The organism is Roseomonas aerilata DSM 19363, from assembly GCF_000711725.1.
Classification (GTDB): domain Bacteria; phylum Pseudomonadota; class Alphaproteobacteria; order Acetobacterales; family Acetobacteraceae; genus Roseomonas; species Roseomonas aerilata.
Map to the genome: position 1 here is coordinate 1 of NZ_JONP01000028.1, position 53,820 is coordinate 53,820.

Sequence of the window (53,820 nt, forward strand, 5' to 3'; positions counted from 1 at the left end):
GGATGGTGTCGTGCTCGACATCCTGGTGCAGAGCCGACGCAGTGCCACAGCAGCCAAGCGGTTCTTCCGCAAGCTTCTGAAGGGGCTGCAGTACGTGCCCCGTGTGATCGTAACCGACAAGCTGCGCAGCTATGCTGTGGCCAAGCGCGAGATCCTGCCGAGCGTGGAGCATCGGCAGAGCCGCTATCTCAACAACCGGGCCGAGGTATCACACCAGCCGACACGACGACGAGAGCGGCAGATGCAGGGGTTCAAGTCAGCGCGCCACGCGCAGCGCTTCCTTTCCACGCATAGCCGGATCCACAACCGCTTCCAGCTTCGCCGCCACCGTTTGCCCGCCACTGAATACCGTACTGTTCGTGACGCCGCATTCGCCACATGGCAGGATGTGACCGGAGTTGCATCCGCCGCGTGAGGCTACCACCAGCCGTGAGCTCTCGGCGTCGACGTCCTCGCCAACCTGACAACGCCGCCGGACTACATAACCGGCGGACCGCTTCTAGGGGGCAGGTCACTCGCGCCCGCGCAGCCGCCGCTCCCGGACATAGTCTTTCACGATGGTCTCGCCGCCCGCGAAGCCATGCTCCGCCTTGAGCCGCTCGAAAATCCGCCATGCCGTGTGCCGCTGCTTGCCGGGGCGGCCCTGATCCTCCTCCAGGATCCGGTCGATCACCGGCCGCAGCGGGTCGAGCTTGGGACGTACCGGTGGCTTGCTCCGCCGATACCCCGGCGGCACCGCAAACCGCAGCATCTTGGCCACCGTCTTGGCGTCGATGCCAAACACCCGCGCCGCCTGCCGCTGGCTCATGCCATCCACATGGCAGGCACGCCGAACCCGCGCATAAAGATCCACGACCTTCATCCCCCAGGCCTTTCGTCAGAACCTCCGACGAAAAGCCCACCAGCGCTCCATTTTCGCGCCGCCGCCACAGCCAGACTACCCGGCCGCCTCCATGAGGGATTTTGTCTCCGCCGCTCTCAGCCAAGCGATGCACCAAAGCGGTTCCTCGGCAGGCGATTTCTTGGAACCTCTCGGTGCCGCTCGCTGCAGATGGCGCGGCACCTGTGGCAAACGGGCTACACGGTCATTCGCCAACCTAGCAACCGTCCTCAGGCGTGCCGGGAGCTGTTCCATGACCAAGTTTTCGAGTTTTCTTTCGCCGTCTGCCGGCTTAAGGCGGTTTGAGCATGCAATCACGGCTGGAGACATCGAGTGGCCCTGACTTTGTTGCCGCGCATGGTTTGGCTGGGAAGCTGCCTGGTCCTTGCTGCCTGCCAAGCACCAACTCCCCCACCTGAGCCGGCTGGGCAAAGCTTCATTCCGCCTACACCGCCTGCCGCGCGGGTTAGGCCATTGCCCGAGCCACGTCCGGTTGAGGGTGTCTGGAACTTCGAGAGGCGCGACGATCTCTGCGAGGCCAGGGCTTCGCACGCCACTGTGGTACTGAACGCCTCCGTCCGGAACGGACAGGTCAGCATATCGGTTCGCCCCAGCCGAGCCTCCCCCGTCCGCGCCGGGCAGTCCGCGCGACTGTCTCTCGCCGGAACTGTGGGCTCCTGGAACCTTCAGGGCAGAACGTCGAGGGGCGGAGGCGTGGAGTTTAGCGAACGCCTTGACGAAGCGAGCGCTAGCCGCCTGCAGGCGCTCGTCTCAGGAGGAACGCTCGAGGCAAAGGGCCCCGGTACCCAGTTGCCCCAGTTAAGACTGGCGCCGGCCGGGCAGCCGGGGGGAGACTGGTTTGAGTGCATCCGTCAACAACTGGTTCTCTAATTGCTAGCCGATCCGGAATGTAACCGTCGGATAGAAAGGATGCGTTAACTAATTTCCGTTTGGCTCTTCCTCGGCGCATACGCGCGAACTGAGGGGGCAAGGAGTCAAGCATGCCGTCCGCCGGACCGATCACTGGAGGCCTCGTTAGAGCGGTGTTCCTTGGCGCCGCACTGCTCATCCCGCCGGCGCTGGCGACAGTCGTCTGGTCCGGATGGGAGCTAGACCGCCTAAGGGAGCACACCGAGGCCATGCTAGTCGCCGCTAACGCGGAGATCGGCGGGAGAGCGGACGAGCTCCTTAGGCGATTTGAGGCTACTACCGCCGGCCTGCGGCCTATGGACGTCGCCTCAGACACCATTACGCTGACCGCTAAGGTTCTCAGGTCCGAGCCGATGCTCGCGCCCGCTTCGGGACTGGTCATCGCGAGCGGCCGCGGTCGCGTGACTGCTTCCTCTTTTCCTCTCCCACCGAGTGACGTTGGGCCGACTTGGTGGTTCACCTCTGCCTTGAACCAGACTGGACAGGGTGCAGGGTTCACGGGCGTCGGCCCTGACCCGCGCCAAGCCGTGCCGTCCTACGGTTTAGTTCGGCGTCTCGCCGATGGGCAGGGCGGAACTGCGGGGATAGTTGCCACCTTCATCAGCACTGACGCAGCGGGCGGCTATCTCGTTCCTGCGTGGCTGCCATCGTGGACGGAGGCGCGTGTCGGCTCGGAAGCGGTGCGCGCCCCGAAGACACCCGAAGCAGCGACGCCGAGTGGCATCGAGGCCCTTCTAGCGAGACTGGCGACCCTGTCACGAGACCCAAGCGATGTTTCGGTTTCGGACTCAAGAGGTATGCTTAAGTGGTCGGTGATGCGGCCGGGTCACTCACTCGTCATGGAATTCGTCGACTCTGCAGTAGAGCGATCCGGCGACCTCGGAAAACTCTCTTCAGTCTGGATCACAGCTGTCCTTCTCTGCTGGGTAACGGCAAGGAAGAGGCCAAGTGCACGAGTTGCCATGAACGTTGAGAAGGACGACGTCTCGCGTAGGTTGACAGAAACAGAGGAGCGCCTCGCTACCGTTATCGAGCAGCGAGATAGGGTGCTTGCCGCGGTTGGTCATGACGTTCGCACCCCAATCAACAGCATTCTTGGAATATCGGCGGTCCTCCTGGACAGCGACCTGGAGGAGGCGCAGCGGCGATGGGTTCACAGAGTACGCGCCAGCTGCGAGGTTCTCATGGCCATGCTGAACGGCATGCTGGAGGCAGCGAGTGCGGAGGTCGACGGACGAGAGACACAGATGAGTTCTGTCGACGTTAGCGATCTCGTGTCTGAGGTCGCGGAGGTGTTCCGCCCGGGTGCAAACGACAAAGGGCTTGATTTTGAGGTCTCCATCTCGGACGCCGCGGGTGGTTCTTGGCGCACCGACCCGAGCCGCCTCCGTCAGATGCTGTTCAACCTCGTCGGAAATGCGGTCAAGTTTACTGACCATGGAGCGATCAAAGTGGGCCTCTCCACGCGGGGTGTCGGCCCTGCGGAGCAGCTCGTACTTTCAGTATCGGACACCGGACCTGGCATTAGCGACAACGAGCGGTCCACGATCTTTGAACGCTTCCAGCGCGGTCGGAGCGAAGTCGCTGCTGGACGCGAAGGAGTTGGCCTCGGCTTGGCGCTCTGCCGCGAGATTTCGGACCTGCTCCAAGGCGAGCTTGCCTTGGAGAGTATGGTAGGAGCTGGTTGCACCTTTACTTTTTCTTTCGGCGCGCAACGCGTCGCGGAAGTCCGCCGTGCGCAGACCATGATGATGGGTCGCTCAGCGCTGGTTGTTGGCCTCTCCGAAGTTATGCGGAGGCGCGTTGTAGGCTACCTGGAGCGGCTGGGCTTCACCGTCGATGCAGCCGGCGACGGCTTCCTCGGGCTCGGTCTCGCGGAGCGTGCAGCGCACGAACATGGGGCAATGGACCTCGTTGTTCTCGATGCGGCGCTGACGGGACTTCCCGCAGACGCATTTCTCACCCGCTTGCGCTCCGGCCGGACACTCGGCCGGGCGAGAGTTGTGCTGGTCGCGCAGGGCGAGATGCCGGCCGGGGCGGAGGGGCAGGCGGATGCAACTGTGCCCCACCCCGTCGAGGAGCGCGACCTATCACGGATTGTTAGCGGCTTCTTCGAAGGTGAGTCACCCTTCCATGCCCTCGACACGAAGGCTCCGGCCTCGCCAGAGGCTAGGATACTCGTCGCTGAGGATAACAAGATTAACCAGGTTCTGTTTGTTGATGTCCTCGGGCGCGCCGGGTTCTCGGCCTTCGGTGCGAACAATGGAGAGGAGGCGATCCAGTCCGCCGAGCGTGGAGGCTTTGACGTGATTCTCATGGACGTCCAAATGCCCGTGCTTGGAGGCATTGAAGCGATCCGGCGCATCCGGTCTGGCCAGGGGCCGAATGCACACGTCCCGATCATAGCTCTCACGGCGCACACTGGAGCAACGGTTCGGCGCGAATGCCTCGAAGCCGGGGCCATGATCGTCCTCCACAAGCCAGTAGATCTGGCACGTCTGGCTGGCCAAATTCGCGAGGTGATCGCTAGCGATCGGCTGTCGGAGATCGGTACCGAGCCGAATAGCGATGGTTTTGAAGAGATCGAGATCGAGTGGCTTGACGTTCTAGTTGCTGAGGCCGGTGCAGCTCGAGCGCGTGCGTGCGTTGATGCTTTCCTTGTCGAGGGTGGAACGCGCATCAGGCGCCTCGGCGAACTGGTTGAGGTCTCCGAATGGGCTGCGGTTGCTCGGGCCTCACACGACTTCAAAGGTCTTGCCGGTACGCTTGGAGCCGCTCGTCTGGTTGAAAGACTGGACGAGCTTGAGAGCGCCGCGACCGCCGGCGCGCGGGAGGTTGCGGCCGCCACGTTTACTCTAACTGATGCCGCTTGGCGGCGCGTCTCACCCTGCCTGAGAGGCAGCTTGGAACAAGCCATAGCGCGCAAATCCAACCTCGGCCGGCGTGCTGCATAACTTTGGCTCGACTTTGAGCATCCGGGCCGGGAAGAGGCGGCGCCTGGGTAAGCCAGGGCCGCTTCTCCCCTTGGCCAATGGATCGACGGGGTCATGCGGCTGCCGTCAATAAAGTTCGCGTCCCTGTTCGACGGTATCAACTGGACACGGAGGGAAGACACGAAACGAATTCTCCGGCCACCCGCGGCCGCCCAGACTCCTCGCCGATGAGCCCCGTCGGCGTCGACTTACAGAGCCTGCTAGAGCATCTGCTGGACAAGCGTTACGAAGGCTTGCCGACTATAGCCCTACTCGCGCCGCCGCGTTGTCTACGAAGAGTGACCCGCGCCGGATGTAGCCCCGCAGCACTGGCAGTGACTTATGCCGGCTCTGGTTCTTGATGTGCCGCTCGGCTACCCCTTCGCGGGCCGCCGTCGTGATGAAGCCCGATCGTAGGGAGTGGCCGGCAAAGGTTGTGGGGTCATAGCCGGCCGCGGCCACCGTCTCCTTCACCACCCGCGCCACGTCCCGGTCAGAGAGGCGGGTCCCCGTCGCTCGGCCGTGCCGCGTGACCGACACGAACGCGGGCCCGGCCTGGATTCCCGCCGCCCCCAGCCAGGCGTGCAGCGTCAGGACCGGGCACGTCCTCTCCGACCGACCAAAGGGAATGGCGATCTCGACGCCGCGGCCGTCCTGGTCCGTCTTCGCGCGGCGAAGGGTGAGGATCAGCCCCTCGGCCATGAAGGCGACATCGGCCACGTCCAGCGCCACCAACTCTGACCGGCGCAGCGCCGCGGCAAAGCCGACCAGCAGCAGAGCGCGGTCGCGCAGGGCCCGCGGCCCGGGCCGTTGCACCGGGGCGGCTACGGCATCGCGGATCACGTCGGCGACGGCGGCGTCCTTCTTGGCGGGCGCGGTACCGTGAGTGCGGCGGATGCCCTTCATCGTCTCACGGATGGCAGGGTGCCCGGTGTCCAACCGATGGCCGGCGAGGCGGTGCGCTTGGCCGATCGCAACGAGGCGCATGGAGAGACTGGCCGCCTTGTGGGTGCTGGCCCGCGCGACGAGGAAGGTGCCCACCGTCTCAGGGGAGGCAGGCAGGGGAGGGTGCCCGGCTGCGTCGCACCAAGTGGCGAAATCCGACCACGCGGCTCCATAGGCGCGACGGGTGTTCAGGGCAGAGGCCTCAAGCGCGTAGGCGCGCGCCTCGGCCGAGAGGGTGGGGGCCACGCCGGCATCGTGGCGGCGGTGGAGATAACCTCGGAACCCACGACAGAATCCTTCATCGTCAGAAGAGGCGGCCTTGCCGCGGGTCAACGATCGGGCCGCGCGGGCGGCGCCCTGCGGCTTGTGCCGGCAGCTCTGGGACCGATTAGGCAGGGGACGGCGGTGGTGCCTCCTCAGGCGCTGGCTCGGCTTGGCGCATGCCTTCCCAGCGCGTCGCCTTGGCCCGCCGGGCTTCGGCGTAAGCGGCCTGCTTGCGCTCCTGTTCGGCGAGCCATGCGGCGCTGACCGGCACACGGGCAGGGGGATCGGGCCGGTCCATTGGGGAGGGTTTCTGGGTGAGAACCCCCACGCGGTCCAGTGTCCGATAATCCATCATTGTCGGACACCAGAGATATAGAGCCGGGATCCTAACAGCCTATTATCGTGCCCATGGGGCGGGGAGGGGTCGGTTGCCACACATGGGCCCGCGCGGGCACACTGAGGCGAGCCGGAACGGCAGCGCGGGGGCGCTCGCCAGGATGGCTGGAGCAGGGCAGGGGAGTGGGGCTCTGGTGGGGACCGCGTGGAGATCGTCCGCAACCGCGGGGCTTTCCGTGCCTCCGCCGGCGAGGAGCGCGGCGTGACAGAGCGCCCAGGATCGAGCCCGCCAGCCGTTCCCTCGGCGGTGGTGCGCCTGGCAGCCGGTGCTGTCCCGGCGGAGGCGCTGGCGGTGCTGGCGGTGCTGGCGGTGCTGGCGGGTCCGGTGGGCGAGGCGGTGGCGCGGGCGGCGGGCTATGCGGGGCGGGCGCTGTCGGAGAACACAAGGCGCGCCTACGCGTCGGACTGGCGCGCCTTCTGCGGGTGGTGCGAGGCGGGCGGGGTGGTCGCCCTGCCGGCCGCGCCCGTGGTGATCGCCGGCCACCTGGCGAGCCTGGCCGCCACGCTCGGCCGCAGCGGCCTGCGCCGTCGGCTCGCGGCCATCGCCCATCACCACCGTCAGGCCGGGCACCTTTGGGAGACGCGCCAACCAGCGATCAGCGCGACGATGCGCGGCATCCTCGCGACTCACGGCAAGCCCGCCCGTCCCGCCGCGGCGCTCACCTCGGCCGAGGTCAAGCGCCTGCTGGCCAGCTGTGGCACGGACGTGGCCGGGCTCAGGGACAGGGCGCTGCTGCTGGTGGGGTTTGCCGGCGCACTGCGGCGCTCCGAGCTGGTGGGGATTGACCGCGAGCACCTGCGCTTCACCTCGGAGGGCATGACGGTGCTGATCCCTCGCTCCAAGCGCGACCAGGAGGGGGAGGGAGCCTCGATCGGCGTCCCGCGCGGGCTGAACCCGCTCTCCTGCCCGGTGCGGGCGGTGGAGGCTTGGCTGAAGCGGAGCCGGATCGAGTGGGGACCGGTGTTCCGCCGCGTGAGCGCGGGCGGCTCGCTGGAGGACCGGCTGACCCCGCAAGGGGTTTGGCGGATCCTCCGGCGTCGGGCGGAGATGGCAAACCTGGTGGTGGACGAGCGCGAGCGGCTCTCGCCGCACGGGCTGCAGGCCGGGTTCATCACCGAGGCCTACCTCAAGGGCGCGCTCGACGAGCAGGTGATGCACCACACGCGGCAGAAGAGTATCGCCACAACCCAGGGCTACCGCCGCCGGGCCAAGATCACCCTGGACAGCCCGGCGCGGCTGCTCGACCTTTGAGCCCGGGGCCGGGAGGGGAGGGTGCGGGACGCGCCTCTTTGCGGTGGCCAGCGTGTCAGCGGTTAAGCACGCGGCGGCCGGCCTCGTACGCGGCCTCGGCGCCCGCAAAGCCGGCCGGCGAGCGGGCCACCAGGGTCGAGCCCTTCCAGATGGACCAGCGCCAGGTGTTGCGGCCGGAGCCCTCCCGGCTGATGCGGATCTCCTTCGTCTCGGGGGCTTCGTGCGAGGAATGGAGCGGCTTTGTCAGCATGGCCGCGTCCTAGGAGCAGCGGCAGAGGATGCCAAAGCACGAGACCGTGGCCACCACTAACGCCCCCGACTCACCGGACCCGTCCTGGCGGCCCGAGCGCACCCACACGGACTGGCTGCGCAACACGCTGGTGGTGACCGGGCCTAGCGCGGAGGTGGCGCGGCTCCGGACCGCGGCCGTGGGCTCGGGCGTGATCCCCTGGCAGCCGGACCTCGCCGGGCTGGAGGAGGAGATCCTGCTGCCGATGGCCGCCCCCGAGGACGGCACGCCGGCGATCAGCCTCGCGGGCGCCAAGCTCCTGGCGAGGAGGCTCAGGGAGGCGGTGTCCCTGAACCATCAGCGCGCGCTCGCCCGGGTCGGCACCGATCGGAACTGCCCCCTCGACCTGCACCGGCTGCTGCCGGTGCCGGCCGCCCTCCTCCGGCTCGGGCCGGAGGAGGGGGAGAGCCGGACCTGGCTCGCCCGGCACTGGGGCGTGACCCGTCTCCTCCGGCACGTGGAGGAATTGCCATCCACCCTGGACCGGCGGCGCAGGAGGATGGCGGAGCTGCGGGTGGGCTTCTGGTCGGCCAACTGGTCGCCCTGGCAGGCGGTGGTGCGGCTCCGGCGGAACTGGCCCGAGGTCTCCTCCGTCCTCACGCCAGACTACGCGCCGGGCGCAACGAAAGGGCAGGGCGGGCACGCCGCGGAGGCGAGTGCTGATCAGAAGGATGAACCCGCCCCGGTGAGTCGCGGACGGACCCGCCGTGGGTGAGGCGCTCGACCTAGAGAACGGGACCCGAGGGACAGGGCAGGGGAGGGGAGCCCTCGAACCCGGTCGGAGTGAGCGCAGCCCGCACCTGCGGGTGGAGGGCTTCGAAGGCCCGCTCGACTTCCTGCTGGAGATGGTGCGCCGCCAGCGGGTGGATCTCGGCCCGCTCTCCATCCTGACGCTCACCGATCAGCTGGTGAGCGCCATTGAGAATAGTGGCGGCGTTCGGCTGGAACGGCGGGCGGACTGGCTGGTCATGGCCAGCCAGCTCCTGCTGCTCAAGGCGCAGCTCTTCGCCCCCGCCAGCCCAGAGGCGGCGGAGGAGGCCGGCGCGGAGGCCAGGCGGCGCCTCGATCAGCTGGACGAGCTCGCCCGCATGCGGGCTGCGGCCGCGTGGCTCTCAGCGCGCCCGCAGCTTGGGCGGGAGGTGTTCGCGAGAGGGCAGGGCGAGCGCCGGCGCCACGGCCCCAAGCAGAGCTGTACGTCGCCTTCCTAGAGGCCAGCCTCGCCATGCTGGAAGGAAGAGAGGGGCAGACCACCGGGCCCAAACCCAGTTATCGACCCTGCCCACCCGACCTCTGGCGTATTCCCGACGCGTTCCAGCACATTGCTGAACTTCTTCGACTCCACTCAGGTCATCTCTCCTTTGAGCGCTGCCTGCCACCCATCCCGCAGGACGCGCCTGACCGGCTGATCCGCGTCCGAGCGGCACTGGCCAGCAGCTTCGTTGTAGCACTCGAGATGGTGCGGAACGGGGACACTGCGCTGGAACAGGAGCAACCGTTCGGGACCATTATGCTTGCTCCTCGCGTAACCGTTGCTGAGCAGGTCACTTGACGTGCAGGGTTGGAGCGCCTTGCAGAAGGGGAGACCTGCCGTGGCCGACGTCGCCCTACGACCCCGCTTCGCCGAGGCTGGGGATGTCCCCGCCATCGTCGCGCTGATGGAGGCAGCCATCACCGAGCTACAGAAACCGTTCCTCGACGCATCACAGATCGCGGCCAGTCGAAGCATCATGGGGCTGGATAGCCAGCTCATCGCCGACCGCACCTACTTCGTTGTCGAGCAGGACGACGCCCTGGTGGGCTGTGGCGGCTGGAGCCGACGGGCAACGATGTACGGTGGCGATGGCTCATCAGGGCGCGACGCCGCCTTGCTGGACCCGGCTCAGGACGCCGCCCGCATTCGGGCCATGTACACCCACCCAGCGTTTGCTCGCCGAGGTGTTGGCCGGTGCATTCTCAGGATGTGCGAGGCGGCGGCCGGGGCTGAAGGCTTCTCGCGCGCGGAACTGGTCGCGACGCAAGCGGGTGAGCCACTCTACCGCACTTGCGGCTACGCGGCAGTCGAAGTCATCCTGGATGAGCGCGGGGGCACGGCAGTGCCGCTGCTCCGCATGCGAAAGGCGCTCTCGCCAACAGTGAGGCTGTCCGAGATAGACGCTCCGTCGCGCCGGTGACGTGCCCTCATCCATTCGCCAACATGGCAGAGCGAAGACGGATGTACGCGTGGTGACCGATGCTCTGGGGGTGAGGAGTAGCGCATGTGGCTCGCCGTTTCACACCGGGCATCAACTACGCGAGGAGCGATGTTGGCTCAGAGCGGCAGTTTCGCTCGGCGTCGGTGCGCGGAGCCGCAACAGGCGTGCTCGGTACCGACCGAAGGACCATCAGCTTCGGGGAACGGAGATGGGCTTAGCGGTTTGGATGATGCGGTTGAGCACCGCGACAGCAATGCTCGCCCCGCCCTGCTGAGCAGGAAGTGAGCGGGCACGCAGCGTCAGGCCGATCAGGTGCTTGTAGCGGCCAATCGCGGTCTCGACGTGATCACGCCTGCCGTATCCCGTTGCCCGCTGCCAACCCATGCTTCTGTAATGGCGCCTTGAAGGTCAAATTCGTTGTTCGTTTTCCTGAATGGTGATAACAAATGTGCAACGGAATCAGCGGCTTGGAAGGGTAGATTTTCTTTGCCACGGCATGGCTCATCCTTGAGAAGGATAATGGCCGAGGTCCGTCACTAACGCGCAATCATGAAGCTGTTGCTTTGCATCGCGATGGTCTGATCAGACCGCGCTACCGTTCTCATCGCTAAGGAAAAGCCGGAGCTTACCGGCGCCATTCTCCTCAATAAGGAAAACCGACAACCTGCCCAAGCTGAAAACCGCCAATGGTGAGCGCCGCAAACGCACCTCTATGTCGCCATCGACCGCCGATTCCGCACTGTCCACCTGGCCGTCAAGGATGACGAGACCGAGCGCAGCGCCATCGCCATCGCCTTCGGCGCGAGGCCGCGAAAGCCTTCCCGTTCCGCCTCACCGACGTGCTGACCGACAACGGCAGCTGCTTCACACCAGCCTTCGCTCGTGTCTGTGCCGAACTTGGCGCGGAGTACCGCCATACAGGGCCCTACTCGCCGCGACCGAACGGGATGGTGGAGAGGTTCAACGGCCGGGTCGGCAGCGAGGGGCTCGGCATCACCATCTGGTCCCACGTCCAGTTTAGGGTCTGCTCCAGGGCTTCAACGCCGCTTACAACGCCCGCCGCCAGCGCGTCCTCGACGGAAAAACACCCGACCAGATGGTCAAGGAACGCCTCCGGGCACAACGAAAGCTCGCCCGCCCCAAACCCGAAACGCCTGAAGGGCGTGCCGGGCCAGACGACATCGCCCGCGCACGCCTCATTGCTGAGCACGCCAACGAGGTCTCACAACCGGACACCTAGGCATCGCGGAAGCCCTGTGGCGTCCCGATCCCCCACGCGTTCGACAGAAAGGGATCCATCTCCCAGCGACGCGGCCGCAGCGGCGTCTCCTGGTGCCAGGGCCTCTGGTCCCAGGCGCCGCCGGCCTCGTCGCTCATCCGGTCCAGCTCGGCGAAGAGCTCCACGATCTGCCCGTCGGGATCATGGTGGTAGGTGTAGAGGTTGTGCCCGACCGTGTGGCGCCCCGGCCCCCAGATGAGCGGGATGCGCTGCGCACCAAGCGCGTCGCAGGCCTCCTTCACGTGGTCCCAGTCGCGCAGCTCGAAGGCGATGTGGTGCAAGCGTGCGGCGGGGCTGCGGATGAAGTTCACCGTGTGGTGGTCGGGCCCGCAGCGCAGGAAGGCGAAGAAGTCGCCCATCCAGTCCGACACGCGGAAGCCGAGGGCCTCGGTGAAGAAGGCCACCGTCCGCTCCGGGTCCGTAACGCGGAAGGCCGCGTGGCCAAGCTTGCGCGGGATGATCGGCCCTTCCCCGGCCGCCCTCCCGGCCGGGCGCTCCGCCTCTACCTCGATCCGCAGGCCGTCGGGGGTTGCCAAGAGAAGCCGCTGCGGCGTGTCCGGGGCGGCGTCCGACTGCGCTTCGGCCGCCACGCCCTGTCTCGAGAGCTGGCGCGCGAAGTCGCGGAGTTCGGTGCCCGCCGGCACCTGCAGCGAGAGCGCGGTGCAGCCCGCCGCCTCGCCGTGCCGCAGCGCGATGGAACGGTGGTCGTCCGGGCAGGCCATCCAGATCGTATCCCCCTCGCGCGCGGCGATGGAAAGACCGAGCAGGCCCGCGTAATGCGCCACCTGCCGCTCCGGATCGGGCGTGGAAAGCGTGACATGGCCGATGCGGGTGATGCGGATCATGGGAACCTCGGTGCGGATGAGGGAAGCGCGCAGCCCTGGTTAGGCCATGCGGTTGGAGAACTCGCCTATCCCCTCGACCGCGACGGTCACGAGGTCGCCCGGACGCAGGAACTCACCCCGCGCGCTGCCGACGCCGGCCGGCGTGCCCGTGAGGATCACGTCACCGGGCCAGAGCGTGAGCCGGTCGGAGAGATGGGCGATTTGCTCCGCGATCCCGAAGATCATCTCGCGCGTGTTCGAGTCCTGCTTCATCACGCCGTTGACCGAGAGCGAGATGCGAAGCGCCTGCGGGTCGCGAATATCCTCGGCCGGGACGATCCAGGGACCAAGCGGGCAGGACCCGTCGAAGCTCTTATGCGCCAGCCAATCGTACTTGAACGGCGAAGCATCGGGCACGCCGGCGCGCGGTCCCAGGTCGCGCGCCGAGAGGTCGTTGGCGACAGCATAGCCCGCGACGAGGCCGAGTGCCTCCGCAACAGGCACGCTCTTCCCCTTCCGGCCGATCACCACAGCCAGCTCCACCTCCCAGTCCACCTTCTGCGAGTTCCTGGGCAGCGGGATCTCGGCCCCAGGCCCGACGACGGCGCGGGAGGACTTGATGAAGTGCCAGGCGGTGAGCCCGAGACTGCGCGGGTCGGGATCCGGCTCCTTGCCGCGCATGCGCGCCATTTCCCGCACGTGGTCACCGTAATTCGCGCCCGCGCAGAACACCGTGCCCGGCAGCGGCAGCGGCGCGAGAAGGCGGGCGGAGGCGGCGTCGGCGCCATTGCTTGGGGGAGCGTCGCAGAGCCGCGCCAGGCGCGCGCGGGCGGCATCCCAGTCCGCGAGAAGGCTGAGCATCGTGGCGTCCGCCGGGTTCCCGGTGGCGTCCGCGATGTCGTGGACGCGCCCCTCGACCAACACCCCCGCCCTTGGGCCGCGCGCCGTCTCCTGCGTGACCAGCCTGTACCCTGCCATGCCCACTCCCCCGCCCCCAGCGCTTAAGGCGCGCCTTACTCCACCCGGATGCCCGTGCTGTTGATGACGGGCGCCCAGCGCTCGCGGCTCTCGCGCACCATGGTGCCCATGGCCTCAGGCGTGCGGCCGAAGGGCTCCGCACGCACATCCAGCAGCTTCTCGCGAAAGTCGGCGGTGTGAACCGCTTGGTCGATGGCGACAGCCAGGCGCTCCCGGATCTCGGCCGGCGTGCGCGGCGGCGCGCCGATCGCCGTCCAGGTGTCCGAGACGAAGCCCGGCACGAATTCCGCGACCGCCGGCACCGCCGGGAAGGAGGAGAGGCGCCCGCTTCCCGTCACCGCAACCAGCTTCAGTCGCCCGGCGGCGACCTGCGCGTTCATCAGCAGGAGGTTGTCCGCGCTGATGTCCACCTCCCCGGAGAGCAGGGCGGTCAGCAGCGGCGCGCTGCCGCGATAGGGCACGTGCACCATCCGGATGCCCGTCATCGCCTCAAGCATCTTGAAGGTAAGATGGGCAATCTGCCCGTTGCCTTGCGAGCCGTAGGTGATCCCGTCCGGCCGCGCGCCGGCGGCGGCGAGCAGCTCCGGTATGGTGGAGAAGGGGAGGTCCTGCCGCCCGACGATCACGTTCGGATAGGTCGCGAGCACACTCACCGGTTCGAAGCCGCGGGGGTCGTAGTTGAGATCAGGGTAGAGCAGGTCGGCGTTGAAGCTCATCTGCGGCGCGCAGAGAAGCGTGTAGCCGTCGGGCTGGGCGCGAGCGACCTGGCTCGCGCCGACATTGCCGGCGGCGCCCGTGCGGTTCTCCACCACGACGGGCTGGCCGAGAGAGGCGCGCAGCTTCTCGGCCAGCGTGCGCGCCAGGGTGTCCAGCGTGCCGCCGGGCGGGAAGGGCACGACGATGGTGATGGGCCGGCTCGGCCAGGACGCCTGGGGATGTGCAGAGGTCGGAAGCAGCGTCGCTGCCAAAGCCGATGCGCCGCGCAGCACGCCGCGCCGGCTGGCCGTGGGGGGACGAGTCTCCTGTTCGCGTGGGCGCCCCACCGCCACGCTGGAAGCATCCTTCCCCATCGTTCCTCCCGCGAGCGAGGTCCCGCCGGCAGGCGCTAGGCGCGCCTTGCATGAAGGATGCACGCCGTCGCCAGGTCGCGCAACACGTGCCTGATGCGTTGCTCGACAGCCTCGCGTTACCTGTGCAACCCTTCCTAAAATCGCCCGATAACGGAAATGCAGGGCGGGACGGGGAGACTGGTCCATGCCGACGTTCGCGCGCGGATGCATCGCCGCGGCCCAGCCGGTAAACACGGTCCTGCTCAACGGAAAGGTCCCGACGGGGGGCCGCGACTTCTCCGCCCGGGAAGCGCTGGCGATCCGCGGCAGCTGCCTCGTGCACGCGACGTCGCCATTCGCGGGCCTCGCCTCCCGTTTAGGCCCGGCATGAACCGGCGACGCCTGCTGCGTGCCGCCCTCGCCGCCCCGGCGCTGGCGGGCGCGCAGCGGGCGACGGCGCAGGTCGCCGGGCCGGTGACAATCGTCGTGCCGGTCACACCCGGCACGCCACAGGACTTCCTCGCCCGCCTCCTCGCGCCGGTCCTGCAGCGCCGCCTCGGGCAGGCGGTGGTGGTGGAGAACCGGCCGGGCGCCAGCGGCAACATCGGCACGCAGGCGGTGGCGCGCGCCGCGCCGGATGGGCGCACGCTGCTCGTCCAGGCCTCGCCGCTGGTGGTCAACCCGAGCCTCTTCCCCTCCACCATGGGCTACGACCCCGTGGAGGGCTTCACGGCCATTGCGAAGCTGAGCACAAGCTTCGTCGTGCTGGTCGTGCGCCCGGATCTGCCCGCCGACAGCGTGCAGGGCCTCGTGGACCTCGCCCGCGCGCGGCCGGGCGCCTTCGAATACGCGTCCCCCGGCAACGGTACGGCGCAGCACCTGGTGATGACGCTGTTCACGCGCGCGGCGGGCATCGACCTCACCCACATTCCCTACAGCGGCTCCGCGCAGTCGGTGCAGGACCTGATCGGGCGGCGCATCGCGGCCGCCATGCTGCCCTATCCGATGGCGATGCCACTCGCGCAGGCCGGGCAGGTGCGCGTGCTCGGCGTCGCGGCGGAGCGGCGTTGGGAGGACCTGCCGGGCGTGCCGACACTGGCCGACGCTGGCTTCCCGATCACCAGTCCCGAACTCTGGTACGCGCTGCTCGGCCCGGCGGGCATGCGGCCCGAGACGGTCGCGCTGCTGAACGGCGTGGTGAACGACTGGCTGGCCGAGGCCGCCACGCGCGTGGCGCTGCACGCCCAGGCCATGCGTCCCGCCGGCGGCACGCCGGAGGAGGCACGCGCCCATATCGCCGCGCAGTTCGCCTTCTGGCGCGAGGTCATCGGCGGGGGCGGAATCCCCGTGCAGTGAGCGGCCGCGCGGGAACACGGGAGACCAGGTTTTGATCAGGATAGGCCGGATCGGGCATCTCACGCTCGAAACGCCCGATGTCGGGCGGAAGCTGGACCACTTCACACGGGTCGTCGGCCTTTCGGTGACCGACCGCAGCGGGGATGCCGTCTGGCTCGCCTGCCCCAATGGCGGGCCGGCACTGCTTCTGCGGCAGGGCGCGGCGGCGCGGCCCGCGCGGCTCTCGCTCCGCCTCGCTCCCTCGGCCGATCCGGCGGACGTGCTGCGTGAGCTGCGCGGGCACGGCCTTTCCGCCGAACGCCGCAGCGATACCGGGCCAGACCTGCCGGACGCCGTCACCTTCAGTGACCCGAACGGGCTTGAGGTGGACCTGCACCCGGAGGAACGCTCGCCGTCCCCCCGCGCCGCAGGCGGCGTGGTGCCGGAAAAGCTCGGCCACGTCGCCTTCTTCGTGCCCGACCCGCAGGCGACCACCCGCTTCTACTGCGAGGTGCTGGGCTTCCGCGTCTCCGACTGGATCGGCGACTTTTTCGCCTTCCTGCGCTGCAACCCCGACCACCACAGCCTCAACTTCTTCCGCCGCCCCGACGCCGAGCTCGGCCTGCACCACATGGCCTTCGAGCTGCGCGATTGGAACCACGTGAAGGAGGCCTGCGACACGCTCGGCCGGCACCGCGTGCCGCTCACCTGGGGGCCCGGCCGGCACGGGGCCGGGCACAACATCTACACCTATCATGACGACCCTGATGGGCAGTCGGTCGAACTCTTCACCGAGTTGGACCGGATGAGCGACGAGGCATCCGGCTGCTTCGACCCACGCCCCTGGCACCTCGACAACCCCCAGCGCCCGATGGTTTGGGAACCGGGGGTCGACGCGACGAACTCCTGGGGCATCCCCAAGCCGCCGAGGCCCGCGTGAGGGCAGCCGTCATCCGCGAGGTCGGCCCGCCCGAGGTCCTGCGGATGGAGGAGGTGCCGCTTCCGGTGCCTAGCCCGGGCGAGGTACTGGTGCAGGTCCACGCCGTCTCGGTGAACCGCACGTTGGATCTCGCGGTGCGCGCCGGCACTTATGCGCGGCCCGTGCGCTTCCCGCACGTGCTCGGAACCGATCCCTCCGGCATCGTCGTGGCACTCGGCGAGGGTGTCACCTCACGCAAGCTGGGGGACCGGGTCTCCGTCATGGCGCGCCTGCGCCCTGCGGTTCCCGGGCGGCCGCCGGTGATGCTCGGCGTCGATGTCTGGGGCGGCTACGCTGACTACGTCGCCGTTCCCGCCGAGGCCGCGCGCCCGATCCCGGACGGGCTGGACTTCCTGCAGGCAACGGTCGTCGCGCGGCACGCCCCGATGGCCTACGGCCTGCTGCGGGACGAGGCGCGGGTTCAGCTAGGCGAGTGGGTGGTGGTGATGGGCGCAGCGGGCGGTCTCGGCGCCGCCGGGGTGCAGGTGGCCAAGCTGCTCGGCGCCCGCGTCATCGCCGCCGCCGGCGCGCCGGAGCGCGTGCAGCACGCTCTCGAACTCGGCGCCGAGCACGGCGTGAACTACCGGCAGGAGGACCTGACGGCCCGCGTCCGCGAGATCACCGCCGGCCGCGGCGCGGACGTCGTGTTCGAGAACATCGCCGACCCCACCCTCTTTCCCCAGGCCTTCCTCAGCCTCGGACGCAACGGGCGGCTGGTGACGGCGGGCGCGCATGGCGGCGGCACCGTGCCGCTCGATGTGAAGCATCTCTACCTCAGCCGCATCACGGTCATCGGCTCCGCCGTCCACCGCGCCGAGGACGTAGACGAAAGCCTGCAAGTCGCCGCGCGCGGCGCCTACCGCGTGACCATCGACCGCATCCTGCCGCTGGATGCGGCGGCGGAGGCGCACCGCCTGGTCGCCGATCGCGCGGGGTTGGGAAAGGTGATGCTAGTGCCCGGGATGGCAAGATAGTTGGCGGCGCGCTGCTCGTAGCGGTTGGCGAAGTACCGCAAGCAGCGGCCAACCTTCCGACACCCTCGCCGCGGTACGACGTGCCATCTGGAGCGAGCAGGGTCTCGGCATGTTCCGGCAATCAGCCGAAGCTGCGAAACTCCCGCCAGCCCTGCGCGAAGGCATTGCTCATGCCCTCTGCCATGCCGCATGAATGGCCAACCTCGAGCTTAGGATATTTCGTCTGTCACGATCCCGGCCGTTGCGGAGCAAATGCATGATCAAAGCTATTTGGCGGTGCATATCGCTTGCGAACGACGTGCTTAAACATCCTGAGGCTTTGGCCTCCGAGTTCTGGTGATGGAGGGTAGTGGGTTCCCGTCCGGACTTGCCGGCGGCCTCGTCTTTGTGTTGTCGCTCTCCTTGGCGCTTTGGAGCATGCTCATCCTGGTGCGGCGGGTGGGCTAAGGCTACAGCCTTATTTGATGGATGGCCGGGCTCACCAGGTCGTCTAAACAGTGTCGGCATGCAGCATGGAAACGACCAAGAGCGACGAGGTTGCCGAATGGCGAGGCCGTCTTGCTGATGCATTGCGAGCGTGTCTGGCGGCGGCGGATTGCCTAGCTTCCAGAGACGAGACGCTGAAGTTGCAGGAGCGGGTTCGGGCGCTGGAGGATGAAGGCTGCGCGAAAGGCTTCATGCCGGCCGGCAATTCCCGCCAAGCACCTCTGTGAGACGCGCGAGCTGGCGATCAGCGCGACTATGTGCGGCATCCTCGCCACTGCAGCAAGCCCTCGCGCCCAGCCGCCGGTGGAGGCGCCCGGATCGGCACGACGCTCGCCGTCGCCGTCAGTCCGCGTACTGCCCCGCCGCCACAAGCAAGGGCTTCCAGCGCGCGATCTCCGCGCGCCAAGTGGCCTGTGCCCCGTCCGGCGTGATCCGCTCGCCGGACGCCGGCGTGCTGCCGAGCTCGATCATCCGCCGCGACACGGTCGCGTCGTTCAGCGTCGCCAACAAGGCGCGGTTCAGCCGCTCCACCACCGGCCGCGGCGTGCCCGCGGGGACGAAGAGCATGTTCCAGCCGGACATTGTCACGGCCGGCAATCCCGCCTCCGTTGTCGTCGGCACCTCGGGCAAGGCGACCGTGCGCGTGGCCCCGGTGATGGCGTAGCCGCGGACCGCCCCCGCCCGGATCTGCTCGGAGTTGTTCGTTGTCTGGTCACAGCTCAGGTCCAGCCGGCCACCCAACAGATCGTTCATCATCGGTCCGTTGCCACGGTAGGGCACGATCGTCACCGTTGTCCCGACCGCCGCGATGAGCAGCAGGGAGCACAGATGGCTCGTTGAGCCGATCCCTGCGTTGCCGAGGTTGAGGCGCGGTCCTTCGCGCCGGATCATTGTCACGAGTTCTGCAAGCGTCGCCGCCGGAAAGTCGCGTCGCGCAATGACCGACATCGGCACCTCGTTCACCATCCCGATCGCCTGGAGCGCCGTCGGGTCGAAAGACAGGGTCCGATAGAGCGTTGGGATAATCGCCTGGGCGAGGCTGCCGAACAGGATGACATGGCCATCTGGACGGGCGGCGGCGACGCGGGCCTGCCCGATGGAGCCACCGGCGCCGGACGCGTTCTCCACCACCACGGGTTGGCCGAGATCGGCGCCGAGAGAGGGGGCGATGAGGCGGGCGATCACGTCGGCCGGCCCGCCGGGCGCGAACCCGACGACCATGGTCACTGGGCGCGTTGGGAAAGCCGGAGGCACCCCCTGCGCGAACGAGCTGCCCATAGGGCTCATGGCGAGCGTGGCCCCGAGCAGGCCACGGCGTACCGTCCTCAGCATCGTTTCTCTCCCGGTGTGTCGGTGGCGAGGTTCACAGCATCCGCGTCGGCTGCAAAGAGGCGCCGACCACACTGCTTGAGGAGGTTTGAGTCCGTCCCACCTAGGCTTCGTCGTCCAACCCGGGCGAAAAGTGGTGGTGGAGGGGGCGCACGTAGCCGGGGCAGCGGCCGGTTGCCCGTTGGCAACTCCAATGGCCAGCTCCTGCTTCGGTCCGACGGCAGCCCGCACTGTCTCAGACGCGACGCAAAGGAGCGGGGCATGTTCAAGGTACCCACAAGATGCCAGTGTCCGTAGCCCTACCGGCCGCACTGCTCGCGTCCGCTTCGTTAGACGTTTGGACGCGGACCGCAGCACCGACTCACGTGGGGGTCGGCACCACCGAGCCGCAGGCGCGGAAGGTCAGGGCTGTCGCTGGTCACGATACGCACGCTCCTCCGATTCCAGGCCGCCGGCACCGTCGTTGTTCGCCGAAATGCGGAGCGCTCCAGCCGGTACCCAACGCGTCTCCTTCAGGGCAGCCGCAATGTCCGGCGTGAGCACCTCTCCGGCGATGGGCAGCTGAAAACCCTCCCTGCCCTTCATGAGCATCGCGTGGCGACCATGCTGTGTTTTCGACAAGCGAGGCTAGCTGGTATGAAGAGACAAGCAGACAAGCGAGCCGGAACGAGCCGCACCATGCTGCGCCACGCTCGAACCTGGAGACCCGTATGAACGACCGTGAACGCCGAACCCCAGGGACCGGCGGGTGACCGGTCGGATCCGCGTCGCGATCATCAACGACCACGCGGGCCTAGCGCGCGAGGCTGCGGACTGGTCGTCTCTGCCGGACGGCGTGGAGGTGCAGGTCCACGCCGGCCGGATCGATGATCCTGCTGCGACGCTCGCGGGAAATGCCGTTGTTGTCACTGCGCGGGAGGAGACGCGGTTCGACGCGGCCCTTCTCGACCGACTCCCCGATCTCCGGCTCCTCGTCACCCACGGGATGAATAACGCTGCGCTCGACTTGGCGGCGCTTCGCGCCCACGGTGTCACCGTCTGCGGTACAACCCTCGGCGACCCCAGCGCGACGGTCGAGCTCGCCTGGGCCCTCATCCTCGGCCTTGCGCGCCATGTCCCTGCGGAGGATCGTGCGATCCGGGCCGGCGGCTGGGGTGCGGGGCTCGGCCGGAGCCTCTCCGGGCAGCGCCTCGGCGTGCTCGGGCTCGGTACACTCGGCGCCGGAGTCGCCCGGGTCGGCCTAGCCTTCGGGATGGAGGTTGCAGCCTGGAGCGAAAACCTCACTGCCGCTCGATGCGCCGAGGTCGGCGTGCACCACGTGACGCGAAATGCCCTCTTCGCGGAATCAGACGTGTTGAGCATCCATCTCCGCTTTTCCCCGCGCTCCCGCGGCCTCGTCGGCGCGGCGGAGATCGGCCGGATGCCGCCGGAAGCGCTACTCATAAACACTGCCCGCGGCCCGATTGTGGACGAGGCCGCGCTGATCGCCGCCCTGCGCACGGGCACCATCGGCGGCGCGGGCCTCGATGTGTTCGAGGCGGAACCCCTGCCACTGGACCACCCGTTGCGGGGGATGCCGAATGTACTCCTTACCTCCCACGTTGGCGGCCGGACGCGGGAGAACCTCCTGGCCCGCTACCGTGATGCCTTCGAGGATGTCCGTGCCTGGCTCGCGGGCGCCCCTGTCCGAGTGATAACAGGGTGATGTGCCCGCCGCAGGCCATGCAGAACTCCGCGATTACTGCCACGAGACTGCGTTGGATGGCACTACCTTGCAGGCGCAGTAGGCCCTGGGCTGGTCCGCATTTACATGTTGCGGACATACTCCGGCCGTCCGAGTTCGAGCATGCGATCGAGTGCGCGGACGGCGATGGACACCTCCGTCGCGCGGCGCCCGTCGGCAAACGAGTGCAGTCCATCACCGATAACCTGCTTGAAGCGTACGCTATCCGCCTTGGCCAGGGCACTCGGCACAGCATTGGAGCGGGATGGAACGATCACGGTGGCTCCAGGATACCGCGCCGCCACCTCACAGTAGGCGGCGTCCTGGTCGTAGGCGCCATCGGCGGTGAATCAGGCGATTGAGTTCGTGATTTGCTCGAACAGAGGCCTGAACTGCAAGGCAGCATCGACGCCGCTCATCGTCAGGGTGGGCGCGACGATCCGCCCCGTGTTGGCATCCACGCCGATGTGCAGCTTGCGCCACGGCCGGCGCGTCCTGCTCTCGTGCTTCTGGACCGGCTACTCGCCTAGGCCACATAGCTGCAGGCTCGTGCTGCCGAGGATCAGATGTATGGGTTGGGTGCCCGACTAGCGCTCCTGCACCTCCAAACGTCTCGGCCCGGCGGCTGAGGGTGGTATGGCCCGGCACCGGCAGGTCGAAACCGAGCAGGGCGATGATAGAGCCGATCAAGCCTTCAGTTTGGCGCAAGGTCAGGCGGAACACGGTCCGAAGCGTCGGGGCCGTGGAGATGGCCAGCGCCGAGTAGCGTCGTTGCCCGCCCCGCGTGGTCCGGGGCTCAGCCTTCGACGCCGCAGTCGCCGCATCGGTGAACCACACGGTCAAACTGCCACGCCCGCGCAGGGCTGCATCGTACTCCGCCCAGTTCGTCGCCCGGAGCTGCTGCTTCGGAATGCGGTGACGACGCTCGGCATTGGCCTTGAATGGCAATCATCGCTCTCCTGGAGGATGACGGGCCATCGGTCCCTCAGGAACCTAACCCACCCGAACCGCTAGACCGATCCGTCCACCACAGTGCTTCTATCTGTGCGCTCTAGCGGAACATCTGATCGCCCTCAGTCCTTATGCTCGGCGAGCACGGGACGCGTCTCGCCGGTCTCGACGAGGGTACGGGTGGCGTCCACGCGGGCGTAGATCCAGAGGATCTTCATCCCCTCGGTGTTCGAGGCATTGATGAAACGGTGTGGCACGCCCTCGGGGATCCATGAGATGTCACCGGCCTTGATCTCGTGTTGCTCCCCGTCGATCTCCGCAACAGCATTTCCCTCCAGCAGGAGAACGCTCTCCTCGCAGTTATGCGTGTGGAGTGGGATTGCGGCGCCCGGGCCGAAGATCGTCATGCCGTTGAGAAAGCTCTTCGCGCCGATCTTCGGGCCGATGAGAGGGATGGTCTTCGCTCCGCCGCCGCGCTCGTATGCCTTCATCTCGTCTGGGTAGAGCACCACACCCTTGGGGGTCTCGGTCGTCATTGTCACTTCCTTCTTATTAGTCCGAGGGATATTGGCAAGTTGTTCGTCGAGCGTGCGAGTTTGGCCGCGTAACCGAAGCGGCAGCAATATCAGAGGACTGTTCGCACGCATGTTTCCTGCCGCCAGGTTCGGAAAGTCTTGGTCTGAGTGCGCCGGACCTTGCCGGCTGACATCAGGTGCCGGCGGCGGGGTTCAACGTGGCGACGGACGAGGTGAAGAGCGGGGGGCGGCCTAAGCTGCCCTCAAGCATCCCTCAAATCACACCTGCGCACCGCGGCGCAAACTCTGCCGGGATGTGGCAGTGCATAGCGTAAGTGGGTGCAACGGCACCGACCCACCGCCCGCTCAGTTAAGCTGGATGTTGAACTCGCGTGTCAGCGCGCTCCAGCGCGCGACGTCCTCGGCCAGGTAGATCGCGAAGGCGGCTGGGCTGTCGCTTGGCGTCGCGCGCACGGCCTGCCGATTCAGAGCAGCCAGCACCTCCGGGTCACGCAGGATGGACACGACATGGCGGTGCAGCGCGACGATCAGGCCGTCAGGCGTGCCGACTGGGGCGAAGAGCCCGTTCCAAAGGGTGGTGACAAGGTCCGGGAAGCCCGCCTCGACCGTCGTCGGTGTGTCCGGGTAGCTCGCGAGGCGCTCGCGCGCGACGATGGCCAGCGGCCGCAGGCGCCCTGCCTCGATGTGCGGGGCCGCCGCGGACACGTTGAACTCGGTGATCTGCGCATCGCCGCGCAACATGACCGGGACAATCTCACCTGCGCCCCGCAGCGGCAGGTGGACGAGGTTGATGCCGGCGCGCCGGGCGAAGGTCTCGAGGTCGATGTGCTGGTAGGAGCCGACCCCGGCGGAAGCGTAGACCAGCGGCTTGGGGCTGGCCTTGGCGCGCGCGACGAAGTCGGCGAGAGAGGTGGCGGGATACTCGGCGGGCGCCAGGAAGAACTGAGGCGCCTCGATCAGGTTCGTGATCGGCACCAGCCCGCGGGAGGGAACGAGCGCCCGCTCCGGCGCCGCCATGGCCGAGTTGATGGCGTGGGTGGACACGTTGTTGACGATCAACGTGTGCCCGTCAGGCCTCTCGCGCATCACGTAGTCATTGGCAATCCAGCCATTCGCACCGGGCCTGTTCTCCACAACGACGTTGCCGCCGATGAGCTTCGACAAGGGATCGGCGATCACTCGCGCAATAAGGTCGGTCGTGCCACCGGGCACGAGCGGGACGATCAGACGCACCGGGCGGGACGGCCACGCCTGCGCACGGGCCGTGCGCGCCCCTGCCGCCAGGGCTGCGGCACCCAGCAGCAGGCGTCGTGTGGTGTGGGTCATGTCCGTTTCCTCCCGATGCGGTCCACCCCCAGCTCTCCGGTCGTTGCGGGGCGGTGCGTCTATTCCATGCGGATGCCGGCAGCGCGGATGATCTCGCCCATCCTCGCGTAGTCCTGCGCCAATGCCGCGCCGAACTCCTCTGGCGTGTTGCCGACCACCTCGTATCCCAGCTCTTCCAGGCGACTTCGGATCGCCGGCGCCGCCAGCGTCTCGCGAAGGGCTGCGCTTAGGCGGGCCACGATCGCGGGCGACGTTCCGGCGGGGGCGAGGAAAGCGCCCCACGTGAAGAAGCTAAAACCTGGCAGGGCCTCCGCCACCGTCGGCGTGTCGGGGAAAGAGGAGAGTCGCGCGGGGCCGGCGGTGGCGAGCATGCGGAGCTGCCCGTCCCGAACGTAGGCGTTGGGCGTGGGCAGGCCGAAGAAGCCGTAGGGCACCTCGCCCGCCGTGACGGCGACGAGGGCGGGCGTCGCGCCGCGGTAGGAGATGTGGTTCATCCGCACGCCCGCGGCGTTCAACAGCATCTCCATGGCGATCTGCTGCGGGCTGCCGGAGCCGCCGGAGGCGTAGTCGATCGCGCCCGGCCTGGCGCGCGCCTCGGCGATCAGCCCCGCCACATCCCGTGCCGGGGCGGAGGGATGCGCGACGAGGCCCCAGCGGATGCGCACGATCTGGCCAATCGGCGCGAGGTCCTTCCGCGGGTCGTAACCAGCCGCCGGATTGATGTTCGGCAGCGCCGTGACCACCGCGTCGTTGACGGCGAGCAGCGTGTAGCCGTCCGGCGCGGCGCGCGCCCCGGCACGCATGCCGACGAGGCCGGAAGCGCCGGTCTGGTTCTCGATCACCAGACGTTGCCCGAGCAGCTCGCTCATCCGCTCCGTTACGATGCGGACGACAACGTCCACGGCACTGCCGGCTGCCAGGGGCTCGATTACGCGGATGGGCCGTTCGGGATAGGGAGCCTGGGCGGAGGCGCTGGCCACTGAGAGGGCCATCATCGCCGCGGCCAGCAGCCACCGCCCTGTCCTGCCCGCCATCCTGTTCCCTCCGTCACGGCGCATCCGCCGCATTTGCTTTATAACGACATAAGACCTATTCACCGACGAGTTTGTCAAGAACGGGAAACGCGGGTGAGCCAGCCGGAGGGACAGGCGGAGGAACGGGCGGCAGCGGAAGCCCCACCGCCACTGCGGCCGCTGCGAGGCGGTGCCGCCATTCCCCGCTGGCTGCAGTTGAAACACGCACTGCGGGATCACCTAAGCTTCGACCTCAGCCCCGGAGACCGCATCCCGACCGAGGCGGAAATCGGTGCGCATTACGGCCTATCGCGGATTACGGTGCGGCAGGCCGTGACCTCTCTGGTGGACGAGGGGCTGCTGCACCGCCAGCAGGGCCGCGGCACCTTCGTGCGCCTGGCTCGGCGGGAGGCGCCGCTGCAGAACCCCGGGCACTTTTTGTCCAGCGCCTTCGACGAGGGGCCGCCCGGCGCCGTGCGGATCCACGCCGCTGAGACAGTGCCCGCGCCGAACTGGGTGGCTTCCCGCTTGGAGATCGCGACCGACGCGCCGGCGCACAAGATCCGCCGGCTGCTGGAGCGCGATGGCAGGCCGGTCGCAATCCGCACAAGCTTCGTGCCCCTGACGTTGGCGCCGGACCTGCTAAGCGTTGATCTCTCGCCGCCGCTGCACCTCGTGCTGGAGGAGGTGTTCGGCTTGATCGCCCGGGAGGCGCAGGAGCGGATCGAGGTGATTCGGGCCGACTCCTTCCGCGCGCGGCTGCTGACAATCGCCGAGCACGAGCCGCTGGTGATGACGGAGCGCGTGGCCGCGGATGCGCTGGGGCAAGCGATCGAGTGCACGCGGACCTATTACCGCGCCGACGGCTTCTCCTTCACTCGCACGCTTCGCCGGGATGAAGTCCACGCCGTCCGATCTTGACCGGTCGCGGAAGAATTCATCATATGTTGTTATGGAAGCGCGGCGCCAGACCGCAATGGAGGATCGCCGTGCCCGTGATCGACGCCCACGCCCACGTGCTGACCGAGGCCATGATCGCGGGCATCGCCCGCGACGTGCCGGGTCTGGCACCGCGGCTGACACGGCTGGACGACGAGGCTGCCGTTCTTGAGATCCTAGACGTCCGGCAGAACCCCTTCCCCCGTGCCGCCTGGGACCTGGAGCGCCGCTTCGCGGACATGGCCGCGCAGCGCGTGGATATGCAGGTGGTTTGCAACATCCCCCACACCTTTCTCTACGAGGGGGACGCAGGCGCAGCTGATGCCGTCTCCGAGATCCAGAACGAGGCGATTGGTGCGTTGGGGCGCGCGCATCCCGGCCGTCTCGCCGGCCTTGCCACCGCGCCGATGCAGGATCCTGTCCGCGCCGCCGCCACGCTGGCGCGGGCGGTGACGGCACACGGGCTGCGCGGGCTGCACATCGGCTCCAACATTGCCGGACGGAACCTCGACGACCCCGCGCTCGACGCGGTGTGGGAGGTGGCGGACCAACACGGTCTGCTCGTACTGGTCCACCCACACAAGGTCGTCGCGGCGGAGCGGATGCGGAGCTACTATCTCACCAACCTCATCGGGAACCCGCTGGAGACGACGATCGCGGCCGCCTCCCTCGTCTTCGGCGGAGTGATCGAGCGGCACCCGCGCGTCCGCTTCCTCCTCTCCCATGCGGGTGGCTTCGTGCCCTTCCAGGCCGGGCGCTTCCGCCACGGCTGGCGCGTGCGGCCGGAGCCGCGGGCGCGGCTGAAGGGCGATCCGGCGGAGAGCCTGGACCGATTGCTCTACGACAGCATCACCCACGCGCCGGGGCCCCTGCGCTTCCTGCTGGAGGAGGTCGGGCCTGAGCGGATCCTTTTCGGCACCGACTACCCTTTCGACATGGGCACCGCGTCCGGTGTCGAGGAGGTGGAGGCGGCGATCGCCGACCCGGCGGCACGCAACGCGATCCTTTCGGGCAACGCCCGGCGCCTTCTTGGCTTGGAGGACTGATCCGTGGTGGACGAGGAGGCCGGGGCGCCCCGGCACGCGGCGGCGGCGCTGGTCGGCTTCGCGGCGGATGTGCTGGCCGCTCAGGGCATGCGGGCGGAGGAGGCGCGGCGTGTCGCCGAGTTGATGGTGGAGGCCGACCTCACCGGCGCCGACGCCCACGGCATCTTCCGGCTGCCACAGTATGTGCGCCGGTTGCGCGCAGGCGGCATGAACCCGCGACCGGAGATCGTGGTGCGCCGCTTGGCGCCGGCCGTGGCAATGGTGGAGGGCGACAACGGCCCAGGCCACCTCGTGATGTCCCGCACCGCCGAAACTGCAATCGCCGTCGCGCGGGAGAGCGGTATCGCCTGGGTGGGCGCGCGCCAGTCCAACCACGCGGGCTCGGGCGCGGTGCACGCCTGCCTGCCGCTCGCGGCGGGGATGGTCGGCATCTACACGGTAGTGGCCAGCGCCAACCACATGGCCCCCTGGGGCGGCACGGAATCCCTGCTGGGCACCAACCCGCTGGCCATCGCCATCCCCATGGGGGAGGACGACCCGGTGGTGCTGGACATGGCCACCACCGTCGTCTCATACGGCACGGTGAAGGGCCACGCACTGCAGGACCGGCCGATGCCGGAGGGCTGGATGATCGACGCCCGCACCGGCGAGCCGTTAACCGATCCGAAGCGCAGCCACGAGGGCATCCTACTCCCCGTCGGCGGCTACAAGGGCAGCGGCCTCGCCCTGGTGCTCGGCCTGCTCGCAGGCCCGCTCAACCGCGCCGCCTTCGGGCGCGACGTGGTGGACTTCAACGCCGACGATCGCACGGTGACGGAAACGGGCCACGTCCTCATCGCGCTCGATGTGTCCCGCTTCCTGGACCCTGCGATGTTCCAGGTCGAGGTGCGGCGCCACCTGGAGGACCTGCGGGCCTCCGCACGCCTGCCCGGGGTGGACCGGATCCGCACCCCCGGCGAGCTGCGGGGCGAGCGCCGGCGGGACCGCGTCGCACGGGGCGTCGTCTTGCCCGCCGCGCTCGTTGCCGGGCTTGACCGACTGGCCACCGAGGCCGACGTCGCGCCGCTCGCGGAGCGCTGACCGTGCTAGCCACCGATCCGTCTTTGGGGAACAGCGCTGCGCTGAGCCGTTGCGTTGTAAACTCTGCGGCAAGCCGCAGATTGCCTAGATGGCAGGCCGAAGCTGTGGAGAAGCAACCTCGCAGTTGGTTCGACGATAGGCTGGGCTCGGGGCCGAGCAGACGGGGAAGGCCGAACGATGACTGGGCGTTGTCAGGTTGGCGAGGACGTCGACGCCGAGAGCTCACGGCTGGTGGTAGCCTCACGCGGCGGATGCAACTCCGGTCACATCCTGCCATGTGGCGAATGCGGCGTCACGAACAGTACGGTATTCAGTGGCGGCCAAACGGTGGCGGCGAAGCTGGAAGCGGTTGTGGATCCGGCTGTGTGTGGAAAGGAAGCGCTGCGCGTGGCGCTGACTTGAACCCCTGCATCTGCCGCTTTCGTCGTCGTGTCGGCTGGTGTGACAGAAGGAGCGGACGCTGTATCACCACCGCCATAAACGGCTGCGTCATGCATTGAAGCGGCACGCAGCGTGCGAACAGCACAAGGCGCATCGCGAATGGCGAGGCGCCGCCAGGCCATGACGTCATCCGGTGAAGGTTAGGCATCTGTGCTTGAAAATGGGGAAGCAGGAGAATCGAGGCCGCAGGTATCGATCCTCCAGCGAATCGAGGGTTGAGTGACACCTCAGCACCGGGGTCGTGGACGACATCTCCAATCCTTGACCAACGGCATCCTTGATCCTCAGCGAAGGACAACCCTGTGCGTATCCTGATCACCGGCGCCTCCGGGCTACTCGGCGGTGCCCTGGCCGGCCACTTGGCCGCGAGTGGCCACGGCGTCGTCGCCATGACCGGTCGGAAGCCTGTGCTTCTGGCCGATGCTCCGGAAGACGTGGCATCCCGGCCGTGGGCGGGTGCGGCCCCGTGCCCCGGAGAGATCCTCGTCCTGCCGGCCGATCTACGGCGGGAGGCGCTGGGCCTGAGTGCGGCGCAGCTCGCCCACCTGGCCGCGGGGCTGGACATCATTGTCCACTGCGCGGCCGTCACCGGCTTCGACCTCGACCCCAGCACGTACCACGCCGTGAACGTCGAGGGCACGGCGCGGATCCTAGCTTTGGCCGAGCGGGCCGGCCCGCAGAGAGTGCCGCTCCTGCAGGTCAGTACGGCCTATGTCTGCGGCGAGCGCAGCGGCCCGGTGGCGGAAGGTGACACGCCGATCGGTACGCGCTTCGCCAATGGCTACGAGGCGAGCAAGGCTGAGGCGGAGGGCCTGGTTCTCGCCGCAGGGAATCGTGGCCTGCCTGTTGTCATCGCACGCCCCTCCATTGTGGTGGGTGCCTGGACGAACGGCGCCATCGCGCGCTTCGACAACCTGTACGGCATGATCCGCCTGGTGACGGAAGGCCGCATCCGCACCATCCCTGCAGCCCCCGGCGCGAGCCTGGACATGGTGCCGATCGACCATGTCGTGCACGGGCTGACGGACATTGCGGAGCGCATGGAGGCCGCAGCCGGTCGCGTCTTTCACCTCGTCTCCGGCGCGCCGGTGCCCGTGGTCCAGCTGCGCGACCTGGCGCTAAGCTACCCGCAGTTCCAGGTGCCGCGCTTCGTGCGGCCGGAGAGCTTCGATGCCTCTGCTCTCGGGGACGCGGAGGCGTGGTGGCACGCGCGCATCACGGGTCTCTACGCCAGCTACTTCCTGCGCGACCCGCGCTTCGCAGACGGCAACCTGCACGCCCTGAGCGGCCGCGCCTGCCCGCCGGTGGACTGGGCCTTTCTGCGCCGCATGATCGACCACTGCATCGCCAGGGGCTTTCTGCGCGGCGAGGAGCTTCAGCGCACGTCCGGGTAGTGCCGGTCCAGCCTCTTTCGCAGCCCCAGTCCCCAGCGAACGCCGACCTTCAGGTACACCCAGTTCGCCCTCAGCCCACCCCAGGCCGCGACGCGCCGGTCCGAGGTGAGGACGACGCGGTTCACCAGCCGCGTGCGCCCGAGCCGCGCGAAGCGGATGCAGAGATCGGCATCCTCCATCACGGCGAGCGTCGTGTCGCAGCCGCCCACCGCGAGAAAGTCGGCGCGGCGGAAGAACATGGCGTGGTCGCCGAAGAGCAGCCTTGCGCCGCGCAGGAAGAGATGCGGGCGGAAGAGCAGCGGCGCGTACCAAGTCTTGATCCAGTTGTGGAAGCTGGTGCCCCACCGCACCGTTTCCAGCCCGCTGAGCAGCGGCGTGAAGCCCGCCAGCGCCGTGCCGGGATCAGCCATCACGCGCCGGACCACGGCCACGGCGTCCTCCGGCAGGGTCGTGTCGGCGTGCAGCACGAGGACGACGGATGCCGACACCTCCTCCACCCCGCGGTTGATCTGGGCGGCGCGGCCGCGCACGGGGTGCTCCACCACGCGAAGGCCGCCTGTGCGGGCCATGGCGGCCGATCCGTCGCCGCTGCCGCCATCCACGGCCACGATCTCGTCCGGCGGCGGGTGCAGCGCCGCGAGGTTGCGCAGCAGCGCCGGCAAGGACGCCACCTCGTTCAGCACGGGGATGACGATGGCGACGCCGGTCACCCCGCGAGCTCCGGCCAGCGGGCCAGGTCCTCCGGCCGGTCGAGATCGGCCAGCGTCTCAAGCAGCGCGGGGGTCACGCCCCCCGCGGCGAAGCGGGTCATGGTCTCGGCGAACACCGTTTCCGTGCCCCAGGCCATCGGCTCGAACAGGGAGGGCATCGGCTCACGCAGGCCGAGCAGCCAGTAGCCGCCGTCCTCGGCCGGGCCGATCACGGCGGGATGGCTCTCCAGCGCCGCCGCGGCCGCGATCAGGTGGCGGGGCAGGAGATCGGGCAGGTCGGCGCCCACCAGGATCGCCGGCGCGTCCGCCGCGGCCCACGCCATCCGGGCGCCGAGGTCGCCCTCCCCCTGCTCCGCCAGCGGCACCTCCTCGCCCAACCAGGCGCGGAAGGCCTCGGGCGCCGCGCCGGTGTGGCGCAGCTCAAAGGGCAGGCCGCTGGCCCGGAGCGCGCTCAGCGCCCGCTCCGTCAGGCGCCGGTGCAGGGCGGCCGCGCCTTCGGCACCCAGGGTAGGGATGAGCCGCGTCTTGGCCCGGCCCGGCTCGGGGAAGCGGGCGAAGAGCGCGACGCGCGGCGCCTTGCCGCCCCGCGCGGCCCCCCTCATCTCACCGGCCATGCCGCTCGCTCCGTCCCGAACTCGCCGCAGTCTCGCCCCGCCGCCGGCCGGCGGAAAGGCCGGGGCGATGCTGCTGGATGCCGGCCTCGCCCTGGCGGCCGGGGCGATTTTCCTGGCCGAGCGACGCGCGCCGCTGCGCCGCCGCTCCCAGGCCGAGCCGTCCCGCACCCTTCGCAACCTCGCCATGGGCGCCCTCAGCATGGCGGTGGTGGCGGCGGTGGAGGGGCCCCTGGCGCGGCGCCTGGCGCGCCGGGCGGAGGAGCGGCGGCAGGGGCTGGTGCAGCGCCTGCCCCTGCCGCCCCTGGCACGGGATGCCGTCGCCTTCCTGCTGATGGACTACACGATCTACGTGTGGCACGTGCTGACCCATAAGGTGCCCGCCCTCTGGCGCCTGCACCTGGTCCACCACATCGACCTGGACCTGGACGCCTCCACCGCGCTGCGCTTCCACGCGGTGGACATGCTGGTCTCCGTGCCCTGGCGGGCGGCGCAGGTCGCCTTCCTCGGCGTCTCGCCCCGCGCTTTCCGAGCGTGGCAGGGGTTCTTCTTCCTCTCCGTCCTTTTCCACCACGCCAACCTGCGCCTGCCGGAGCGGCTGGAGCGGGTGCTGGCGCTCGTGCTGACCACGCCGCGGATGCACGGCATCCACCACTCCACCGTGAAGGCGGAAACGAACTCCAACTGGACGAGCGGGCTGAGCGTCTGGGACCGGCTGCACCGCACCTTCTGCTGGGACGTGGCGCAGCGCGACCTGCGGATCGGGGTTCCCGCCTACCGCGACCCGGCGGACCTGCGGCTGCGCCCCTCGCTCGAGATGCCCTTCCACCCCCAGCGCGACGCTTGGCGCCCGCGCGAGCGGCACCTGCAGGCGGGCGGGCCGGTGCGGGGCCGCTGCAACAGCGGTGCCGCGCCCGGCGTTCCCAGGCGATCATCAGGGAGCCCGCCATGCCCACGCCCTCCGAGCTGAGCCGCGACCTGCGGCGGCGTACCGACCCCGACCTCCGCCGCCGCCGCTGGCTGGTGGGGCTGTCCCTCGTCGGCGTGGCCATCGGGCAGGTCGTGACGCTGTACCAGACCGGCATCATCCGCCGCCTGCCGGACCCGCCCGTGGGCCCCTTCGATTCCGAGCGGGTGAACGCCTCGGACTACGCCTACAAGCGCCTGCAGGTGCCGGATGCGGTGCTGATGATCGCCACCTACGCCGCCACCGCCGCCCTGGCCGCCGCCGGCGGACGGAACCGGGCGGAGGAGCGGCCTCTGCTGCCCGTGGCGCTGGCCGCCAAGACGCTTTTCGATGTCGGCACCAACCTGAAGCTGGCGCAGGAGGAATGGGCGGACAACAAGGCGCTCTGCGCCTACTGCCAGACCGCCAGTCTCGTCTCCATCGCCTCCCTCGCGCTCGCCCTGCCTGAGGCGGCCCGGGGGCTGCGGAACCTGCTGGGCCGTTGAGCGGCGCCTTCGCCTTCGACCCAACCGCCCGCGGTGCCGCGCTCTCATTCTGCGAGGCGGCGATCGCTGCCTTCCTGCCGGGCGTGCCGGAGATCACGGCGGAGGACCTCTTCGTGCGGCTGCAGGGCGATCCGCCGATCCTGCTCGATGTCCGCATGCCGGAGGAGCACGCGATGGGCCGCATCCCCGGCGCACGCCTCGTGCCGCCCGGCACCCCGGTCCCGGAGGTGCTGACCGGGGCCGGGATCGCGGAGGCCACCCCGATCGTCCTCTCCTGCGCCGTCGGCCTGCGGTCCGGCCGCATGGCGAAGGCGCTCCTGGATCACGGCCTGTCGCCCGCGCGCGTGCTGAACCTGCGCGGCGGCATCTTCCGCTGGGCCCGCCTCGGCCTGCCCATGGTGGACGACCGCGGCCCGACCCACGCCGTCCACCCCTTCGACGCGCGCTGGGGGCAGCTGCTGAGCCGCTAGCGCCGCAGCCGCGCCAGGAGCCCTGCCCAGCGCCGTGCCCAGGGGCCGAAGATCCGTGCCTCGTAGGCGGAGAAGGCGACGGCCTTGGAGAGCTCAGAACGCGTGGGATAGGGCACCACCGCCCCGGACAGGGCCCAGGGCGAGGCCTTCCCGGCGATGATCAGGCTCCAGGGCAGCACCATCTCCCCCGCCCCCGCGCCGACGATCGTGGCGCCGACCACCCTGCCGCGAACGGTGACGACCTTCACGAAGCCCGCCGTGTCGCCTTCCGCGACCGCCCGGTCGTTCTCCGCGAAGCCCTCGCGGTGCACCCCCACTCGCCCGTGCCGCTCCCGCGCCGCGGCCTCGGTCAGCCCCACCTGAGCCAGTTCGGGATCGGTGAAGGTCACCCAGGGCAGCGCCGCCTCGTCGGCCTTCGCGGGGATACCAAGGCCGAGGCTCGTTACCACCACCGCCCCCTCCTGGCCTGCCCGGTGGGTGAAGCGCGGGCCGGAGCGGCAATCGCCGATTGCGAGTATGCGGGAGTTGGTGGTCCGGAGCCGCGCATCGACCCGGATGCCACCCGAGTCCACCGTGATGCCCGCCGCCTCCAGCCCCAGCCCATCCACAGCGGCCCTGCGGCCAGTGGCCACCAGGAGGTGGCTGCCCTCCACCGCGCTCCCGTCGGCCAGCCCGAGGCGCACGCCGCCCACCGTCGGAGATGTTGTCACGGCGCGGGCCTCGCGCAGGATCGTCACGCCCTCGGCGGCCAGCCGCTCCAGCACCGCCGCCGCCGCCTCGGCATCGTCCCGCGGGAAGGGCCGGCCACCCGCGATCACCGTCACGGCCGCTCCCAGCCTGCGGAAAGCCTGGGCCATCTCCATCCCGGCCGGGCCACCACCCAGGACGAGGAGGTGGCCCGGCAGGCGGTCAAGGTCCCACAGCGTCTCGTTCGTCAGGTAGGGCGTCCTGGGGAGGCCCTCCACCTCCGGCACGGCAGGGCGCGAGCCGACCGCCAGCACGATCCGCGGGGCCGAGATCTCCCGCCCCGCGACGGCGACGCGCCCCGTCCCGTCCAGCAGGCGCGCCTCGCCGCGGATCACCTCCACGCCCCAGGCCCGGAAGCGCCCCTCCGAGTCATGCGGCGCGATCGTCGCGATGGCGTGGCGAACATGCGCGCGCACCCGGCCGAAATCGATGTCGGGCTCAGCCGCCAGCACGCCCAGCCGCGCCGCGTCCCGCACCGCCTGCGCCCGGTGGGCGGCTGCCAGGAGCGCCTTGGATGGGACGCAGCCCATGTTGAGGCACTCGCCCCCCATCCGGTCGCGCTCCACCAGCGCCACGCGCAGGCCGAGCCGGGCGCAGCCCCCGGCTGCGGTCAGCCCGGCCGCGCCGGCACCGATGACGATCAGGTCGTGCGTGCGCGCCAGAGTCGCCTCCCGCGCTGTCCGCGCGATGTTGCCTGCGCTGCCAGCGCGATGTTGAGGGAGGAGAGTATGGCCGAACGGCCAGGGCTGCCCACATCATCCCCGGCCAGAGCCGCGGAGCGCCCGTGACAGTCGAGATCCCCGTCGCCCCGGCTGCCCCGGCCAGGTTCCGCGATCCCAGGATCACGGCGAAGGGGGAACGCCGCGCCGCGGTCGCCCTCTCGGCCCTGCGGACGCTCTGGTTCAACACCGGCACGCTCTGCAACCTGACCTGCGCGAACTGCTACATCGAGAGCTCCCCGCGCAACGACGCCCTCGTTTACCTCTCGGCCACCGAAGTGGCGTCCTACCTCGATGAGGTCCGCCGCGACGCCCTGCCGGTCGAGGAGATCGGCTTCACGGGCGGCGAACCCTTCATGAACCCTGATTTCCTGCCGATGCTGTCGAACACGATGGGTCGCGGCTTCCGCACGCTCGTCCTCACGAACGCCATGCGCCCGATGATGCGCCACGCGGCGGCCCTGGCCGCGCTGAACGCCGCCCATCCCGGCCTGCTGACCATCCGCGTCAGCCTGGACCACCACACCCCCGTCTTGCACGACCTGGAGCGCGGCGCCGGCACCTTCGAGAAGACGATGCAGGGGTTGAAATGGCTTGCCGGGACGGGCTTCCAGGTCAATGTCGCCGGCCGCGCCGCCTTCGGGCACGAGCCGGAGGCGGCGATGCGCGAGGGCTATGCGCGGCTCTTCGCCGGGCGCGGGATCCCGGTGGACGCGGACGATCCCGTGACCCTCATGCTGTTCCCGGAACTGGACACCGCCGCCGAGGTGCCGGAGATCACCGAGGCCTGCTGGGGCATCCTGGGCAAGTCGCCCGACAGCGTGATGTGCGCCTCCTCCCGCATGGTGGTGAGGCGCCGGGGCGCCGAAGCGCCCGCCGTCCTCGCCTGCACGCTTCTGGCCTACGACACGCAATTCGAGCTGGGGGCGACCCTGGCCGAAGCGAACCGCCCCGTGTCGCTGAACCATCCGCACTGCGCCTGCTTCTGCGTCCTCGGCGGCGCGGCGTGCAGCCGATAGAAGGACCGGCGATGACCCCCTCCCGACGCGCCCTGCTCCTGGCCGCGCCCGCCCTCGGCCTCCCTGCGCGGGCGCGGGCCGGCCCGCTCCGCTTCGCCGTCGGCCCCTTCCAGCCCACCGCCGGCGACACGCGCCGCGCCTACGAGCCCTTCTTCGCCTACCTCGCCCAGGCCGTCGGCCGCCCGTTCGAGCTGACCGTCACCACCGACTGGGCCAGCATCGCCGTCGCCCTGGCGAACGACCAGGTGGACTGTGCGCGGATAGGCCCCTGGGGGGCATTGGCAAGTTGATAGGCCATGGCCGGTACGAGCGAGCCGGGGCAGTCTGCCTGGATGACCTCAGACGGCATTGTCACGTCGTCCAGCTCTGGCTGAAACAAGATGGTCAGGCGAAGCTGGCGGAATGTCGTCCGAGCCCACCACCTACCCCGGCTACCGCTTTCCGGCCGAGGTCATCCAGCATGCTGTCTGGCTCTACCACCTATTTAGCCTGAGCCTGCGCGACATCGAGCTGATCCTGGCGGAGCGGGGCGTTGTGGTCAGCTACGAGAGCATCCGCCGCTGGTGCTTCCGCTTCGGTACGGAGTTCGCGGCCAAGCTGCGCAAGCGGCGACCGAGGCCGGGCGACACCTGGCACATGGATGAAGTGTACCTGAGAATCAACGGCGAGCTCTTCTATCTCTGGCGCGCGGTGGACCAGCACGGTGTCGTGCTCGACATCCTGGTGCAGGAACGCCGCAACGCCACGGCCGCCAAGCGCTTCTTCAAGCGCCTGCTGGTAGACATCAAGTACAAGCCTCGCAAGATCGTCACGGATGGGCTCCGCAGCTATGGCGTTGCGCAGCGAGAGATCATGCCCGGTGTGCGGCATCGCACCAGCCGCTATCTGAACAATCGTGCCGAGAATTCCCATAGGCCGACCCGGCGTCGAGAGCGCGCGATGCAGCGCTTCAAGTCACCCAGGCAAGCCCAGCGGTTCCTGTCGGCGCACGCGATGATCTATGGCCACTTCCGTCCTCGGCGGCACCTGATGGCCGCCGATCAGTACCGGCGTGAGCGCGCCAAAGCCTTTCGGATCTGGCGGCAGGAGACGTGTGCCCAGATGACGGCGTAAGGTCATGCAAGCTCCGCTGTGCGGTTAAACTCGCCAGGTCACCAAACAACGTGACAATGCCATCGACGAAGCTCTGCGGCACTCGCCACATCCGTCTGGATCTCCAGTGCATGCCCCATCACCCTACCCCGCCAGGTCAGGCCAGAAGCGAATCACCTTCCCCGCCTCTGCGGAAATCACACCAGAGTCAGTTCATCCGCTCGGCGGTGTCAGTCCGGCCTGCGCTCGATCAGCTCAATCCGCACGCTGTCCGGCGCCGCGATGAAGGCGATGCGCGTGCCCGGCCGGGCCTCGCGCGGCTCGGTTAAAAAACGCACGCCCCGCGCGCGCAGCGCCGCTGCGGCGGCGTCCAGGTCCGCAACGCGCAGGCCGATATGCTCCAGCCCAAGAAAGGGTGGCGCGGGCGGCGCCGCCGTCTCTGGAGGAACCCGCTCGATGAATAGCTGCGTGTCCGCCAGGTCAAGAACGATGCGGGGGCTGCCTCGAATCTCGGTCCGCGCAATCTCCCGCGCGCCGAAGTTCGATACGTAAAACCGAGCCGCCGCCTCGGGGTCGAGGCTGCGGAGATGAATGTGGTCCCAGGTAACCGCGATTGGGTCGCTCATGCCTCGAACCTCCTCCAGGCCGTCGCCTGCATCATGGAGGAGGCGACCTGCACTACCATTGGTACCGGGGAGGGGCTCAGCGCCTCCGCGATCACGGAATCCACCTCGTCCTCGCGCTCGATCCGCAGGCCGCGCGCGCCGAAGGCGCCGGCCCATTGTACGAGGTCCAGCCGGTGCAGCGCGGTGTCGGCCTGGAAGCGCCGCCCGGGATAGCGGCCGCGCTGGTGCATGGCGATGGTGCCGTAGCCGCCGTTGTCGGAGACGATGATCACCGGCGCTGCGCCGTGCAGGCGCGCAGTGGCGATCTCGTTGCCCGTCATCATCAGCCCGCCGTCCCCTGCGAAGCCGACCACCTGCCGTCCGGGCTCGCGGATCGCGGCGGCAACCGCCATGGGTACCCCCGCACCCATCGCGCCGACCACCGAACTGAGGAAGACCTGCCGCGAGCCGAAGGGAATGTAACGGTGGATGAAGGTCGCGAAATTGCCGGCGTCGCTCGTCACCACCGCCTCAGCCGAGAGGTGGCGCGCCACGGCGCAGGCGACAGCGGCGAAGTTCACGCCGTCCTCCGTGGGCTGCCAGACCGGGCGCATAAGGTCGGCTTGCACAGCGTGGAGCCGCGCCACCCAGGCGCGCCGCGCCTCAGTCACCCGGGGAGCGGCCAAGCGGGAGAGCGCGGCGATCACCTCTCCGGGATCGCAGGGCAGGCCGAGCGTTGGGCGCCATACGCGGCCCACTTCGACCGGATCGGGCCAGACATGCACGAAGGGCACCTGCGGCTCCGGCGCCGCCGGAAAGGTGTAGGACTGACTGAGCGGGTCGGTCATCCGCTCGCCGAGTGCGACGAGAAGGTCCGTCGTGCGGAGCGCCTCCATCAGTGGCGCAGGGGTGCGCAGGCCGACATAGCCGCCGAAGTTCTGGTGCCCAAAGTCGAAAAGGTGAGGCCGCCGGTTGGTGGAGAGGACGGGCAGGCCCCAGCTCTCAGCCAATCGTTCCAGCGCCGCGCCGGAGCGTTCCCGCTCGAAGGCGCCGCCGACTAGGACGATTGGCCGCTCCGCCTCGCGCAGCGTGGTGGCGAGGCGGTCGAGGTCTGCAGCGGCGGGGCCGGCCACTGCGCGCGGCGCGGGGGCGGCTAGGGTAGCGGTCGCCGGCATCTCCAGCACGTCCTCCGGCAGGATCACGGCCACCGGGCCGGGCGTGCCAGATTGGGCGACGTGAAAGGCCCGGCCAATCATCTCGGCGGCCTGGGAGGGCACGTCGACCGGCATCACGGCTTTTGTCACGTCGGTCAGCCAGCGCGTGTAGTCCTGCTCCTGCAGCGCCTGGCGGCCGCGCTCATCGGTCCGCACTTGGCCGATCAGCACCACTAGCGGCATGGCATCGTGCAATGCGGAGTGCAGGGCGATCATGGCGTTGGAGGCACCGGGCCCGCGCGATACCATGCAGACCCCGGGGCGGCGCGAAAGCTGACCGTCGGCCACAGCCATATAGCCTGCCCCGCCCTCATGCCGGCAGACGATGAGGCGGATGCTTGGCGCCTCATGGAGAGCGTCGGTGATGCCGAGGAAGCTCTCCCCGGGCACGCAAAAGATCCGTTCCACACCCTCGTTAACAAGGGCTTGTACAACCTGGTCGGCAACGCGGCCCGCGATGGCGCCGCTTCCTTGCCAGCTCATTGTGGCCGCCGTCCAGCCGCCTCGCCAAGCCGTCCCTGCGCCGCCAGCGCCTCCCATCGTGCCGTCTCCGCCGCGATGTAGCCGCCGTACTCCGCCGGCCCCATGGAGGCGGGCTCAATGCTGATCTGGTGCAGCGACTGGCGGGTCGCCTCGGTACGCGACCCCTCGACCAGCCCAGCGGCAAGCCGCTCGACGATCGGGGTGGGCGTGCCGACCGGCGCCATGACGCCGAAAACCGACAACATCTCTGACCCTGGGAAGCCGGCGTCCGCCATGGTCGGCACCTCGGGCGCTGCGAACCAGCGTGACTGACCGGTCACCGCCACCGCCTTCAGCTTTCCGGCTCGTGCGTTGGAGAGCCCGTTGTCGAGGTTGTCGAACATCATGGAAATGCGCCCGGTCAGCAGGTCCGTCTGCGCCGCCGCGGTGCCGTTGTAGGGGACGTGAATCATCTCCGCGCCGGAAACGGCCGACAGCAGCACGCCCGAGAGATGGCTGACGGTGCCCACACCCGCGGAGGCGTAGCTGACCGTCCCCGGCCTGCGCTTCGCGATCTCCACCACTTCGGCCACACCGTTCGCACCGAGCGAGGGATGGAGCACGAGCACGTTCGGCGCCGTGCCGACGAGGGCGACCGGCGCGAGGGACTTCAGCAGCGGTTCGCGCGTTGCGGGCTCGATCACCGGGTTCACCACGTCGGCCACAACGTTGACTAGCAGCGTGTAGCCGTCTGCGGGCGCCCGGGCGACGAGGCCGGCCGCGACCCCGCCGCTTGCGCCCGGGCGGTTCTCCACCACTACCGTCTGACCGAGCGCGGCCGACATAGTGCGTGCGGCAACGCGTGCCACGAGGTCGGTCGGCCCGCCTGGTGCGAAGCCGACTACGAGCCGAAGCGGGCGCTCCGGGAAGCCGAGCTGCGCCAGGGCCGGGCGGCCCAGGGTGCCGGCGCCGAGTATCCCTGGCAGCCCTGCCAGAATGGTGCGTCTCTGCATGGTCGTTTCTCCTTCTACAGCCCTTATGTTTGGGCTCATTGTGCTCGTCGGCGTCTCGCGCTCAGTTGACTCGGGGTGATCCGAGTACTTGGACTGGTGCGCCGGCGAGCAAGCCTCGATGGCTGCGACAGCACCGGTGAAGTAAGCGGCAAAGTTCTGCCGCGTGACGTAGCCTAGATGCGGCGTCAGCACCGCATTGGGCGCAGCGAGTAGCGGGTGGTCGGACGGCAGCGGTTCTCAGCGAAGGCCTCAGGATGTGGCTTGCTTATTTCCAGGGTGATGAGGCCTGCAATGGCCGCTCGGCGTTCCCGCGGAAGGGCTGCTCCAGCACGAAGCACCTGGGCGCGCACCGCAGGCTCTGCAGTACGCCAGGCAAAGCTGGCAGCGTCGGCGCCGGCAAGGGCATCGGCCAGATCGGCATCAGTCGCGTCAGGCACTGCACTGATTGCCTCGCCGGTAGCAGGGTTAAGCACCGGCTCCATTTCGCGCACGGCCTCAACCGCCCGGCCCACGACGATAAGGCGTGGGGCCGGGTAGGTGAGGTGGAGAGGATGCCCGTTCCTCATGACACGTCGCCACCCATGCGGATCACCGCGTCCACCGCCATGACGCCGCGCCCTTCCTCCAGCACCATGAGCGGGTTCACCTCGCATTCTGTGACGTCGCCACGCTCCGCGAGGCGGGAAACGGCGACGATGGCCTCGGCTAGCGCTTCCATGTCGGCGCGCGGCTTGCCGCGATAGCCCTCCAGCGCCCGCAGAGCCCGGACCTCGGCAATCATCTCCCGCGCGGCGGGCTGGTCCACTGGCGCCAGGCGCACGCTGCGGTCGCGGTAGATCTCCGTCAGAATACCGCCCGCGGCCAGCAGGATAATGGGTCCGACTTGCGGGTCGTGGCGGTAGCCCACAAGGACCTCGCCCACTGCCTTGGTCATGGCCTGCACCAGCACCCGATCGGCACCGAGCGTCGGGCGGTGAGCGGCAACGCTCTCGACGATCCAGCCCGCCGCTTCCGCCAAGGCTGTATCGGATGCCACGCCGAGCACGACGCCGCCGAGTTCCGTCTTGTGAGGAATGGCGTGGTGCAGGATTTTCACTGCGACCGGATAGGGAAAGGGCAAGCTCTCCTGTCCCGCGCGCGCGGCGGGCAGCGCTAGGCAGGGCGCGTGGGGCACGCCGAGGCCGGCGAGCAGCGAGTAGGCCTCCACTTCGTCTAGCATGCGCTCCGGGCTCCTTCCGGGCGTGGCGCTGGGCACGGCGGATCGGGGTTCACGCCTGGCAAAAGCCGCGGCAATGACGTCGGCGCAAGCCTCGGGCGTGCGGAAAGCCGGCACGCCCGCCCCGGCGAGCATGGACAACGCCTCGGGCGCCTCCGGCACGCAGAAGGAGGCGAGGTGGGCGCTGTTCCGCGCGGCTTCCACCACGGGCTGCACCGCCAGATCCGGCTGAAAGCGGGAGGAGGAGCCGGCGACCGCAACCACCAGGTCGTATTCCGGCGCGGCGAGCAGGGCGTCGAGCGCCGCTGCCATCACTTCCGGCTTCACACCGGCAAGCGTAAGGTCGAGGATGCGGCCGTGTCCGGGGTCGACGCCTGCCGCTGCGAGCTTCGCGCGGGTGGCGTCGGACGGCGCCTCCACAGCCACGCCGCGAACGCCTAAACCATCCACCACCATGGCCGCGCCGCCGCCCGTTGTAGTCACCATGCCAACCCGGGGCTTGCGGGCGCCGGCCGGACGGATCGGCAGCCGGCGAAGCAAGAGAGAGGCTTCCAAAAGCCCCTCCAGCGTGTGAACGCGGGCGATGCCGCAATCGCGCAGGAAGGCGTCCGCCACGTCGTCCTCGCCGGCCAGGGCGCCAGTGTGAGACTCCGCCAGCTCCGCGGCCTCCTCCGAACGGCCGAGCTTGTAGGCGACGACAGGCTTGCCGCGCGCCGCTGCTCCCGCCGCGAAGTCACGCAGTGCCCCGGCGCCGCGCAGCGTCTCCAGGAAAAGCAGGTAGGAGGTTACTTTCGGGTCGTCGAGCGTTGCCGCGCAGATGGAACCCATGTCGAGGTCCACCTCGGCCCCGACCGAGACGAGGCCCGCAAAGCCCAGCCCCCGTTGCCGCCCGCGCGACAGAATGGCGCCAATCATGCTGCCGCTCTGGGAGGCGGCGAATGCGCCGCCCACGGGCAGGTCGCGCTCGGTGAAGGCGGCGTTGGCCGTGAGCACCATTCGGTGGTGCAGGTTCGCCAAGCCGATGCTGTTGGGCCCGAGCAGGCGCGTGCCGCTCCCACGCAGGCTCTCGCGCAGGGCTTCTTCCCGCGCGGCGCCTTCAGGCCCGGTTTCCGAAAAGCCGCCAGCCAACACTGTCACCGCCGGAACGCCAAGCCGCGCACACTCCGCGACCGCTTCCATCGCGCCGTCGGTCGGCAGCAGCACGAAGGCGTGGTCCGGCCGCTCCGGCAATGCCGAGAGGGAGGGAAAGGCGCGCTCCCCCATCACCGTGTCACGGCGTGCAACGGGATAGATGGCGCCCTCGTAGCCACCCGCGCGCAGGAAGCGGAAGGGCCGGGAAGCGGTCTTGGTCACGTCGTCTGACGCGCCGACCACGGCAATGCTGCGCGGCGACAGCAGCGCGGCGGGGGCGGCCCGCATCGCGCTCACTCCGCTGCCCGGGGTTCTTGCGCCGCAGCCGGCCGGGGCGGGCGCTGGGAGAAGCGGCGCCCAAAAACCTCCTCGGCGAGCCGGTTCTTCATCATCTCGATGGAGCCTCCCGCGATCATCCAACCGCGGCACCGGCGCATGCAGTACTCCACCAGTGCTTCCTCGGAGAAGCCGGTACCGCCCATGATCTGCACGGCCTCGTTCGCCGCGTCGAAGCCGGCTTGGTTGCAGGCGAGCTTGGCGAGCGTCGTCTCATAAGCCGAGGGCAGGCCGTGGTCGGCGTTCACGGCCGCGCGGTAGAGCAGGAGCTGCGCTGCCTCCAGCTTCAGCGCCATGTCGGCGAACTTCCACTGGATGCCCTGGAACTCGGAGAGGGTGCGGCCGAACTGGCGGCGCGTTTCCGCGTGTTCCTTCGCGCGCTCGAAGGCGAAGCGGCCGACGGCGAGCGAGCGGGCGGTGTTGCCCACGCGCTCCGCGTTGAAGGCCGCGATCTGCTTCTTGAAGCCGCCTGGGCCGAGCAGGAGGTTTTCGCGCGGGACGCGGCAGTCCTCGAAGTAGAGCGTGCTCCAGTCCTCACCGTTCAGGAAGCGCGAGGGCTGGCCGACCGTGAAGCCCGCCGTGCCGCGCTCGATCAGCATGGAGCCGATGCCGTCGATGCCCGGCCCGAAGCGGAGATAGATCAGGTAGAGCGAGGCCTCGGCGCTGTGCGTGCCGAAGACCTTGGAGCCATTGACCACGTAGGTGTCGCCCTCCAGCCGCGCAGAGGTCTTCAACTCGGTGGCTGCCGATCCCGCTTCCGGCTCGCTCATGCCGAGCGAGATGGTGTTCCGACCGGCCAGCAGGTCGGGCAGCCATTTCGCTTTCTGCTCAGGTGTCGCGTATTCGGCGAAGGTGCGGATGGGGCCGAAATTGCCGGCCTGGACCACGTCGGCGCTCCGCGGGCAGACAGCGGCTACCTGCTCGATCGCCAGCACCGCATCCATTAGCGTCCCACCCTGGCCGCCGTCTTTCTCGGGAATGGTGATGCCGAGCAGGCCCTGCCCGGCTATGAGCTGCGCCACGTCGTAGGGGAAGCCCGGGGTGTGGGCGCGCTTCAGGGCACCGGCGGCCAGATGTTCCTCGGCGAAGCGGCGCACGCTGTTGGCGAAGATCCGCTGGTCCTCGGTCAGGTTGAAGTCCATGCTGCGCTTGCTCCCGGGCCGGCTTCTCGGATCGGGCTTCATCCTGCGCAGCGCGCGGCGCTCCGAGAACCAACCGCTCTTCATGCCGCGATGAGATTTTGGTATGCCTCCGGCAACCAGACGTCGGGAGGAGCTGTCCGTGGATGCGCCTGTGCCGCCGCTGAACCCCCTGCACGTCTTTGCCGTTGCCGCCCGCCTGGGCAACCTGACGCGGGCTGCGGAGGCGCTGGGCGTTTCGCAGTCCGCCGTCAGCCGGCAGGTGGCCGTGCTGGAGGGTTATATCGGAGCGCTTCTCTTTCGGCGGGAGCGCCACGGCATCGCGCTGACCTCCGAGGGCGAAGCCCTGCAGCGGGAGGTCGGCCCCGCCTTCGAGCGCATCGTCGCGGCCACGGAGCGGCTGCGAAAAGGCTCGCGGACGAAGCCGCTGCGCCTTCGCGTCTACAGCACCTTCGCCGCCAAGTGGCTGCTGCCGCGCCTGCACCGCTTCGAGGCGGCGCATCCCGGCATCGGCGTGCAGCTGAGCCATATCGTCGCGCCCGTCGATTTCCGGCGGGACCCCGTGGACCTAGCGATTCAGCTCGGTGATGGCCGCTGGCCAGACCTCGAGGCACGGCGCCTGATGCCGGACGTCCTGCAGCCCGTGTGCAGCCCACGGCTGCTGAAAACCGGTCCGCCGCTGCGCGTGCCGGACGACCTGCGCCGTCACCGCATGCTCGTCTCCCGCTATCGTCGGGACGATTGGAAGGACTGGCTCGAGGGGATCGGCCGGCCGGACCTGCTGCAGGACGGGCTGGAGTTCACGAGTTCGGTCCTCACCTTCCAGGCGGCGATGGAAGGGCTGGGTGTGGCCATCGGCCAGATGCGGCTGATGGAGCCGGACCTGACGTCGGGGTCGCTGGTCGCGGTTTTGGGCATGCCGGTGGAGCGGTCCATCGCCTACCACGTGGTCTGGCCGAAGGGGGTGCCGCTCGACCATCGAGGCCGCGCGTTCCTTTCCTGGCTGATCGGGGAGGCGAACGGCTAAGCCGCCCCCTTCCCCGGTGCGAGCAGCGGCAAGGGGCCGGGCAGCGCATCGCCGCGCAGCAAGGCCTCCTCCAGCTGCGCCGCGGCCGGGGCGCCGATCGCCGGCACGGTCAGTTCCCGGAACTTGGCCGCGAGCTCGGCGTCGCTCAGGGGCAAGTCCGGGTCGCCCTTCCGGGTGGGCTGAAAATGGTCAAGCACCGAGCCGTCGCGCAGGGTCACCTTCACCCGGGCCGCGCGGCGAGCGGGATAGGCGTCGGCCAGGTCGGGCGCGAGGGAGACGGTGACCTTCTCCATATCGGCGCGTATCAGAGGGTCAGACAGGGCGCTGGGCTCAAAAGCGGCCAGCCGCACCCCACCCAGGCGCAGTAGCGCCGCAGCGCAGTACTGCATGGAGAAGCGGCAATCCTGCTCCGTCCGCGCGGCGGGCCGGTCGCAGACCGTTTTGGTCGGACCGTAGCCGGCGACATGGATTGCCGACACGTCGTCGGCCCTGAAGCCGTGCATCCTGCGGAGTGCCTCGACTCCGTCCAAACCAGCAAAGATATGACCGCAGCAGCCATGATTCTTGAAGGTCATGGCTTCGATCACGAAGGTCTCGCCGAGCCCCGCGAGTGCGCGATCCCATTTGCCCGCGTCCTCGCTGGTAGCGGCCGCAAAACCGCTGGGACCATGCAGAACATCGAGCGCACCGGTCACGCCCGCCGCAGCAGCCAAAGCGGCGAGCGCCCCGGCCTCTGCCGCGTGACCGGGATGCAGCGGCTTGCTCATTCCCTCGCCACGGAACGCCTGTTGCAGGCCGCCGGCCATCGTGGCGGCCGTGGCCAGGGCGTGAGCCATTCTGTCCCCGTCCAGGCCGAGGATCAAGCCGGTGGCCGCAGCCGCGCCAAAGGTCCCCACCGTGCCCGTGGTATGCCAGTAGCGGTAATGGCTGGGTTGAACAGCAAGGCCGATCCGGCAGCCCACTTCGTACCCCGCCACGATGCCGCGCAGCAGTGCGGCCATTGAGGCGCCTCTTGACTGCGCTGCCGCCAGCGCCGCCGGAATGGTCGCCACCGCCGGGTGGTAGCCCGCGTCACGGTAGATGTCGTCGAACTCCACCGTATGGCTCGCGGTGGCGTTGAGCAGCGCGACCTGCCGCAGCGGCCCGCGCGTGCCGTCCACGTAGCAGATCGCCTGGCCGAGCCCGCGCTCGGGCGCCAGCGCGGCAGCCAGCAAGGTGGCGGGCGCGCGCGAGCAACCGGGCAGCAGGGCCGCGAACCAATCCAGCAGGGCGCGTCGTGCGTGGTGTTCCAGTCCGGAAGAAAGCGGCCGCGTCCGCCACGCTGCGGCCTCCTCGGCCAGTTGCAGAAGCGGGTTGGACATCGGGTTCTCCGGCATTTCTGTCTCCCGGCCTGAGGCCGGATTGCCTTGCTCTGCCCCATCCTACTGTCGATGCCGCGGGACGCGATCCGTCAATACCCTCGAGTGACATTCCAAATGGTCATGTGCCTCTTCCTTCTTGTTAGTTGCCGGGACAGGGTCGGGACGGATTGAGATGGCCTACGCAACCAACCCGCGCCCATTCATCCTGGCCGAAGGCCATGGCACTCTGGGGAGGATCGATGTCCAGGACCACAGGGCGGGGCGCACTGCCATTAAGCCATGCGCAGTACCGCAGCACTCCAAGGATTGAAGAGCGATGCGCCCTCGGTTCCTGGGAGCCGCGGCAAACTGTTCCAACAAATAAGCCGAAATGGACAAGGTGCCGCCCATGCCTCTGACCCGTCGCAGCCTTTTCCTTTCCGCGCCGGCTCTTTCGCTGGCAAATTCCCTTTCAGCCTTTCCGGCGCGCGCCACCACTTGGCCAGATCGGCCCGTTCGATTGATCGTTTCCTTTACCCCTGGTGGCACGACGGACATCATCGCTCGCCTTGTTGGGTCCCATCTTTCCGAGCGCTGGGGTCAGCCGGTGGTGATCGAGAACCGCCCGGGCGCCGGTGGGAACATCGGCACGGAATTTGCCATCCGTTCCGCGCCAGACGGCTACACTCTGCTCGTGGGCTCGAACGGACCACTGGCCGTGAACCAGTCGCTCTACCGCAACCTTTCTTACGACGCCCGCAAGGACGTCGCACCCGTCACCCTTCTCGCCGACGTACCTAACGCCCTCGTCGTCCCATCAGGCAGTCCTCTTTGGAGCGTCGGCGACATTGTGGAGCAGGCCAAGCGTGCGCCTGGCCGGCTCTCTTATGGGTCGACGGGCATCGGGACCGCCTCTCATCTCGCAGGGGCGCTTCTGGATCAGATGGCGGGCATTCAGACCATCCATATCCCCTACCGCGGAGCGCTCGCGCTCAACGACTTGCTGAGCCGTCGGCTTAACTACATGTTCGCTACCATCCCGTCCGTGATGGAGCAGATCCGAGGAGGCGCCTTGCGCGCGCTCGCGGTGTCGAGCCTGAAGCGTTCACGGTCCTTGCCCGAGGTGCCAACCATGATCGAGGCCGGATACCCCGGCTTCAACGCTTCCGCTTGGTTCGGCGTGGTGGCGCCGGCGGCAACCCCGCCCGAGATCATCGCCAAAATCGCAGCCGACGCGGCAGCCGCTGTACGCGACCCTATAATTGAACGACAGATGATCGAGCAGGGTGCGGACCCGATCGGCAACAGTCCGGCGGAGTTCAAGGCCTACATCGCTTCCGAGGTGCCCCGCTGGGCGGAGATCGTGCGGAAATCCGGCGCGACTGTGGACTGAAATGACGATGGCCCCGCTCCGAACAGTTCTGTCAGCCCTCGCGCCATAGCTGTTGTCACGCCTCAGTTGTAGATACCATCCTATCCTGCCTTGATGATGCCGAGCACCGTTGTCGCGCAACGCAGGTAAAGCATGCGACGGCGGTCTGCGGGAACATTCTGGTTGTGTTAGACGGGAGGGCAAAGGTAGTTTCGGGGTTCCTCCTGTCTGCGACAGAGGCACTCCGCTGTAATGAAGCTCTTGAACCCGCGTATACATCGGATCCGGCCTTTGATGCCTCGGTGACCCTGCTTAAGCCTGTTGTTCATATAGGCGCTGGTACGGTGAGTAACCCGCCTGCCCAGCGTCGAGCGGATCGCGCGCGGGTACGAGCTAACCACGTCCGTGGTGACCTAGTCGGGAAAGATTCAGGCTCAGTCGTATCTCAGTAGATCTATTATGACGCCTGCTGTCGTCTTCGGATTGGACGCGGCCTAGCCGCCGGTCCAGTCTCTTCGTGAGCGAAGGATGGCTCTGGTTTGGAACCGAAGTCATCAACTTGGCGGATAACACATGGAGGACACCAGTGAGCGACACCAATTCGGTCGATACACTTCCGAAGCTCACAGGGAAAATCAGCCCCGATCTAATTCGAATGATGCGCGTGCCGCGCCCGCCAGCCGGGCTGATCGAGGGCTTCCGCACGATTGCCGATGCCTCTAGCGTCATCTCCGATGTCATGGACGAGCTCGGGATCACTGGCGCGGTGGGCGCCTCGGTGTTGAAGCCTACTCTTCCCGGCGTCGCCATGGTCGGTCCGGCTTTGACGGTACGGAATATCCTTCAACGCGAGCACGTCTACGAGACTGCACGCGCCCACGTGAACGGCATGGCGGAATTCGAGGCGCACAACCTAACGCTGCAAGGCGACGTGGTGGTTATCGACGGCGTACCAGGTATCTCCAACATGGGTGGCATCTCCGCCCAGACCGCTAAGCGGCAGGGCGGGGCAGGCGCTATCGTGTCGGGCGGGATCCGCGATATCGGCCATTCCCGCCGGGTGGATTATCCACTTTGGGCAACCGAAATCACACCGATTACGGGCAAGTGGCGCATCCAAACAGTGGAGATCAACGGCGACATCCAGATCGCGGGTATCCGCGTTTCGCCGGGCGACATCGTAGTCGCGGACGAGACGGGTGTCTGCTTCATCCCTATTGCCCGAGCAGCCGAGGTGCTCGCGCTTGCGCAGACGAAGTTCAAAGCAGAAGAGGTGAAGTGCGCCGCTATCGACGAGGGCGTTTCGGTCGCCGATCTGCCTGGAAACGCCTGAAATTGCTCCGGCGGGCCGGACAACAATCGGTCCGCCTCCTGGGCATCGATACACAGAGCGGCCATAATCCGGCAGGCTGCGTCGGATGAACAGGTCGGACAGCACTCCACTGTGGTGCATGGGTCGGCTTGGCGGTCTTGGCAGGTTAGAATCCTGAGCGGTCGACGGCCCGTCATCCTCCAGGAGAGCTCAGCTTGCCGTTCAAGGCCAACGCCGACCGTCGCCAGCACATTCCAACGCAGCGGTTCCGGGCCACGAACTGGGCGGCGTACGATGCCGCCCTACGCGGACGTGGCAGTCTGACGATTTGGTTCACGGAGGCGGCCGATCGCGGCCTGGAAGGGCGAGCCCCGGACCACGCGGGGCGGACAGCCACGGCATTCGGAACTGGCCATCTCCACGGCCCTGACGCTTCGAGCCGTCTTCAGCCTGGCCTTGCGTCAGACCGAAGGCCTGATCGGCTCCATCATCGCCCTGCTCGGTCTCGACCTGCCCGTGCCGGGCCAAACGGTTCTGTCAGCGCTCACGCCAGAGATGCCGTCAATGCAGGCGGATGCTGCCGGGTATGCTCGCTTGAGGATGGCGAGCACGGTGGCCGCATGACGGAGATGAAGCACGCGGCGGCGGTTGGCCGGAACATGCTGGTTGTGGCCAGTGCGAGGGCGGAGGTGGTTGCGGAGTTCATCATATGCTCGGCAGAACCGGTCACCTGAGGTGAAGCTCTTGATCCCACGCATACATCGGACCCGGCCTTTGATGCCTCGGTGATCTTGCTCGAGCCAGGGTTCTGGCAGCGCTCGCGCCAAGGCGGGCACGGGGAAGGCATGGTGCGCCATTTCGCCCTACGCGGTTCGCAGAATGGCGAGCGCCGCCGTCGCGCGACGGAGGTGAAGGAGACGTCGACGGTTGGCGGGAACATGCGGGCGGTGGCAGGAGCGGGTACGGAGGTGGTTTCGTAGCTCGTCGTAGGCGCGACAGAACCGGGCTGCCGCCTCGAAGGCCTTGAAGCCGCGCATACATCGGATCCGGCCTTTGATGGCCCGATGGTCTTGCTCCAGCCTATTGTTCTTGAACCGGCTGGTCCGGTGCTGGACGCCTCGACCCAGTGCCGAGCGGATCGCCCGTGGGTAGGGACGATGACCGTCCGTGGTGACGCGTTCCGGCGTCATGCCCATGACCGACTTGGCCGAACGGAAGAACGCCTTTGCGGCCGCCATGTCCCGGTGCTCGCTGAGCACCGTGTCGACGAGATCACCGTTGCGGTCGATGGCGCGGTAGAGAAAACACCAGCGCCCGCGGACCCTCACGTAGGTCTCGTCCACGTGCCAGGAGCGACGGCCAGCTCCGCCCTCACCGGGACGGTCAAGCCGGAGTTCGTCCGCCAGCACTGGCGTCAGCTTCGCCTCCCATTCTCGGACGGCCTCATGGCTGAACACGAAACCGCGCTGGAGAAACATCTCCGCCAGGTCGCGCAGGGTCAGGCGGTAGCGCAGCCGCCACAGCACCACCAACGCGATGACATCACTCGAATACTGCGTGTGGTTCAGCAGCCCGCCGCTGCGCTCGTTGAACCCCTTCCCGCAGGCGCGGCAGCGGAACCGGCGATACCCCCGGGCCGTGCGCTCCGGCCGCTCTGTCACGGCCCCGGAGCCGCACGTCACACAGTCCATCCTCGATCCCCACCCCGCTCGATCCGGAGCCTACCAGCCCCACCCCGTCCGGCCATACGGGTCGCTTGGCGCGAGATCTGTCAAAACCACTGCGGCAGGGTCGCAGGGTGACAAGGTCTCACTTGCATCATCTGCCATCATCGCAGCTGCAACTTCCCGCAAGACACCACGCTGACCATCCTCTGCAGGCGCAAGCTTTCTTGCCGAAAAGCGGACCATTTGACGAGGGTGATCGAGTGAGCAGCCGGCAGGTTATGGCGAGCAGCGCCACCGCCGCCACGTTATCGGGTTTGGCGTGCCTGCCGTGCCATCCGGATTATCAATCGGGCGTACGCTTGAGTGTCTCCAAGGGGATCCGGCCCTTTAGCTAGGACCTCCGGCTCATGATTGGGAATCCGCCACCGCTGCACCGAGGTGACGCTGGACTGTCTTCACCTCGCCAACGTCTGGCGCAACAACCCGATGCAGGCCATCTGAGGCAAGGCGGGATGATGACTGGTCGTCAGAGGCTCGTCGAGGAGGCCTCACGGGCCTCGAGGAGCACCGCTACGCGGTCAGCAAGAATCTTGGCGTCGACCGGCTTACGAAGGAGCGAGAAGGTACCGCTGAGCGCCCCACCAAGTGCCAGCTCCGCTGCGTCTGTCGCGTAGCCAGTGAGCAAGATGGCCGGCAGATCAGGTCGCAGCCGCTGCGCATTCTGGATCAGCGCCAGACCGTCCATCCCCGGCATGGACAGGTCGGAGATGAGGAGGTCCACCTCCTCGGCGCCGGCCAGGAGGTCCAGCGCCTCGGCCGCTTCCGCCACGACACGGACGACGAACCCTGCTGCTCTCAGCCCCTCTGCCGTGATCTCCCGCACGATTGCCTCATCATCCACGAGCAGGAGGCGCCCGCGCCTGCCCTCGGCAGGGGCCGGCTGACTCAAGGCGGGCAGCCCCGCCGCAGACGTCTCCTCCTCGGAGATGGGCAACCACAGCGAAACTGTCGTGCCCCGACCCAATTCGCTCTCCAGAGCGAAGGCACCGCCCGACTGCTCCGCGAAGCCGCGGGCCATGGCGAGGCCGAGCCCCGTGCCCTTGCCGCGTGGCTTTGTTGTGAAGAAGGGTTCCGACGCCCGCGCCAGCACCTCGGGCGACATGCCCGCGCCGGCATCGTGGACCGAGAGCCGGATGTAGGCGCCCGGCGCAACCTGCGCTGGAGCGTTGCCGTCCTCCCCAGATACCAGTGCCGCGACGGCGGAGAAGGTGATCGTTCCCTGGCCGCCCATCGCGTCCCGCGCATTGGCGGCCAGGTTCACAAGTACCGTCTCCAGCTGCCCCTTGTCAGCGAGCAAGGGCGGCAGGCGGACCTCGACGTCCACTTCGACCCTGATCCCGCCCCCGAGGGTATGAGTGAGCACCTCCTGCATCCCGCGGAGCAGGTCATCTGCATCGAGCGGTTCAGCGCGGAGGTCGGCCCGACGGGAGAAGGCAAGCAGTCGTCGAGTAACTGCGGCGCCCCGCCCCGCCGCCTCCCGCACCATGGCCGCGATACGACGAACGCGGGCCGAGTTGTCGCCCGCATCCTCGATGAGCTTCGCGCCGCCGCCGACGGCCTGAAGGACGTTGTTGAAGTCATGCGCGATGCCGCCGGCAAGTTGGCCAAGCGCTTCCATGCGCTGCCCATGGGCGAGTTGAGCCTGGACCTTCTGCCGCGCCACCACCTCTTGCCGCACGCGCGTCTCAAGCTCCTCGTTCAACCGGCGAAGAGCTGCGTCGCCGGCCCGCACAGCAGCCTCGGCCTCGGCGAAGCCCCGCCGCAAGATCTCCAACTCCTCGACGCGCGCAGGAGGAAGGTCGGCAGCGGCGGCCGTCGCGCTGCCTGCCGCCAGGGCATGGGCGTGGCGGCTCAGCTGTTGGACAGGAAGGAGGATGCGGCGAGCGGTGAGTACGGCCGCCAGCCCCCCGAGGAGGAGGGCGGCGCCGCTGCCAACCAAGAGTGCCAGGAGCGGCTTGCGCCAGGCCACGTCGTACAGGGCGGCAGGCTCGCCGACGAAGACAGTCCATCCCTTCGCGGCAGGAACAGTCGCGAAGCCGAAGACGCGTTCCACACCGTCAAGGGAGACGGCGCGGTAAGAGGAACTGTCCCGTCCCACAAAGTAGTGGCGATTCTGGGCCGGCAAGGGCTGCCCGACGAAGCGGTCGATCTCAGCCTGGGTGCTCGCGACAAGGACGGTTCGGGCATCGGCGGCCGAGGCTATGGCGCCCTCGGACAGGGCCTGCCGCGCGAGCAGGCCGCGCACCCGCTCGGCACCGATAGCTGCGACCGCGACGCCCGTGACCTGACCCTCTTCGTCCTTCAGGGGAAGGGCGACCGATACCACAGGCTTCTCGGAGAGGGAGCCGATGACCAAGTCGCCAACCGCGGCTTCGCCGGAAGCGAAGGCCCTCTCGACCGCTGCCGACGATGCGGCACGAGCCATGGGAACACCGAGGGGCCGCAAGGAGCTGAACACTTGCTCCCCATCGGGGGCGAGGATGGCGATTGTCGCCCCGTACTGCTGAGCAATTCGAACCGCCTGGGCGTGCAAGGCAGGAAGGTCGCACGGTCGCAGTGGGTCATCGCCGAGGGCGGGTGACGTCGCGAAGGCGGAGAGGGCCCCCTCGATGCCCCCGAACTCACGGTCGACCGCGAGGGCGAGGGCCTGCGCGGTGGTCCGCAGGCGCGCTTCGGCGACCTGCTGACGGCTCTCCGCCACGCTCCACACGGCGGTCCCGCCGGCGAGAACGGCCGGCACAAGGGCGACGGCCACAAGGCCGATGAGCAGGTTGGACAGCTTCGGGGCACGAAGTGGGCGAACAGACCCGTCTATGATAGTCCAGCCCATCTTTCCCTTCAGCACGGCGGGGAGCCTTTCCACTGTCATTCCGCTTCTGACAGTTTGTCCTCCTTAATTCCACCCACTGCACCGCCCCGATGGCCCACAAGCCGTTCGTTCGCCTTCGGCCTATTCTGTTAAAGAACTCGGATGACATCGACGAGGGTACGGCTTCCGCTTGGTCGCCCCGTCGAGCTGTCGAACGGCGCCAACTCCTGCCAAAGTCCAAACGGCGTTGTCAGGTTGGCGAGGCCGGAGGGGCGTGGCAGCCTACATCGCATGACCTCTCCAAGCCCTTATCGAGGCTTCCGCTACCCAGCCGAGGTTATCCAGCATGCAGTGTGGTTGTATCACTGCTTCAGCCTCAGCCTGCGTGACGTCGAGCTGATCCTTGCCGCGCGTGGGGTCGTGGTCAGCTACGAAACCATCCGCGAGTGGGGCCTGCGGTTCGGCCGGCTGTTCGCGAACGAGCTGAAGCGGCGT

51 protein-coding genes and 1 pseudogene are annotated in these 53,820 nt (G+C 68.5%); 26 read left to right on the top strand and 26 right to left on the bottom strand.

Features of this window, described 5'->3' with window-relative positions; translation table 11 throughout:
- On the top strand, positions 1-415 hold a 415-nt coding region (locus BO39_RS22680), incomplete at its 5' end, for a DDE-type integrase/transposase/recombinase (protein WP_043837833.1).
- A 99-nt stretch (positions 416-514) separates the two neighbouring features.
- On the opposite strand, the pseudogene BO39_RS22685 reads toward BO39_RS22680, so the two are convergent.
- Positions 515-862: pseudogene (locus BO39_RS22685) on the bottom strand (IS21 family transposase); the annotation flags it as partial.
- Positions 863-1,881: 1,019 nt separating this feature from the next.
- Between BO39_RS22685 and BO39_RS22690 the strand changes: the two are divergent.
- Positions 1,882-4,764, top strand: a complete 2,883-nt coding sequence (locus tag BO39_RS22690) for a hybrid sensor histidine kinase/response regulator (protein WP_084698386.1) — start codon at positions 1,882-1,884, stop codon at positions 4,762-4,764.
- 279 nt (positions 4,765-5,043) lie between these two features.
- Here BO39_RS22690 and BO39_RS22695 read toward each other — a convergent pair whose 3' ends face one another.
- A complete protein-coding gene (locus BO39_RS22695) occupies positions 5,044-5,973 on the bottom strand; it encodes a site-specific integrase (protein WP_043837840.1) in 930 nt (309 codons plus the stop codon).
- Positions 5,974-6,532: 559 nt separating this feature from the next.
- Here BO39_RS22695 and BO39_RS22700 point away from each other — a divergent pair.
- A complete protein-coding gene (locus BO39_RS22700) occupies positions 6,533-7,639 on the top strand; it encodes a tyrosine-type recombinase/integrase (protein ID WP_052402482.1) in 1,107 nt (368 codons plus the stop codon).
- Between the two features lie 55 nt (positions 7,640-7,694).
- Here BO39_RS22700 and BO39_RS22705 read toward each other — a convergent pair whose 3' ends face one another.
- On the bottom strand, positions 7,695-7,889 hold the full coding sequence (locus BO39_RS22705; protein WP_043837842.1) for a hypothetical protein: 195 nt from the start codon (positions 7,887-7,889) through the stop codon (positions 7,695-7,697).
- Between the two features lie 28 nt (positions 7,890-7,917).
- On the opposite strand from BO39_RS22705, the gene BO39_RS22710 reads away from it, so the two are divergent.
- The 3 genes from BO39_RS22710 (at position 7,918) to BO39_RS22720 (ending at position 10,099) form a co-directional block, all read left to right on the top strand.
- Entirely contained in the window at positions 7,918-8,643 is a 726-nt protein-coding gene (locus tag BO39_RS22710; RefSeq protein ID WP_052402483.1) for a hypothetical protein, read from the top strand.
- Positions 8,636-9,136, top strand: coding sequence for a segregation and condensation protein A (locus BO39_RS22715; RefSeq protein WP_052402484.1), 501 nt, complete (start codon positions 8,636-8,638; stop codon positions 9,134-9,136). The genes BO39_RS22710 and BO39_RS22715 overlap by 8 nt, the downstream gene beginning before the upstream one ends.
- Positions 9,137-9,517: 381 nt before the next feature.
- Positions 9,518-10,099, top strand: coding sequence for a GNAT family N-acetyltransferase (locus tag BO39_RS22720; protein ID WP_052402485.1), 582 nt, complete (start codon positions 9,518-9,520; stop codon positions 10,097-10,099).
- A 946-nt stretch (positions 10,100-11,045) separates the two neighbouring features.
- On the opposite strand, the gene BO39_RS35310 is transcribed toward BO39_RS22720, so the two are convergent.
- The 4 genes from BO39_RS35310 to BO39_RS22740 are packed head-to-tail and all read right to left on the bottom strand — an operon-like array spanning position 11,046 to position 14,271.
- Positions 11,046-11,330: a hypothetical protein gene (locus BO39_RS35310; RefSeq protein ID WP_043837846.1), complete on the bottom strand. Its 285-nt coding sequence runs from the start codon at positions 11,328-11,330 to the stop codon at positions 11,046-11,048.
- A 26-nt stretch (positions 11,331-11,356) separates the two neighbouring features.
- Positions 11,357-12,244, bottom strand: coding sequence for a VOC family protein (locus BO39_RS22730; protein WP_043837849.1), 888 nt, complete (start codon positions 12,242-12,244; stop codon positions 11,357-11,359).
- Positions 12,245-12,283: 39 nt separating this feature from the next.
- Positions 12,284-13,201, bottom strand: a complete 918-nt coding sequence (locus tag BO39_RS22735; protein ID WP_043837851.1) for a fumarylacetoacetate hydrolase family protein — start codon at positions 13,199-13,201, stop codon at positions 12,284-12,286.
- Between the two features lie 35 nt (positions 13,202-13,236).
- Positions 13,237-14,271 carry a Bug family tripartite tricarboxylate transporter substrate binding protein gene (locus BO39_RS22740; RefSeq protein ID WP_052402486.1) on the bottom strand — a complete coding sequence of 345 codons (1,035 nt, stop codon included), beginning with the start codon at positions 14,269-14,271 and terminating at the stop codon, positions 13,237-13,239.
- A gap of 184 nt (positions 14,272-14,455) precedes the next feature.
- On the opposite strand from BO39_RS22740, the gene BO39_RS33720 reads away from it, so the two are divergent.
- From BO39_RS33720 to BO39_RS32815, 5 genes are all read left to right on the top strand, one after another.
- A complete protein-coding gene (locus tag BO39_RS33720) occupies positions 14,456-14,641 on the top strand; it encodes a hypothetical protein (RefSeq protein ID WP_043837855.1) in 186 nt (61 codons plus the stop codon).
- Complete coding sequence (locus tag BO39_RS22750) at positions 14,638-15,606, top strand: tripartite tricarboxylate transporter substrate-binding protein (RefSeq protein ID WP_043837857.1); 969 nt, start codon at positions 14,638-14,640, stop codon at positions 15,604-15,606. The genes BO39_RS33720 and BO39_RS22750 overlap by 4 nt, the downstream gene beginning before the upstream one ends.
- A 31-nt stretch (positions 15,607-15,637) precedes the next feature.
- Positions 15,638-16,525 carry a VOC family protein gene (locus BO39_RS22755; protein WP_043837860.1) on the top strand — a complete coding sequence of 296 codons (888 nt, stop codon included), beginning with the start codon at positions 15,638-15,640 and terminating at the stop codon, positions 16,523-16,525.
- Positions 16,522-17,538, top strand: coding sequence for a zinc-binding dehydrogenase (locus BO39_RS22760; protein ID WP_043837861.1), 1,017 nt, complete (start codon positions 16,522-16,524; stop codon positions 17,536-17,538). Before BO39_RS22755 ends, BO39_RS22760 begins: the two co-directional genes overlap by 4 nt.
- A 512-nt stretch (positions 17,539-18,050) precedes the next feature.
- Complete coding sequence (locus BO39_RS32815) at positions 18,051-18,251, top strand: hypothetical protein (RefSeq protein WP_156963833.1); 201 nt, start codon at positions 18,051-18,053, stop codon at positions 18,249-18,251.
- 115 nt (positions 18,252-18,366) lie between these two features.
- On the opposite strand, the gene BO39_RS22765 is transcribed toward BO39_RS32815, so the two are convergent.
- Positions 18,367-19,356, bottom strand: coding sequence for a tripartite tricarboxylate transporter substrate-binding protein (locus BO39_RS22765; protein WP_043837864.1), 990 nt, complete (start codon positions 19,354-19,356; stop codon positions 18,367-18,369).
- A 745-nt stretch (positions 19,357-20,101) separates the two neighbouring features.
- Between BO39_RS22765 and BO39_RS22775 the strand changes: the two genes are divergently transcribed.
- Positions 20,102-21,058, top strand: coding sequence for a D-2-hydroxyacid dehydrogenase family protein (locus BO39_RS22775; RefSeq protein ID WP_245615347.1), 957 nt, complete (start codon positions 20,102-20,104; stop codon positions 21,056-21,058).
- 101 nt (positions 21,059-21,159) lie between these two features.
- On the opposite strand, the gene BO39_RS34025 is transcribed toward BO39_RS22775, so the two are convergent.
- From BO39_RS34025 to BO39_RS22795, 5 genes are all read right to left on the bottom strand, one after another.
- Complete coding sequence (locus tag BO39_RS34025; protein ID WP_211257525.1) at positions 21,160-21,354, bottom strand: hypothetical protein; 195 nt, start codon at positions 21,352-21,354, stop codon at positions 21,160-21,162.
- Positions 21,355-21,382: 28 nt separating this feature from the next.
- Complete coding sequence (locus BO39_RS35315; RefSeq protein WP_211257526.1) at positions 21,383-22,024, bottom strand: transposase; 642 nt, start codon at positions 22,022-22,024, stop codon at positions 21,383-21,385.
- A gap of 125 nt (positions 22,025-22,149) precedes the next feature.
- Positions 22,150-22,563 (bottom strand): cupin domain-containing protein, encoded by a 414-nt coding sequence (locus tag BO39_RS22785; protein WP_043837869.1) that lies wholly within the window; start codon positions 22,561-22,563, stop codon positions 22,150-22,152.
- A gap of 345 nt (positions 22,564-22,908) precedes the next feature.
- Positions 22,909-23,889: a Bug family tripartite tricarboxylate transporter substrate binding protein gene (locus BO39_RS22790; protein ID WP_052402487.1), complete on the bottom strand. Its 981-nt coding sequence runs from the start codon at positions 23,887-23,889 to the stop codon at positions 22,909-22,911.
- Positions 23,890-23,948: 59 nt separating this feature from the next.
- Entirely contained in the window at positions 23,949-24,923 is a 975-nt protein-coding gene (locus BO39_RS22795; protein ID WP_043837872.1) for a Bug family tripartite tricarboxylate transporter substrate binding protein, read from the bottom strand.
- 93 nt (positions 24,924-25,016) lie between these two features.
- On the opposite strand from BO39_RS22795, the gene BO39_RS22800 reads away from it, so the two are divergent.
- The 4 genes from BO39_RS22800 to BO39_RS22815 all read left to right on the top strand — a co-directional run bounded on the left by BO39_RS22800 (position 25,017) and on the right by BO39_RS22815 (position 29,802).
- Positions 25,017-25,823 carry a GntR family transcriptional regulator gene (locus tag BO39_RS22800; protein WP_043837875.1) on the top strand — a complete coding sequence of 269 codons (807 nt, stop codon included), beginning with the start codon at positions 25,017-25,019 and terminating at the stop codon, positions 25,821-25,823.
- A 74-nt stretch (positions 25,824-25,897) separates the two neighbouring features.
- Positions 25,898-26,887 carry an amidohydrolase family protein gene (locus BO39_RS22805; protein ID WP_169742809.1) on the top strand — a complete coding sequence of 330 codons (990 nt, stop codon included), beginning with the start codon at positions 25,898-25,900 and terminating at the stop codon, positions 26,885-26,887.
- A 3-nt stretch (positions 26,888-26,890) separates the two neighbouring features.
- Complete coding sequence (locus BO39_RS22810; RefSeq protein WP_211257527.1) at positions 26,891-27,967, top strand: Ldh family oxidoreductase; 1,077 nt, start codon at positions 26,891-26,893, stop codon at positions 27,965-27,967.
- A gap of 743 nt (positions 27,968-28,710) precedes the next feature.
- Entirely contained in the window at positions 28,711-29,802 is a 1,092-nt protein-coding gene (locus BO39_RS22815) for an SDR family oxidoreductase (RefSeq protein WP_043837876.1), read from the top strand.
- On the opposite strand, the gene BO39_RS22820 is transcribed toward BO39_RS22815, so the two are convergent.
- Together BO39_RS22820 and BO39_RS22825 are read right to left on the bottom strand one after the other, a co-directional pair.
- Positions 29,784-30,512, bottom strand: a complete 729-nt coding sequence (locus BO39_RS22820) for a glycosyltransferase (RefSeq protein ID WP_043837878.1) — start codon at positions 30,510-30,512, stop codon at positions 29,784-29,786. The genes BO39_RS22815 and BO39_RS22820 overlap by 19 nt on opposite strands.
- The gene (locus BO39_RS22825) at positions 30,509-31,126 is read right to left on the bottom strand and encodes a TIGR04282 family arsenosugar biosynthesis glycosyltransferase (protein ID WP_211257528.1); all 618 of its coding nucleotides are present in this window, start codon (positions 31,124-31,126) and stop codon (positions 30,509-30,511) included. Before BO39_RS22825 ends, BO39_RS22820 begins: the two co-directional genes overlap by 4 nt.
- 67 nt (positions 31,127-31,193) lie before the next feature.
- Here BO39_RS22825 and BO39_RS22830 point away from each other — a divergent pair, with 67 nt between their 5' ends.
- The 3 genes from BO39_RS22830 to BO39_RS22840 are packed head-to-tail and all read left to right on the top strand — an operon-like array spanning position 31,194 to position 33,045.
- The gene (locus tag BO39_RS22830) at positions 31,194-32,093 is read left to right on the top strand and encodes a sterol desaturase family protein (protein WP_084698393.1); all 900 of its coding nucleotides are present in this window, start codon (positions 31,194-31,196) and stop codon (positions 32,091-32,093) included.
- Positions 32,072-32,575, top strand: a complete 504-nt coding sequence (locus tag BO39_RS22835; protein WP_043837880.1) for a vitamin K epoxide reductase family protein — start codon at positions 32,072-32,074, stop codon at positions 32,573-32,575. The genes BO39_RS22830 and BO39_RS22835 overlap by 22 nt, the downstream gene beginning before the upstream one ends.
- Entirely contained in the window at positions 32,572-33,045 is a 474-nt protein-coding gene (locus BO39_RS22840; RefSeq protein WP_052402489.1) for a rhodanese-like domain-containing protein, read from the top strand. The genes BO39_RS22835 and BO39_RS22840 overlap by 4 nt, the downstream gene beginning before the upstream one ends.
- Here the strand turns inward: BO39_RS22840 and BO39_RS22845 are convergent.
- Positions 33,042-34,481: a dihydrolipoyl dehydrogenase family protein gene (locus BO39_RS22845; RefSeq protein WP_342666339.1), complete on the bottom strand. Its 1,440-nt coding sequence runs from the start codon at positions 34,479-34,481 to the stop codon at positions 33,042-33,044. The two genes, BO39_RS22840 and BO39_RS22845, sit on opposite strands and share 4 nt — an antisense overlap.
- Positions 34,482-34,576: 95 nt before the next feature.
- Here BO39_RS22845 and BO39_RS22850 point away from each other — a divergent pair, with 95 nt between their 5' ends.
- The 3 genes from BO39_RS22850 (at position 34,577) to BO39_RS22860 (ending at position 36,643) form a co-directional block, all read left to right on the top strand.
- Positions 34,577-35,530 carry a radical SAM protein gene (locus tag BO39_RS22850; RefSeq protein ID WP_052402490.1) on the top strand — a complete coding sequence of 318 codons (954 nt, stop codon included), beginning with the start codon at positions 34,577-34,579 and terminating at the stop codon, positions 35,528-35,530.
- 11 nt (positions 35,531-35,541) lie between these two features.
- Positions 35,542-35,820 carry a PhnD/SsuA/transferrin family substrate-binding protein gene (locus BO39_RS22855; RefSeq protein ID WP_043837884.1) on the top strand — a complete coding sequence of 93 codons (279 nt, stop codon included), beginning with the start codon at positions 35,542-35,544 and terminating at the stop codon, positions 35,818-35,820.
- Between the two features lie 112 nt (positions 35,821-35,932).
- Positions 35,933-36,643 (top strand): IS6 family transposase, encoded by a 711-nt coding sequence (locus BO39_RS22860; protein ID WP_043837886.1) that lies wholly within the window; start codon positions 35,933-35,935, stop codon positions 36,641-36,643.
- 209 nt (positions 36,644-36,852) lie between these two features.
- On the opposite strand, the gene BO39_RS22865 is transcribed toward BO39_RS22860, so the two are convergent.
- From BO39_RS22865 to BO39_RS22885, 6 genes are all read right to left on the bottom strand, one after another.
- Positions 36,853-37,248, bottom strand: coding sequence for a VOC family protein (locus BO39_RS22865; protein ID WP_043837888.1), 396 nt, complete (start codon positions 37,246-37,248; stop codon positions 36,853-36,855).
- A complete protein-coding gene (locus BO39_RS22870; protein WP_084698395.1) occupies positions 37,245-38,981 on the bottom strand; it encodes a thiamine pyrophosphate-binding protein in 1,737 nt (578 codons plus the stop codon). The genes BO39_RS22865 and BO39_RS22870 overlap by 4 nt, the downstream gene beginning before the upstream one ends.
- Entirely contained in the window at positions 38,921-39,916 is a 996-nt protein-coding gene (locus tag BO39_RS22875) for a Bug family tripartite tricarboxylate transporter substrate binding protein (protein WP_043837890.1), read from the bottom strand. Before BO39_RS22875 ends, BO39_RS22870 begins: the two co-directional genes overlap by 61 nt.
- A gap of 185 nt (positions 39,917-40,101) precedes the next feature.
- The gene (locus BO39_RS35320) at positions 40,102-40,569 is read right to left on the bottom strand and encodes an aldehyde dehydrogenase family protein (protein WP_084698397.1); all 468 of its coding nucleotides are present in this window, start codon (positions 40,567-40,569) and stop codon (positions 40,102-40,104) included.
- Positions 40,479-42,551: an acetate--CoA ligase family protein gene (locus tag BO39_RS22880; RefSeq protein ID WP_043837891.1), complete on the bottom strand. Its 2,073-nt coding sequence runs from the start codon at positions 42,549-42,551 to the stop codon at positions 40,479-40,481. The genes BO39_RS35320 and BO39_RS22880 overlap by 91 nt, the downstream gene beginning before the upstream one ends.
- Before the next feature lie 5 nt (positions 42,552-42,556).
- Positions 42,557-43,741 carry an acyl-CoA dehydrogenase family protein gene (locus BO39_RS22885; protein ID WP_043837894.1) on the bottom strand — a complete coding sequence of 395 codons (1,185 nt, stop codon included), beginning with the start codon at positions 43,739-43,741 and terminating at the stop codon, positions 42,557-42,559.
- Positions 43,742-43,880: 139 nt separating this feature from the next.
- Here BO39_RS22885 and BO39_RS22890 point away from each other — a divergent pair, with 139 nt between their 5' ends.
- The gene (locus BO39_RS22890; RefSeq protein ID WP_043837896.1) at positions 43,881-44,765 is read left to right on the top strand and encodes a LysR substrate-binding domain-containing protein; all 885 of its coding nucleotides are present in this window, start codon (positions 43,881-43,883) and stop codon (positions 44,763-44,765) included.
- On the opposite strand, the gene BO39_RS22895 is transcribed toward BO39_RS22890, so the two are convergent.
- On the bottom strand, positions 44,762-46,141 hold the full coding sequence (locus tag BO39_RS22895; RefSeq protein WP_245615350.1) for an MmgE/PrpD family protein: 1,380 nt from the start codon (positions 46,139-46,141) through the stop codon (positions 44,762-44,764). The two genes, BO39_RS22890 and BO39_RS22895, sit on opposite strands and share 4 nt — an antisense overlap.
- A 355-nt stretch (positions 46,142-46,496) precedes the next feature.
- Between BO39_RS22895 and BO39_RS22900 the strand changes: the two genes are divergently transcribed.
- Positions 46,497-47,498 carry a Bug family tripartite tricarboxylate transporter substrate binding protein gene (locus BO39_RS22900; RefSeq protein ID WP_211257529.1) on the top strand — a complete coding sequence of 334 codons (1,002 nt, stop codon included), beginning with the start codon at positions 46,497-46,499 and terminating at the stop codon, positions 47,496-47,498.
- A gap of 167 nt (positions 47,499-47,665) precedes the next feature.
- Here the strand turns inward: BO39_RS22900 and BO39_RS35325 are convergent, their stop codons facing one another.
- Positions 47,666-47,878 carry a DDE-type integrase/transposase/recombinase gene (locus tag BO39_RS35325; RefSeq protein WP_084698399.1) on the bottom strand — a complete coding sequence of 71 codons (213 nt, stop codon included), beginning with the start codon at positions 47,876-47,878 and terminating at the stop codon, positions 47,666-47,668.
- Positions 47,879-48,063: 185 nt separating this feature from the next.
- Here BO39_RS35325 and BO39_RS22905 point away from each other — a divergent pair, with 185 nt between their 5' ends.
- Positions 48,064-48,810 carry an RraA family protein gene (locus BO39_RS22905; protein WP_043837898.1) on the top strand — a complete coding sequence of 249 codons (747 nt, stop codon included), beginning with the start codon at positions 48,064-48,066 and terminating at the stop codon, positions 48,808-48,810.
- 327 nt (positions 48,811-49,137) lie between these two features.
- On the top strand, positions 49,138-49,413 hold the full coding sequence (locus tag BO39_RS35330) for a transposase (protein ID WP_211257530.1): 276 nt from the start codon (positions 49,138-49,140) through the stop codon (positions 49,411-49,413).
- Positions 49,414-49,652: 239 nt separating this feature from the next.
- Here BO39_RS35330 and BO39_RS22910 read toward each other — a convergent pair whose 3' ends face one another.
- On the bottom strand, positions 49,653-50,480 hold the full coding sequence (locus BO39_RS22910) for an IS6 family transposase (RefSeq protein WP_043837900.1): 828 nt from the start codon (positions 50,478-50,480) through the stop codon (positions 49,653-49,655).
- Positions 50,481-50,982: 502 nt separating this feature from the next.
- Positions 50,983-53,379: an ATP-binding protein gene (locus BO39_RS30350; protein ID WP_169742811.1), complete on the bottom strand. Its 2,397-nt coding sequence runs from the start codon at positions 53,377-53,379 to the stop codon at positions 50,983-50,985.
- Positions 53,380-53,820 lie beyond the last annotated feature (441 nt).

Bases quoted from the DNA above. Each gene is read 5' to 3' on its own strand.
- BO39_RS22690 (WP_084698386.1), top strand. From the start codon at position 1,882: ATGCCGTCCGCCGGACCGATCACTGGAGGCCTCGTTAGAGCGGTGTTC.
- BO39_RS22705 (WP_043837842.1), bottom strand. From the start codon at position 7,889: ATGCTGACAAAGCCGCTCCATTCCTCGCACGAAGCCCCCGAGACGAAG.
- BO39_RS22710 (WP_052402483.1), top strand. From the start codon at position 7,918: ATGCCAAAGCACGAGACCGTGGCCACCACTAACGCCCCCGACTCACCG.
- BO39_RS22730 (WP_043837849.1), bottom strand. From the start codon at position 12,244: ATGATCCGCATCACCCGCATCGGCCATGTCACGCTTTCCACGCCCGAT.
- BO39_RS22735 (WP_043837851.1), bottom strand. From the start codon at position 13,201: ATGGCAGGGTACAGGCTGGTCACGCAGGAGACGGCGCGCGGCCCAAGG.
- BO39_RS22740 (WP_052402486.1), bottom strand. From the start codon at position 14,271: ATGGGGAAGGATGCTTCCAGCGTGGCGGTGGGGCGCCCACGCGAACAG.
- BO39_RS33720 (WP_043837855.1), top strand. From the start codon at position 14,456: ATGCCGACGTTCGCGCGCGGATGCATCGCCGCGGCCCAGCCGGTAAAC.
- BO39_RS22750 (WP_043837857.1), top strand. From the start codon at position 14,638: ATGAACCGGCGACGCCTGCTGCGTGCCGCCCTCGCCGCCCCGGCGCTG.
- BO39_RS32815 (WP_156963833.1), top strand. From the start codon at position 18,051: ATGGAAACGACCAAGAGCGACGAGGTTGCCGAATGGCGAGGCCGTCTT.
- BO39_RS22765 (WP_043837864.1), bottom strand. From the start codon at position 19,356: ATGCTGAGGACGGTACGCCGTGGCCTGCTCGGGGCCACGCTCGCCATG.
- BO39_RS22785 (WP_043837869.1), bottom strand. From the start codon at position 22,563: ATGACGACCGAGACCCCCAAGGGTGTGGTGCTCTACCCAGACGAGATG.
- BO39_RS22790 (WP_052402487.1), bottom strand. From the start codon at position 23,889: ATGACCCACACCACACGACGCCTGCTGCTGGGTGCCGCAGCCCTGGCG.
- BO39_RS22795 (WP_043837872.1), bottom strand. From the start codon at position 24,923: ATGGCGGGCAGGACAGGGCGGTGGCTGCTGGCCGCGGCGATGATGGCC.
- BO39_RS22825 (WP_211257528.1), bottom strand. From the start codon at position 31,126: ATGGCCGGTGAGATGAGGGGGGCCGCGCGGGGCGGCAAGGCGCCGCGC.
- BO39_RS22830 (WP_084698393.1), top strand. From the start codon at position 31,194: ATGCTGCTGGATGCCGGCCTCGCCCTGGCGGCCGGGGCGATTTTCCTG.
- BO39_RS22835 (WP_043837880.1), top strand. From the start codon at position 32,072: ATGCCCACGCCCTCCGAGCTGAGCCGCGACCTGCGGCGGCGTACCGAC.
- BO39_RS22855 (WP_043837884.1), top strand. From the start codon at position 35,542: ATGACCCCCTCCCGACGCGCCCTGCTCCTGGCCGCGCCCGCCCTCGGC.
- BO39_RS22860 (WP_043837886.1), top strand. From the start codon at position 35,933: ATGTCGTCCGAGCCCACCACCTACCCCGGCTACCGCTTTCCGGCCGAG.
- BO39_RS22865 (WP_043837888.1), bottom strand. From the start codon at position 37,248: ATGAGCGACCCAATCGCGGTTACCTGGGACCACATTCATCTCCGCAGC.
- BO39_RS22870 (WP_084698395.1), bottom strand. From the start codon at position 38,981: ATGGGAGGCGCTGGCGGCGCAGGGACGGCTTGGCGAGGCGGCTGGACG.
- BO39_RS22875 (WP_043837890.1), bottom strand. From the start codon at position 39,916: ATGCAGAGACGCACCATTCTGGCAGGGCTGCCAGGGATACTCGGCGCC.
- BO39_RS35320 (WP_084698397.1), bottom strand. From the start codon at position 40,569: ATGCGAGGTGAACCCGCTCATGGTGCTGGAGGAAGGGCGCGGCGTCAT.
- BO39_RS22880 (WP_043837891.1), bottom strand. From the start codon at position 42,551: ATGCGGGCCGCCCCCGCCGCGCTGCTGTCGCCGCGCAGCATTGCCGTG.
- BO39_RS22885 (WP_043837894.1), bottom strand. From the start codon at position 43,741: ATGGACTTCAACCTGACCGAGGACCAGCGGATCTTCGCCAACAGCGTG.
- BO39_RS22895 (WP_245615350.1), bottom strand. From the start codon at position 46,141: ATGCCGGAGAACCCGATGTCCAACCCGCTTCTGCAACTGGCCGAGGAG.
- BO39_RS22900 (WP_211257529.1), top strand. From the start codon at position 46,497: ATGGACAAGGTGCCGCCCATGCCTCTGACCCGTCGCAGCCTTTTCCTT.
- BO39_RS22910 (WP_043837900.1), bottom strand. From the start codon at position 50,480: ATGGACTGTGTGACGTGCGGCTCCGGGGCCGTGACAGAGCGGCCGGAG.